Origin of the sequence: Arthrospira sp. PCC 8006 (assembly GCF_046480465.1) — a bacterium.
Classification (GTDB): Bacteria; Cyanobacteriota; Cyanobacteriia; order Cyanobacteriales; family Microcoleaceae; genus Limnospira; species Limnospira platensis.
The window spans coordinates 1-41,402 of the sequence record NZ_PKGG01000022.1; the positions used below are offsets into that span (position 1 = coordinate 1).

General features: G+C 45.1%; 32 protein-coding genes and 1 pseudogene. 13 read left to right on the top strand and 20 right to left on the bottom strand.

The features are described 5' to 3' along the window. Window positions 1–1,807: pseudogene (locus B9T16_RS05735) on the bottom strand (TIGR03032 family protein); the annotation flags it as partial. 499 nt (window positions 1,808–2,306) lie between these two features. On the opposite strand from B9T16_RS05735, the gene B9T16_RS05740 reads away from it, so the two are divergent. After that, window positions 2,307–2,840: a CDP-archaeol synthase gene (locus tag B9T16_RS05740; RefSeq protein ID WP_410244286.1), complete on the top strand. Its 534-nt coding sequence runs from the start codon at window positions 2,307–2,309 to the stop codon at window positions 2,838–2,840. A 97-nt stretch (window positions 2,841–2,937) separates the two neighbouring features. Here the strand turns inward: B9T16_RS05740 and B9T16_RS05745 are convergent, their stop codons facing one another. The 7 genes from B9T16_RS05745 to B9T16_RS05775 all read right to left on the bottom strand — a co-directional run bounded on the left by B9T16_RS05745 (window position 2,938) and on the right by B9T16_RS05775 (window position 19,746). Beyond that, window positions 2,938–9,360 carry an Ig-like domain-containing protein gene (locus tag B9T16_RS05745; protein ID WP_410244287.1) on the bottom strand — a complete coding sequence of 2,141 codons (6,423 nt, stop codon included), beginning with the start codon at window positions 9,358–9,360 and terminating at the stop codon, window positions 2,938–2,940. Then, the gene (locus B9T16_RS05750) at window positions 9,287–10,012 is read right to left on the bottom strand and encodes a DUF3854 domain-containing protein (protein ID WP_410244288.1); all 726 of its coding nucleotides are present in this window, start codon (window positions 10,010–10,012) and stop codon (window positions 9,287–9,289) included. Before B9T16_RS05750 ends, B9T16_RS05745 begins: the two co-directional genes overlap by 74 nt. A 145-nt stretch (window positions 10,013–10,157) precedes the next feature. Beyond that, window positions 10,158–12,485: a hypothetical protein gene (locus B9T16_RS05755; protein ID WP_410244289.1), complete on the bottom strand. Its 2,328-nt coding sequence runs from the start codon at window positions 12,483–12,485 to the stop codon at window positions 10,158–10,160. Between the two features lie 6 nt (window positions 12,486–12,491). Next, window positions 12,492–14,357: a GtrA family protein gene (locus B9T16_RS05760; protein ID WP_410244290.1), complete on the bottom strand. Its 1,866-nt coding sequence runs from the start codon at window positions 14,355–14,357 to the stop codon at window positions 12,492–12,494. A 571-nt stretch (window positions 14,358–14,928) separates the two neighbouring features. Then, the gene (gene ylqF / locus B9T16_RS05765) at window positions 14,929–15,762 is read right to left on the bottom strand and encodes a ribosome biogenesis GTPase YlqF (protein WP_006620006.1); all 834 of its coding nucleotides are present in this window, start codon (window positions 15,760–15,762) and stop codon (window positions 14,929–14,931) included. A 37-nt stretch (window positions 15,763–15,799) separates the two neighbouring features. Next, the gene (locus B9T16_RS05770; protein WP_410244291.1) at window positions 15,800–18,313 is read right to left on the bottom strand and encodes an MASE1 domain-containing protein; all 2,514 of its coding nucleotides are present in this window, start codon (window positions 18,311–18,313) and stop codon (window positions 15,800–15,802) included. Window positions 18,314–18,543: 230 nt separating this feature from the next. Further along, on the bottom strand, window positions 18,544–19,746 hold the full coding sequence (locus tag B9T16_RS05775; RefSeq protein ID WP_317269286.1) for a phosphoglycerate kinase: 1,203 nt from the start codon (window positions 19,744–19,746) through the stop codon (window positions 18,544–18,546). Window positions 19,747–19,913: 167 nt separating this feature from the next. Here B9T16_RS05775 and B9T16_RS05780 point away from each other — a divergent pair, with 167 nt between their 5' ends. After that, entirely contained in the window at window positions 19,914–20,327 is a 414-nt protein-coding gene (locus B9T16_RS05780; RefSeq protein WP_006620003.1) for a universal stress protein, read from the top strand. Window positions 20,328–20,685: 358 nt separating this feature from the next. Here the strand turns inward: B9T16_RS05780 and B9T16_RS05785 are convergent, their stop codons facing one another. Further along, entirely contained in the window at window positions 20,686–21,108 is a 423-nt protein-coding gene (locus tag B9T16_RS05785) for a hypothetical protein (RefSeq protein WP_006620002.1), read from the bottom strand. Window positions 21,109–21,174: 66 nt separating this feature from the next. On the opposite strand from B9T16_RS05785, the gene folD reads away from it, so the two are divergent. The 3 genes from folD to B9T16_RS05800 all read left to right on the top strand — a co-directional run bounded on the left by folD (window position 21,175) and on the right by B9T16_RS05800 (window position 23,621). After that, window positions 21,175–22,035 (top strand): bifunctional methylenetetrahydrofolate dehydrogenase/methenyltetrahydrofolate cyclohydrolase FolD, encoded by an 861-nt coding sequence (gene folD / locus B9T16_RS05790; RefSeq protein ID WP_006620001.1) that lies wholly within the window; start codon window positions 21,175–21,177, stop codon window positions 22,033–22,035. Window positions 22,036–22,189: 154 nt separating this feature from the next. Then, window positions 22,190–23,140 (top strand): geranylgeranyl diphosphate synthase CrtE, encoded by a 951-nt coding sequence (crtE, locus tag B9T16_RS05795; RefSeq protein ID WP_410244292.1) that lies wholly within the window; start codon window positions 22,190–22,192, stop codon window positions 23,138–23,140. Window positions 23,141–23,165: 25 nt separating this feature from the next. Further along, complete coding sequence (locus B9T16_RS05800; protein ID WP_006619999.1) at window positions 23,166–23,621, top strand: divergent PAP2 family protein; 456 nt, start codon at window positions 23,166–23,168, stop codon at window positions 23,619–23,621. 22 nt (window positions 23,622–23,643) lie between these two features. On the opposite strand, the gene B9T16_RS05805 is transcribed toward B9T16_RS05800, so the two are convergent. Next, window positions 23,644–24,258 (bottom strand): hypothetical protein, encoded by a 615-nt coding sequence (locus B9T16_RS05805; protein ID WP_410244293.1) that lies wholly within the window; start codon window positions 24,256–24,258, stop codon window positions 23,644–23,646. Between B9T16_RS05805 and B9T16_RS05810 the strand changes: the two genes are divergently transcribed. Next, window positions 24,242–24,445 carry a hypothetical protein gene (locus B9T16_RS05810; RefSeq protein ID WP_006619997.1) on the top strand — a complete coding sequence of 68 codons (204 nt, stop codon included), beginning with the start codon at window positions 24,242–24,244 and terminating at the stop codon, window positions 24,443–24,445. The two genes, B9T16_RS05805 and B9T16_RS05810, sit on opposite strands and share 17 nt — an antisense overlap. 24 nt (window positions 24,446–24,469) lie before the next feature. On the opposite strand, the gene B9T16_RS05815 is transcribed toward B9T16_RS05810, so the two are convergent. After that, window positions 24,470–24,805, bottom strand: a complete 336-nt coding sequence (locus B9T16_RS05815; RefSeq protein WP_006619996.1) for an MgPME-cyclase complex family protein — start codon at window positions 24,803–24,805, stop codon at window positions 24,470–24,472. Window positions 24,806–24,860: 55 nt separating this feature from the next. Then, a complete protein-coding gene (locus B9T16_RS05820; RefSeq protein WP_006619995.1) occupies window positions 24,861–25,574 on the bottom strand; it encodes a pyridoxine 5'-phosphate synthase in 714 nt (237 codons plus the stop codon). A gap of 381 nt (window positions 25,575–25,955) precedes the next feature. On the opposite strand from B9T16_RS05820, the gene B9T16_RS05825 reads away from it, so the two are divergent. Further along, window positions 25,956–26,249 (top strand): hypothetical protein, encoded by a 294-nt coding sequence (locus B9T16_RS05825; RefSeq protein ID WP_006619994.1) that lies wholly within the window; start codon window positions 25,956–25,958, stop codon window positions 26,247–26,249. 146 nt (window positions 26,250–26,395) lie between these two features. After that, window positions 26,396–27,148 (top strand): pentapeptide repeat-containing protein, encoded by a 753-nt coding sequence (locus tag B9T16_RS05830; RefSeq protein ID WP_006619993.1) that lies wholly within the window; start codon window positions 26,396–26,398, stop codon window positions 27,146–27,148. Here B9T16_RS05830 and B9T16_RS05835 read toward each other — a convergent pair. From B9T16_RS05835 to B9T16_RS05855, 5 genes are all read right to left on the bottom strand, one after another. After that, window positions 27,145–27,798 carry a GDYXXLXY domain-containing protein gene (locus tag B9T16_RS05835; protein WP_006619992.1) on the bottom strand — a complete coding sequence of 218 codons (654 nt, stop codon included), beginning with the start codon at window positions 27,796–27,798 and terminating at the stop codon, window positions 27,145–27,147. The genes B9T16_RS05830 and B9T16_RS05835 overlap by 4 nt on opposite strands. 35 nt (window positions 27,799–27,833) lie before the next feature. After that, the gene (locus B9T16_RS05840; protein WP_410244294.1) at window positions 27,834–29,225 is read right to left on the bottom strand and encodes a DUF2157 domain-containing protein; all 1,392 of its coding nucleotides are present in this window, start codon (window positions 29,223–29,225) and stop codon (window positions 27,834–27,836) included. A gap of 232 nt (window positions 29,226–29,457) precedes the next feature. Then, a complete protein-coding gene (locus B9T16_RS05845) occupies window positions 29,458–30,114 on the bottom strand; it encodes a hypothetical protein (protein ID WP_006619990.1) in 657 nt (218 codons plus the stop codon). Then, a complete protein-coding gene (gene coaD / locus B9T16_RS05850) occupies window positions 30,096–30,575 on the bottom strand; it encodes a pantetheine-phosphate adenylyltransferase (protein ID WP_006619989.1) in 480 nt (159 codons plus the stop codon). The genes B9T16_RS05845 and coaD overlap by 19 nt, the downstream gene beginning before the upstream one ends. Window positions 30,576–30,631: 56 nt before the next feature. After that, window positions 30,632–31,849 (bottom strand): type IV pilus twitching motility protein PilT, encoded by a 1,218-nt coding sequence (locus B9T16_RS05855; protein ID WP_006619988.1) that lies wholly within the window; start codon window positions 31,847–31,849, stop codon window positions 30,632–30,634. Between the two features lie 250 nt (window positions 31,850–32,099). Here B9T16_RS05855 and tyrS point away from each other — a divergent pair, with 250 nt between their 5' ends. Both tyrS and pyrF read left to right on the top strand, forming a co-directional pair. Then, the gene (gene tyrS, locus B9T16_RS05860; protein WP_014275745.1) at window positions 32,100–33,347 is read left to right on the top strand and encodes a tyrosine--tRNA ligase; all 1,248 of its coding nucleotides are present in this window, start codon (window positions 32,100–32,102) and stop codon (window positions 33,345–33,347) included. 139 nt (window positions 33,348–33,486) lie between these two features. Further along, window positions 33,487–34,215 carry an orotidine-5'-phosphate decarboxylase gene (gene pyrF / locus B9T16_RS05865; protein ID WP_014275744.1) on the top strand — a complete coding sequence of 243 codons (729 nt, stop codon included), beginning with the start codon at window positions 33,487–33,489 and terminating at the stop codon, window positions 34,213–34,215. A gap of 20 nt (window positions 34,216–34,235) precedes the next feature. Here the strand turns inward: pyrF and B9T16_RS05870 are convergent, their stop codons facing one another. From B9T16_RS05870 to B9T16_RS05880, 3 genes are all read right to left on the bottom strand, one after another. Further along, window positions 34,236–35,888, bottom strand: a complete 1,653-nt coding sequence (locus tag B9T16_RS05870) for an ABC transporter ATP-binding protein (RefSeq protein ID WP_006619985.1) — start codon at window positions 35,886–35,888, stop codon at window positions 34,236–34,238. Window positions 35,889–35,973: 85 nt separating this feature from the next. Further along, window positions 35,974–36,237, bottom strand: a complete 264-nt coding sequence (locus B9T16_RS05875) for a hypothetical protein (protein ID WP_410244295.1) — start codon at window positions 36,235–36,237, stop codon at window positions 35,974–35,976. A gap of 368 nt (window positions 36,238–36,605) precedes the next feature. Further along, complete coding sequence (locus tag B9T16_RS05880) at window positions 36,606–36,851, bottom strand: DUF2949 domain-containing protein (RefSeq protein WP_006626266.1); 246 nt, start codon at window positions 36,849–36,851, stop codon at window positions 36,606–36,608. A gap of 439 nt (window positions 36,852–37,290) precedes the next feature. Here B9T16_RS05880 and pap point away from each other — a divergent pair, with 439 nt between their 5' ends. From pap to B9T16_RS05895, 3 genes are all read left to right on the top strand, one after another. Next, window positions 37,291–38,769, top strand: a complete 1,479-nt coding sequence (gene pap, locus B9T16_RS05885; protein WP_006616372.1) for a polyphosphate:AMP phosphotransferase — start codon at window positions 37,291–37,293, stop codon at window positions 38,767–38,769. A 203-nt stretch (window positions 38,770–38,972) separates the two neighbouring features. Then, window positions 38,973–39,959: a YdcF family protein gene (locus tag B9T16_RS05890; RefSeq protein WP_006616371.1), complete on the top strand. Its 987-nt coding sequence runs from the start codon at window positions 38,973–38,975 to the stop codon at window positions 39,957–39,959. A 1,187-nt stretch (window positions 39,960–41,146) separates the two neighbouring features. Then, window positions 41,147–41,299, top strand: coding sequence for a hypothetical protein (locus tag B9T16_RS05895; protein WP_410244296.1), 153 nt, complete (start codon window positions 41,147–41,149; stop codon window positions 41,297–41,299). The last annotated feature ends 103 nt before the right edge of the window (window positions 41,300–41,402 follow it).

Below are 41,402 nucleotides of genomic sequence, written 5' to 3' on the forward strand. Positions count from 1 at the left end.
TGTTGATAAATTGGTCGTAATTTTCCCAATCACATAACTGGAGCTTGACAAATTCGATGTGATGTGATATGGCGGGGTAGTTCGGGTTGAGTTGTTGCACTCGTTGGTAGGCGAGTTTAGCTAGGGTAAATTGACTTTGAAATTCCCAAATTTGGGCGAGTTGGAAGTAGGCTTCTGTGTAGTTGGGTTGGTGGCTGGCGGCGGCTTGAAAGAGTTTGATGGCTGCTTCTAATTTAGCTTGTTGTTTGTACAGTAAGCCGAGGTTGTACAGGGCGGGAACACATTGGGGGTTCATTTCTAGGGCGCGTTTGAGTCCGGCTTCTGCGGGTTGGAGTKGGTCTTGCAGCAGATAAATTGAGCAGAGGTTGGCGAGGGTTTCGGGGAGGTTGGGGTTCAGTTTCAGGGTGTTTTGATAACAGATTATGGCTTCGTTGTATCGCTGTTGTTGTTGCAGCAATGTACCTAGGTTATTGTGGGCGGGGATATAGTTGGGGTTGGCGAGTATGGCTTTTTTAAAGCAGGTTTCGGCGCCGGCTAATTGACCCTGTTTTTTGAGGGCTTGACCTTGTTCAAAGTGTTGTTGATAGGTTGTGTTTTTGGGGGGAGATGATGGGGGGCTGAAGGTGGCTTGTGGGGGGTCAATAATTGGTTGTTTGCTGAGGTTGCTAGTTAGGGCTATGGCGGGGGTTAGCTGGGAGTTTTGCCAGTTGATGCMTCGAAATAGCAGGGTTTCTGGSCKSKWKWYSSKGKTSRTTTGGGGTGGGGTTAAGTTGATGGGTTGTCCGATAGTTATGAGTTTGGAGATGTTCCCGGTTTTGAATCCTAATGCCATGGGACAACGGACTTGGGGTAGAATGGCGACATCGTAGATTTCGCTGGCCTCGGTGTCCATGTCTAGCCATTCGATGATGTCCCCGCTGGTGATGTCGATGATCACGATGCCACAACGGGGGGCGGCTTGTTTTTGTTGTAGTTTTTCTTCGAGTAATAAGCCACAGAAGTGATAGTCTCTGGGTTTGGAGAGTCCGACTATGGCATAATTGCCAATGAAGATTAACCCCCGTCCGTAGCCGGGACAGAAGGTGACGGGGATAAATTGGTTGTTGTCAATATAGCCGAGTTCTCCGGTGCCTGAGTTGAGTAGCCAGAGTTGGTTTTGATGCCACCGGGGAGAGTGGGGCATTGATAAACCTTGGGCGATGATTTGGTTGGTGTGAATGTCGATGACGATTCCTCCGTCTCGCCTTTGGTGTCGCCAACCGGAGGCTACGTCTGATTGGCTGATGGCGGTAACATAGCGGGGGATGCCATTAACTGTGGCGATTCCGTTGAGGTGACAACGGTCTTCGGGGGCGAGTTTGGAGATAAATTCGGGTTTCCATAAGGGGGTAAAGCTGTGTTGGGGGTGGAGTGTGGCTAAACAGCTATATTCGGTGTTGGCAAAAATTAGGTTTTGGTTGGGGTCGATCGCTATAGCATGGATGTCTAGGTCTCCGGTGGTGTGGGCGACTCGGGGGACATAAAGGCGATCGCATTTGTCTTGCAGCAGTTGACCAGCTTCGAGGACGTTTTCCAGTCGCCAAATTTGATAGCGGGTGGCGAGGTAGAGGCGGTCTGAGGTGGCATGAAGTGCCATGGGACGGTCAAATTCCCATACGGGGGTATAAATTTGGCCGTCGGGTTGGATACCGATTAGACAAAGGCGGTTGGTTTGATAGGTGGTCAGTCCTAGGCTGAGTTGCTGTTGGTCTAGCCATTCTAGGAAATGACGGGAGTAGGGAATGGTGAGGGTTTTGGGATTAGACATGAAATGAGTTAGGTAAAATACAGTTCCTGAAAAAGCCATAATCGGTGAACTTCAGAACCCAGAAGGTTGGTAGCAGAGGTTCACCAGCCCAGGGGGCTGTGGCAATTCTCAAGACTATCCACGACAAATATCCCCTCCCTCTGACTAGAGTTTTTAGAGGGGGTGATATGTCAAGTTTTTTTCGACGTAGATGCAACCAGTCCCCAGATATGCTTGGGAGTCGGCAACTTCAGAACCCAGAGGGTTTGTAGTAGAGGCTCACCAGCCCCCTGGGTTGCGGCAATTCTCAAAGCGGACGAGACATTTTCTTACCTCACCTATACTATATATCTTAGGAGTTGATATATCAAGTTTTTTTTGGAGATAGATGGAATCAGCCCCCAGATATGCTTGGGAGTCGGTAATGTGATTACCGTTTCCCACTACCTAGGGCGCGGGATAATGGATAATGGATTGACTCTATTAATCTCTGGACATGGAATTATCTGATACATTACTAATGCTAACCTGGGACTTACTTAATTTGATGTGGATAGCCTGCGGGCTATTTGTGGCCGGAGTTTTAGAAGCCTTCTTATGGAAAACTCCCCCGTTTCAACTCTTCAACTTCCCGGTGCAAAAAGAATGGTTTGGTGAAAACAAAAAATGGCGGGGTCTAATTAGCCTTCCGCTGACTTTTATGGTGAGTGTAATCGCGTTTCAATTCCTAGAATCATTGGGGGAAATTAACCCAAATTTTCCTATCCATTTCCAAGATTTTAATGGCGTTGAATTTGGTTTACTGACTGGGTTGGTGTTTAACCTGTCTGAATTACCCAACTCTTATATCAAACGAAGGCTAAATATTGCGCCCGGAGAAGAAGCGAATATGATTACCTATCTGTTTGACCATATAGACTCGACCTATGGAGTTCTGATTTTATGGTATTGTTACTTCCATTTTCCCCTACATTTTATCAGTGTGGGGCTCATCGCAACTCCCTTATTATTTATGGGTGCGACTTGGCTACGAAAAAGGTTGGGCTTGAAGTGAGATCATACCATATCCACCAGTAGGGGTGGTTATGGAGGTACTTATATTCCTCACCACAAGCCAGAGCTACCCGCCTATAAAAGGCGGGTCAGACTCTCTAAAAAATCATAAAATCATCGGGTGATAACTCAGTTACCCCTGTGATATTTTGGAGTCTGGCTAAAATCTGGGAGTCTTCCCCGGTGGTATTATCACCATCACCATCATAAATTATGTAGGTATGGTTACCATCATCATAAGCAAACAGATTATTTCCATCCAAGACATTAGATGAAATATCAGTTTGAACGGTTAGGAGAATGCGGTCAGTATTAGGAATAAAACCACTAGAAAAGGCGATCGCATCTCCTTCCGCCTCTCCCAGACCAGTGAAATCGGCGATCGTATCATATAATCCCGTACCAATTTGTTCGTTAATACTACCTGTGCTATCAGCATTAAATGCTGTGCCGCCACCATCATCAGGACTCTGGTATAAAAAGCGATTATTTCCCTCTCCTCCTAGCAAAGAATCACTCCCCAAACCACCCACTAGGGTATCATTACCACCCAATCCTAATAAGGTATCATTACCAGCACCACCAGTTAACAAGTCGCCAAAACTACCGCCTTCAACACTGACAGGATCATCCCCAGGCGCCGGTCTCCTATCAACCAAAACTGTGGCGGTTACTGACTGGCTATCGGCACTAATCGTGTATGTAAATCGATCCTCCCCGACAAAAGTACCAATGATGTTGTACCTCATTTCATCAGATGCTGCTTCCCAAGCAGGTATAGCCGAACCACTTTCGGCTGCATCATTTTCAACAGTAGGATTCTCACCCTCTGGAAAGATATCATTAGCGAGTATATCAATAAATAAGTTCCCAGATTGAATATTGGTAACAATCGGACCGACATCATTAGCAATCAGAGGCACAAACATATCAATAGTTGTCCGAGGCTGATTACTGTCATCATTGCCATCATTAACCACAACTGTTACTATCCTGTCTGTGGTATTAGGACGGTTTGAGGTATTGTTGTAAAATATCCGGGAAATGGCTGTTTGATAGTTGGCGAAAGATGCACTACCAGACAGCCTAAGAACCCCCGTTTCTGGATTATAGGCTTCGGCGGTGATACCCCCCGGAAGTCCGCCAATGACGGATAAACCCTCATCTTCCCCATTGATGGGATTGGTCAGAGTAATAGTTGCGGATTGGATGGTAGTATCATCTGGGTCGGTAATTCTGACATTATTAGAAGCGATCGCCACTGGACCGGCTTCGGATTCAAAAGTAGTAGCAAAGTTGTTACCGCCAGCGACACTGTTAGTCGTATCTAAATCAATCACCGGGGGGTCATTAACCGCCACCACAGAAATAGTGCTAACAGCTAGGGGGTTATTATTATCCCTGCCATCATTTACCACTACTTCAATCCGGCGATCGCTTGTATTGGGATCGAGGGAACGATTTATATATGTTACCGTTGCCAGGACTTGTTCATAAACACTCAGGGAATTTTCCCCAGAGAGTCTTAACACCCCCGTAGCTTGATTATAATTAGCCGTAATATCGGTATCACCCGTATTAACTGCTAATTCCTCAAAATCCCCATCCAACAGATTAGTAATCCTGACAGTAGCCCCCACTAGGCTATCATTATCAGGGTCGGTAATACTGACACCATCAGCAGAGGCGATCGTCACTGGTGGCTGTTTTTCCGTGAAAGTAGTCGCAAAATTCAGAGTTTCCGAATCATCAGGACTCAGATCCACAACAGGACGTTCATTAACCCCTGTCACAGTAATAGTCACAGTAGCGGTGGCTGTAAGACCCATATCATCAGCTACTGTGTAGGTGAAGGTATCTTCTAAAGTCTCCCCTTCCTGCAATCCTATAAATGATTCTACCTCCCTTGGATCAAAGGTGTAGCTACCATTAGGATTAACCGTAACCGTAGCACCCCGAGAACTATTAGAGTCAAAATCAACCACCTCTAACGGACCGCCTTCGGGGTCGGTATCATTACTCAACACACCCCTAGGCGCATTCACAGTTAGAACCGTATTAGCCAGGGTACTATTACTGTCATCGACAGCTACAGGAGGTTCATTAACTCCGGTTATAGTAATGCTGACCGTCGCCGTATCCTGATTACCATCAATATCCTCGATAGTGTAGGTGAAAGTATCAACTATCTCCTCTTCTTCCCGCAACGCCAATAAAGCATTAGCATTTCTGGGGTCGAATGTATAACTACCATCGGGATTAACTTGTACTGTAGCACCCTGAGCGCTCCTGCCATCAAAAGCCACAACCGTTAACGCATCCCCGTCTAAATCGAAGTCATTGGCGAGAACCCCCTCCGATGACTCAACACTCAAAATTTGGTTAGCAAAGGTGTTATTCTCGTCATCAACAGCCGTAGGGAGAGATTTTACCAGCACCGTCACCGTAGCCGTGTCAGTACCTGAACGTCCATCACTAATGGTGTACTCAAAACTAGCTGCTCCGAGAAAGTCCGAGTCGGGAGTAAATAACACATCACCCGCCTCTGGGTCTAGGTCTCCTGTACCGTTATTAGCATTAGCCACTTCTATGMTAGTGAGAACATCACCATCAGGGTCGCTATCATTAGCTAGTAGAGTTTCCCCAGGGATGTTTATAGCAGTATTTAGTAAAGCATCAACCTGATCATCTTCCGCGACGGGTGGTCGGTTTAGGGTTTCAATGGTGATGGTATCTGTAGCCGTTAAAGGATTATCAGGATCTCCACCACCTTGGTCATTAGTCGTAATTTCCAAGCTACCATTTTCGTTGAGAAACTCTGGTAATGGGGTAAATGTTAACCCTTCTAAGGCTTGGTTAATAGCTGAGAGAGTACCAGTTAAGGTGAGAGTTTCCGTGTTTTCCCCAGTAACCTCCACGGCTTCGGTATTTTCCCCTGGGGTAACTGTCCCGTTGGTCGCCGATATAGTCACCACTAACGGGTCATCCCCCGCGTCTGGGTCAGCAATGGTAATAGCATTATCAGTTTCTGTGCTAAATACTAGGGGTATATCAGCATTAGTGGCTTGGGTTTCTGGTAGGTTGTTACTGGGTGGTTCATTAACCCCGGTGACGGTAATGGTGACAGTAGCCGTCGCCGTACTACCCATATCATCAGCTACCGTGTAGGTGAAGGTATCTTCTAAGGTGGCACCAAAGCGCAATGCTACAAATGATTCTACCTCCCTTGGGTCAAAGGTGTAGCTACCATTAGGATTAACCGTAACCGTAGCACCCCGAGAACTATTAGAGTCAAAATCAACTACCTCTAACGGACCGCCTTCGGGGTCGGTATCATTAACCAAAACTCCCTCAGTCTCACTTACGGTTAAGACTGTATTAGCTAGGGTACTATTACTGTCATCGACAGCTACAGGAGGTTCATTAACTCCAGTTACAGTAATGCTGACCGTCGCCGTATCCTGATTACCATCAACATCCTCGATAGTGTACGTGAAAGTATCAACTATCTCCTGTTCTTCCCGCAACGCCAATAAAGCATTAGCATTTCTGGGGTCGAATGTATAACTACCATCGGGATTAACTTGTACTGTAGCACCCTGAACGCTCCTGCCATCAAAAGCCACAACCGTTAACGCATCCCCGTCTAAATCGAAGTCATTGGCGAGAACCCCCTCCGATGACTCAACACTCAAAATTTGGTTAGCAAAGGTGTTATTCTCGTCATCAACAGCCGTAGGGAGAGATTTTACCAGCACCGTCACCGTAGCCGTGTCAGTACCTGAACGTCCATCACTAATGGTGTACTCAAAACTAGCTGCTCCGAGAAAGTCCGAGTCGGGAGTAAATAACACATCACCCGCCTCTGGGTCTAGGTCTACTGTACCGTTATTAGCATTAGCCACTTCTATGATAGTGAGAACATCACCATCAGGGTCGCTATCATTAGCTAGTAAAGTTTCCCCAGGGATGTTTATGGCAGTATTTAGTAAAGCATCAACCTGATCATCTTCCGCGACGGGTGGTCGGTTTAGGGCTTCAATGGTGATGGTATCTGTAGCCGTTAAAGGATTATCAGGATCTCCACCACCTTGGTCATTAGTCGTAATTTCCAAGCTACCATTTTCGTTGAGAAACTCTGGTAATGGGGTAAATGTTAACCCTTCTAAGGCTTGGTTAATAGCTGAAAGAGTACCAGTTAAGGTCAGAGTTTCCGTGTTTTCCCCAGTAACCTCCACGGCTTCGGTATTTTCCCCTGGGGTAACTGTCCCATTGGTCGCCGATATAGTCACCACTAACGGGTCATCCCCCGCGTCTGGGTCAGCAATGGTAATAGCATTATCAGTTTCAGTGCTAAATACTAGGGGTATATCAGCATTAGTGGCTTGGGTTTCTGGTAGGTTGTTACTGGGTGGTTCATTAACCCCGGTGACGGTAATGGTGACAGTAGCCGTCGCCGTACTACCCATATCATCAGCTACCGTGTAGGTGAAGGTATCTTCTAAGGTGGCACCAAAGCGCAATGCTACAAATGATTCTACTGTGGTTGGGTCGTAGGTGTAGCTACCATCAGGATTAACGGTAACTGTAGCACCCCGAGAACTATTAGGGTTAAAATCAACTACCTCTAACGGACCGCCTTCGGGGTCGGTATCATTAACCAAAACTCCCTCAGTCTCACTTACGGTTAAGACTGTATTAGCTAGGGTACTATTACTGTCATCGACAGCTACAGGAGGTTCATTAACTCCAGTTACAGTAATGCTGACGGTGGCGGTAACGGTACTACCCAGACCATTGGTAATTGTATAACTAAATGTGTCTACAATCTGTTCCCCTTCTCGCAACTGTAGAAAAGCATTGACATCCCTGGGGTCGAATGTATAACTACCATCAGGGTTAACTTGTATTAAGGCTCCCCTTTGACTGGTTGTGTCAAAGTCTACGATACTGAGTGTATCTTCTTCGATAGGAGTATCGCTGGCGAGAAGACCTGATGCAGCATCGACATTGAAAATATCATTGGCTAGAATATCGTCTGCTTCTTCTAGTGATGGTTTTACTACTACGGTAACTGTTGCTGTGTCTGTTCCTCCCCTGCCGTCACTAATGGTATAATCGAAACTTGCTCGACCTTGTAGATTGGGAGTTGGGGTGAATTGAATGCCATCACTGGTGAGTTGAGCGGTTCCACCTACGGCATTCCCGACTTCAGTTAGGGTTAGTTCATCTTCGTTGGGGTCGCTATCGTTAGCGATAAGTTCTTCGGGAGCCAGAATCACTGGTGTATTGGTAACTGTTGTGGCTACATCATCTAGTGCATTGGGAGGTAAATTAAGAGCGTTAATGGTGATGGTACTTGTGTCGGTTAAAGGACCGCCTTCTCCGGTGTTTCCGAGGTCGTTGGTGGTAATTTCTAACTCTCCGTTTTGAGCGTTAAATTGGTCGGTGGGGGTAAAGGTTAAACCATCTAGGACGCGGTTAATTGAACCTATTACACCTGTCAGGGTTAGGGTTTCGGTGTCGCTGCCATTAATTTGCACGCCTTCTGTATTGGTGCCGACTGTTAAAATGCCGTTGGTGGCAACTAGGCTAACTTCTACTGGGTTACTACCAGCATCAGGGTCGGAAATACTAATGGAATTGTTGTTCTCTTCACTGAATACTAAGGAGGTTTCTGCATCGGTTTCTTGTGGTTCGGGAACTGTATTGGTCGGGGGGTTATTAATGGCAGTAATCCTAATGATAGAGTTGGCGGGATTACTGTCTTCAATACCATCACTAAGGATGACGGTAATTAGGCGATCGCTTGTACCTGGTGCTGGGGATGTGTTATTATAAACTATTCGGGAAATTGCATCTTCATAAGCTACCGCAGGCGCAGTTCCACTGAGTAGTAAAACTCCCGTATTTGGGTCATAAGCATCGGCGGTAATATTGGGAGATAAAGACCCGGTAATTGATAAACCTTCTTCTTCTCCATTGGCTGGGTTGGTAATAGTAACAGTGGCTGAAACTATATCATCACCATCTGGATCGCTAATGCTAATGCTACCAAGTGCGCCAATGAAAACAGGATCATCTCCTTCGGTAAAGTTGGTGCTAAAATCGTTACCAGCATCAGCAGAATTGAGGTCAATTACCGGAGGATCATTAACTAATTCTACCTCAATGAAAACGGTAGCATTAGCGGTTTGATCATCACTATCTATAACTGTATAAACGAAACTATCTACCCCCACAAAATCGCTGGGTGGTGTATAGACAAAAGATGAATTAGTATCCTCGATGATTGTGCCACCTTCGCTGGTAGTTGAAGGTAGATTTATGATGGTGAGAATATCCCCTGGTCTTGACGGACTATCATTCTCTAATAGAGTAGAATTATTAACGTTTAAGGAACTGTTTTGTGCTGTACTAAGGGTATCATTTCCGGCTGAAATACCATCAGAAGGGGTGGGAGTCGGTGTTGGTGTTGGTGTTGGTGTTGGTGTTGGTGTTGGTGTTGGTGTCGCTATCAAAGACAATATAGATTTGGCGACCTGGGGTGGCTAATTTTTGCAATTCGGGTATTAACTGAGATTTTCCGATGCGGTTTCCCCATTGGTCTCGCGGGACTCGATAGCCGCCGTTAATACCGGGAAGGGCTATGGCTGGGTATCCAGCAGTCAGTAGTGATCCGGCTTTTTTTGCGCCTTCGGTGATACAGATGGGAATTTCGTGATGATCAATAACCCATTCCCAAAATCCTAAATCGGCGCGGTCTGGTTGTATGGCTTCGGGGGAAAGGGTTACACTGTGACGATGGGCGATCGCTTCCCAAATTGATTGGGAAACTCGCAAGGCGAAAATTCCGGTGGTGGTTTGGGGAGGATGTTCGTATTTTATGGGTTTATTGCTGTGACTGCTAAGGCGAGGTTTGGCGGGCTTGAAGCATCCCCACAGATCCTCGTTTCCAGTTAAGATATCGACACCTGAACACCACCAGCCCCCTTGGTTAACATGACTATAGCGTTTAAGAATGCGATCGCATACTCGACCACCATTGCGTCTGGGTAGGTTGTCGGCATACAGCAGATAATCTAAAGGGCGATCGCCTTCTAGGGGGATAACATTCAATTGAGTTAGCTCTGGGTCAACGCAGCTTGCGTTCCATTCTATCAGATGATTCACGATATCTCCAGGAAATTCGGCACACCCCACACTGCCTATACAATCAATTGGGATTTAGGGGATTTATACTATAACCCCAGATGTGGAGTTTTTGTCAATTGATTGGCTGAATCTTCCATATATATGGGGTAATTGACCAGACCCATCACGTCCTCGCCCCATCCTGACTTAGTTTAATGATGTCAATGGCTTCTCCAATTTGGGTTAGCTGGTGGTTTTCGGAATTATAAGCCCAAACCTTTAAAGATATTTCGCCAGGGGGTAAACTAGCGGTGGGAATCCTTAGCCTCCAGCCAGATTGTGCATATTCAGGAATTCCTAAAACACTAGCAACATCCCAGCGAGGAATATTCACCTCCCCGACAGCAATTAACTGGTTATTATCCCCCAGGCTGAGATAAACAGCATCAGCGGGTTTTCGGTTTTCGGGAATTACTCCCCACCCGGTTAAAACTGAGGGTTGACCTACCCGAATTGGTGATTCTGGAATGACATCAATTGCGCCATTAAATTGGTCGGTAGTKGCGAAAGTTGGGGGGATATCACTGCGTCGCCAAAACCAATGGGATTGGACGAATTTGTGTGGGCGATATTTTTGTAAAATATATTGATAAATTAGAGAGGCTGAATCGGCTTTTAAGACTTCATCCCAGGGGTTTTGAAACCAGACATCATTAGTTAAGAGAATTATGGGGGGTTGAGTCCTTTCTAGGTCTTGGATTACCTGGTTTTGGGCGACGGTAGGTTTAGCATAGAGAACATAGCTATATTTTGAACAGGATGGCTTATTATATAGATAATACCACAATCCTTCTGATGTGACATTAAAAAAACAGGATTGATTGGCTATTTCTGGTGACATGACATTTTTGGCTTCTAAATAATCGGGTTTGAGTAATTCAGTATCAGGGACAGAGATAGCGGCTGGGAGTTGCGATAGTTTCTGGGATGCTTCCAGGACATTAAAACCAGATTCTGAGGTTAGAATAAATATCAATAACACGCCTATACTCAGCTTTTGCGGCAATGTTAGGGTTAATTGATGTAGGGGATTTTCCAGATATCGCCGATAAGCTAACAGCAATAAATATACAGTTAAAAATGCTGTCATAATTGCGCCGTGATAAGCATGACCTAAATCACTGCGGTCTAGGGTGATTCTCATATAAACGCCGGCGGCGGATAGGAGAATTAGGGTAAATAAATGTTTGCGGACAAGGAATTTAAGTTGGAAGTTATGGCTGATTAAATCCCAGGTGAGATAGGTTAAAACTCCGGCTTGAATGAGAATAGATAGCCAGAATTTTTGGGAGATAAAGGTCATTTGGAAGGGGGGAAGGGGAATGAAGGAAATGTAGCGACCATATTTTCCCCAGTAGGCGATTTGAGAGGCGATCGCATTTACTTGATCTAATCCTAAAAAAATGGCGATCGCACTCAGGGAAATGACTACCCCGGTGAAAGTTGCAGTTAACCAAGTTTTGCTAGTTTGGGAAGGTAAAAATAGGCTGATGATACAGGTAATCAAATAAACGGCTAAGAAATATATGGCGCGGTCATACACATACAAAAAACCCCCAGGAATAGACAACCCCACCAACAGGGATAAAATTATGGCTTGTCGTCTAGGAAAATGGTGGCTATCCCCGACATGATTAGATTGTAATTGTTGTGGTGTTTCCCAGGGTAGAAATAGGCGAAAATAACGGAGAGTTATGGCGATTTGAAAGACAAACCAAGTCCCTCGCCTCCCGTCAAACTTGAAGAAAATGCTATCAAAAATACACCAGAATAAACAGAGTAGTAAAAAAATGGGTAATTTTGACTTTTTTAATCCTACTAACCCGGTGATTTCCCACAAAATCCAAAAATAGCCTACAGCAGTGAGTGCATTTTGGAGATTAACAACTAGCCGACTTAAAGCAATTCCGTTATTATTGCTAATGAAACTCATGGCTATTTCTGTGGGTAAAACATCCATACCATAGCCATGAATTAAGACGGTATTAATAAAGGGCTTTTCCAGTTGGGAGAAATTCGGCCAAAATCCCAAAAATTCTCCTTCGTGGAAGGAGTCCCGCAAAAGGGAGGTAATTTGAAACTGGTTGAAAGGAATATTAATGACCCAGGCTAAGAGTAAAATTCCGGTAGCGGTTGCTAAAAACCAATTTTGGCTGAGAGTTTTGGCGGTAATGTTAATGACAGGGTGGAGATATTCTCCCGGCGATGTTTTCCGAAATTTCCAAACTATCAGAGTTAGCAGGGGGGGAGTAAATAGCAAAATCAGATATTTGAGATAATCTGTATAGGGACTGATATTCTCAATGCTGGCTTGGGAAATTACCCCGGTGGTATTGTTTCTGATCGGGATAGCAATGGGGTTGACCAGGGGAACAAAAATCATCCAACTGGTGAGGGTAATTATCAAGACTACGGCTAAACTTGGTGGGGGGGTAAATTTGCGATCGCTCATTTTTACCTAAGACTCCCAACTGGAAATGCGATCGCCTGACGAAAAGGAATATAGCTTATGTCCGGTAAAACTAATTAAGGCTACACAGGCGGCGCTTACGAGTCTAGCCGGGGTAGGAGACCACCCCAATTCATTAATCAACAATTGTAATAACCCCAAATTCGCCAATAAACTATTTAAGGCGACTGTCGCAAAAACTCCATATTGCATCAACCAGTTACGCCAGTAAATACCAAACACAAACCGACGACTTAACCAGAAATTGGTACTTAGTCCCAAAAAGTAACTAATTCCCAAGGCGTAAACATACCAAATTCCCGCCTGGGTAAGAAGGGAAAACACCAAAACATCTACAACGGTTGCACTTCCCCCGGTGAGTAAATAACCGCCAAACTGTCGCAAGGTAGCGATCGCCTGACGACGGCGAGACTTTCGGGAAACCGCCGCCACTGTGGTGGGGGTGTCGGCTTCGGCTTCTTCGACATATTCACTATCACTATTGACATTCCAGAGATTATGTTTTCCGGGGGTGATTACATTTTCCGCCGCCAAAATTCCCATCAATAAGCTATGGTCTTGGTTATTATACTTAAATGCACCATATCGACCCACCAACTGCAAATTCTGGAAACCTTTAAAATACTCCTCAAGGGTTGCTAAAGAGGCTTTATAATTTCCGGCATATATCGGATAAGTCCGAGGTAAACGGACAACAAACCCCCCAGAAACCTGCTGCTTTTGGAGTAATCCAATTTTTATCAGGTCGGCTTGCGCCATGTGTAGCAGGTCTTCTTCTGGACAATTCCATAACTGATCATCAAAATTGCACCAATACTCACAACAGAGGGGAGTTTGATAATTATTGGGTAACATTTCGGGCGACCAATTGGCAAAATTTGTCACCCTTCCTAATTTGACCCTGGGGTCGTTAATATATAGCCAGTTATCGGGGAATAAATGACCATCATCAATAATTAAATAGACTAAAATAGTATTCCGAAATTTAAGCGATCGCGCTGATTCTATTACTGGCGGAGGCGGTGCTGTTTTCAACTCTTCCACTAATAAAGTTAAGGGAATAGAAGAAATCACCCCCCCACAGCTAAAAGTTTGCACTTCTTTAGTCTCACGGTTGCGGACAGTCACATGGGTAGCCTGACCATCATTATGATGTACCTCAATCACTTCGGTATTCAGTAATAAAGGCTGCTGATGCTGATTTAAATAATCGGCTATTTTATCATAAAGTTGACCAGACCCCAACCGAGGAAATTGGAATTGGTCAATCAAGGTTTTGACTTTACCATCATTTCCTAATAAGGCATTAACCACGGCTTTATATAAGGACAAACCCTTAATTCTTTGTGCCGCCCAGTCGGCGCTAATTTCTGTACAAGGAATTCCCCAAAGTTTCTCGGTGTAACTCTCAAAGAAAATCTCAAACAGCCGTCGCCCAAATTTACCAATCACCCACTCAGAAAAATTCTCTGGCTGAGGTTTGGGAAATAAACGCACTTTCACATAAGACGAAAGTATTTTAACTGTCTCCAATAACCCCAACGCCGAAAGCACCTGTTTGGCTTGGAGAGGATAACTAAAGTATTTTCCCCCGTAATAAATGCGGGTAAGTCGATTAACTGTTACCTGGTCTTTTTCTAATACTTGATTCCAGAGTTTCACCACAGGCGATAATTTGGTGAAAAATCGATGGGGTCCGAAATCGAGAATAAACCCTTTATACTCGATACTTTTCGCTAGTCCCCCCACGCGCTTATCTCTTTCTACTACTACTACAGGAATTCCCTGACGGGTGAGAGTATAAGCCGCAGCTAACCCCGCTGGACCCGCACCTAAAATGTAAATCGGTTTCATCACACCACACTCAAATTATCGACTTGGGCAAATTGTACTCATCATACACTATCATCCATAATAACCCGATTTTTCTATTCAAAAGGGGTTGACATTATCCTCTATTTTCTGATATTCTAGGTCATATATAACATAATATAAATATTTGTGTATATTTTTTTTGAAAATAGATTTCCATTGTAATAAAATTATATCCGAGGTTTCCCCAAATTGTCAACCCCCCTTCCCGAAAAAGCCGGGCAACGATAAGTTTTACTAATTTAAAATTCGCCAATAGTTTTAATATTTAAAAGATTGTAAATATTTATGACATTTTTATTGCTAAATATTATCAAATAATTGACGACAGAATGGGGGTTGTGGTAGATTTATGTAAATAAAAATCCACTGGGGTTTCTGTGAACCGAGCAAAATACGGCTTAAAAAGCCGATTATATGGTGAGTCTTGGGCGATCGCCGAGGGAATTTCAAGTTTAGCGATGCACGAGTTTTGGGGAAATTCGGGGTGATCGAAAATCGGCGACTTGACAAAAACGGATATTTATGGTATTGGCAGTCAAACCGAGTAAAATCAAGATGGTGGAATTTCCAAAGCGATCGCCCCTAATAAGCCCTTGCGAAAATCATTGAGTAGCTGTCGTGCGGTGCGTTCCAAATCTCCTTGAAAGCGTTGATCAGCCAAGGCTTGTAGATAAGACTCTCCAGTTTCCGAAGCGATCGCGAGAGAATAGCGATCGGTCAATTTATCGTGAATTTGGAGATGTTGAAACAAATCGACCATACCCGCCGCCACCCGTTGGTTATCATAACCCGCCTCACCAATATCCTCACAAATCGCCAACTTGAGAGCATCCTGTTGATTTTCAATGCGGCTAGGAATAACCCCTGGCGCATCCAACAATTCAATTTGCTTAGAAATCCTGACCCACTGTAACTTGCGTGTCACCCCTGCCCGTCTAGCACTTTCTACCACTCGTCGCCCCAAAAGTCGATTAATCAAAGCCGACTTACCGACATTAGGAAATCCAATCACCCCAGCCCGGACAGGTCGGGGTAACATTCCCCGCTGCTGACGTTTTTGATTCAACTGTTCTCCGGCTTGTTTAGTAGCGCGTACTACTGCATCAACGCCATCTCCCTGTTGAGCATTAGTAAAATAGGGGATTTCCTGATGTTCCTCAAACCACTGTTGCCATTGTTGTTGTATATGGGGAGGAATCATATCTTGGCGATTAATAATCAATAATCGTGGTTTTTGGGATACCCATTGAGATACTTTAGGGTGGTGAGTCGCCAAGGGAATGCGAGCGTCCCGAACTTCTAGGACCACATCAACTCGTTTAAGTTGTTCTGTGAGGGTACGTTCAGCTTTAGCAATATGACCGGGATACCATTGAATTGTCATGATTGGTTAATAGTAGATTAATAGTTAAGTGAAAGGTTCAAGTTGCCTCTTTTCCCTGATACATATATTGAGGTAATCGCATGGTCAAAGTTGACCCCTGGTTTAACTGACTTTCAACCCAGAGATCACCACCCATCATCTGACATAATTTATGAGTTATAGAAAGTCCCAAACCCATGCCGCCATATTTACGGGTTGTACTTTCATCAGCTTGGGTAAAGGGACTAAAAACCGTGCCTATTTGTCGCTCATTCATGCCAATTCCGGTATCCTGAACTTGCCAAAAGATAAAGGAGATTTCTGAGAGAGTTTCTGAGGGAGATTCCGGGGAGTGATAAATGGGCAAATCGGGTAAATCTGTAGCGGGAATTAACTGTTGCCATACTCGTAAAATTACCTGTCCTTGTTCGGTGAATTTGCAGGCATTACTTAACAAATTAAGTAGGGACTGTCTGACTTTAGTTACATCAGTATACATCAAGTCCAGACCGGGAGCAACCTCTAGGGTCAATTGATTATGATTTTTTTCAGCCAAGGGTGCTATAGTGGTTTCCACTTCCCAAAGCAAGGTATTAATTTGAAATTTTTCTAGGTGAAAATTCATGCGGCCAGCTTCAATCTTAGAAAAATCGATAATATCACTAATTAAGGTGAGGAGATGTTGACCCGCAACGTGGATATTTTTCAAGTCAGCCACAAAGTCATCCTGACCGATATCTTGAGCGTCTTCTTGTAGTAATTCACTGTAACCGAGAATAGCATTTAGGGGAGTGCGAAGTTCATGACTCATATTAGCTAAAAATAGGCTTTTAGCTTGGTTAGCCTGTTCGGCAGCTTCTTTAGCTCTACGGAGTTCCTCAGCCTGTTTATGTTCCGTGATATCACTAGCCAGGGTAAGCAAACAGGGGGTATTTTCTAATTGGATAGGTTCAATGGCGATTAACCAATCTCGAATTGCGCCTGATTTATGGCGGACTTCCACGGTTAAATTACTGAGGCGATCGCCATTAGTAAGTCTTTTAAAGATGGGGTTAATCTGGTCAGGATCCCACATTTGCAAATCCTCGAAAGTGCGGTCAATGACCTGTTCCCGACTCCATCCCAATTGCCGAAGAAAACTATCATTGACATCCACAAATCGCCCTTCTTGAGCAGTAGTAATACTAATGCCAATGGGACTAGCTTTAAACACCCGGGAAAACCTTTCCTCACTAGCTCTTAAAGCAATTTCAGCGCGTTTGCGCTCAGTGATATCCTGAACAGTGCTAGTAATATGGGTGGTGGTAACGATCGCCTGTTCAACCACAAATCGTTCTTGACCGTCAGGGCGTGCAATCCGATAATCTATAGAATAGGGAATTTGCTCTGAGATAGCTTGAGAAATAGCAGTTTCCACCCGGAGGCGATCGAGAGGATGGATATATTGCATAAAACTATCAATGCTGGGAGTCACCTGGTCAGGGTTAACGCCAAAAATGCGGTAAAGCTGATCAGACCAAGAACAGTTTAGTCGTCGGATATCTAATTCCCAGTGTCCTAACTTAGCAATACGTTGAGCGGTAGCCAAACTAGCTTCCCCCGAACGTAGAGATGCTTCTACTGTTTGTCGTTCTTCCACCGCACCAGCTAAAAATAAACCCGTGATAGTCATCACTAAAATAAAGGCTTGTAGAGAAAAGACCTGGGGATTTTCGTTGAGGTTGTCCATAAAAGGGCCACTACCCCGTAGGACACCCCAGACGGCAAATGTTGCTGTTAATAAGTGAGCGATCGCAGTTCCTCGCTGACCAAAACGTAGGGAAGCCCAGACTAGCAGTGGAAATGGCAGGTACTCTAGGGGGTAGTGAATAGTGAGAACGCGGGTTCTCGAACAGAATACAAACCAATTCAAAGCCGAAAATAGTACCAACCAGCTTCCTATTTCCAGATAGCTGAATAATTTAGGCAGCCATAGCTGTTGTTTGGGGTTTTTGAGAATCTCATAGCTTTCAGGTAATAGCCAACTCCAATGATTCCCGGTTGACCCCTGCAAGTCTCTGGTCTGTTGATATTTAATATTAAATCGATTAGCCCAAGTCAGAAGTACCGGGGCTAATAGCAGAACGCCAATGGTATCTCCCAGCCACCATGTTACCCAAATATCAGCGAATGTATCGGATTTGATTTCTCCAGCGATTAATAATGCGATCGGAGTAATAGTAGAATTAATCAGACTCGAGAGGGCTCCAGCTAGAATAGCTAGTCCCAGTACATCCTTGAGGCGCGCTAAAGCCGGAGAGAAACCGATCCTTTTTAACATCAACCAACCCGCACCAGCTTCTAGGAGGGTTCCCAGAGTCCAAATTAATCCCAGATAACCGGAGTGGCCGGTCAGCCAATAGTTAGAAAACAAAGCACCGAGGATAATTCCCGGCCAACATTTACCCCCCCACCAAATTAAAACCACTAAAGACCATCCCGCTGCCGGCCAGAAAATGGCTTCCATGGCATTGAGCATTAAAGTCTCAATGGTTATCCAGATTAACCCCAGATAAACCAGAAGCGCAACCATATTGATAATTAGGTAGCGTGCCAGTTTAGATCTGAGGATGTTATGGAACTGAAGCATTTTAATCCCCTTCGTTGCTTCTCCCCCACACTCAAAGAAATTAGCCTCAGTATCCTAAGACCGACTTCCCACCTCGTTTAAGATTAGGGATATCTTTAGTATAGTCGCCGATTCTGTTGGGGTAAGCGATCGCACTTAATCGACTTACCCCAAAATCGTTTTACCAACGGCAATTAGGCATCATCTAAAGCCACAATACCAGGGAGTTGCTTACCTTCGAGGAGTTCCAGACTAGCCCCACCACCTGTAGAAATGTGGCTCATCTTCTCACCCAAATTCAGTTGTTCCACAGCCGCCACCGAGTCGCCGCCACCGATAATTGTAGTTGTACCTGTGCTAGTGAGTTCTGCCAAAGTTTGAGCGATCGCCCGAGTACCCGCCGCAAACTTCTCAAACTCAAAAACTCCCATCGGACCATTCCAGAGGACAGTTTTGCAGTCTCCCAAGGCTTCTTGGAACACCTTAACAGAATCAGGGCCAATATCCAATCCCATCCAACCATCAGGAATTGCTTCAACGCTAACAGTTTGAGAATCAGCATCGGCTGCAAACTTATCAGCGAGAACCACATCTGTAGGTAACAACATAGTTACCCCTTTTTCTTTCGCCTTCGCTTCCAGGGACTTAGCCAACTCCAGCTTATCTTCTTCCACCAGGGAATTACCCACACTCAGACCCCTGGCTTTATAGAACGTGAAAATCATGCCGCCACCCAACAACAACTTATCGCATTTGTCAAGTAACGTTTCAATGACACCAATTTTGCTAGAGACCTTAGAACCACCAATAATGGCAGCTAGGGGACGTTGAGGGCTTTCAATGGCCCCTTGTAGGAACTGCAATTCCTTCTCAATCAAATAACCCGCCACACAGGGGCTCAGATATTGAGTCACACCTTCAGTGGAAGCATGGGCGCGGTGTGCAGTACCAAAGGCATCATTTACATACAGATCCGCTACGGAAGCCAACTGCTTGGCAAATTCAGGATCATTTTTCTCCTCAGCGGCATGGAAGCGGACATTTTCCAGTAAAAGTACATCACCATCATTCATGGCCCCCACTGCTAGGGCGACTTCTTCCCCAATGCAATCTTCACATTTATTAACGGTTTTGCCCAAAAGTTCCGACAAACGCGCCGCCACAGGGGTTAAGCGCATTGATTCAACTACTTGACCTTTGGGACGGCCAAAGTGACTGGTCAGAATCACTTTGGCTCCTTTAGAGGTCAGATCTTGAATGGTAGGCAGAGCTGCCCGAATCCTGGTATCATCACTGATAGAGCCGTTATCAAGGGGTACGTTAAAGTCAGCACGCACCAGCACTTTCTTACCAGATAGTTCTGATGCTGACAAATTTGCTACAGTTTTTTTAGCCACAGGATTAACCTCTTTGATCGTTTATTCTGCTTTAATCGAAATTAAATGGGAACGGTGAGGGTTATTGGTTAATGGCCCCTAGGCTGTTACCAACCAGGTGGCCCACCTGCCATCAAATCGTTCACCGTAAACATTCTACCTAAGTCCGCGTCTTGGAGATGCGAGATATGTTTAAGACCGTTTTATTTGCTATAGATCAAAGTCGAGAAGCCCGCGAGGCGGCTGAAAGGGTGATTAATATTGTCCAAACCTATCAGTCTAACCTCTATCTTCTCGCTGTTGTTGAACCAAAAGAACCAGACGGGGAGCCTCCCCATTCTGAACCGATGACTTCCCCTGATACGGTGAGCCAACTTTTACAGGAGGCTCATGGTATTTTCTCTGAGCTGGGGATTGATGCTAAACTCATTGAACGTGAAGGTAAACCTGCTTTCACTATCTGTGATGTGGCTGATGAGATTGATGCTGATCTGATTGTGATGGGTAGTCGCGGCACTGGACTCACAGAAGAAGGTGTTGCTGACAGTATCACTAACCGTGTGATTAATCTCTCTCCCTGTCCTGTCTTGGTTGTTCCTTAACTTAATTCCCCCGTTAACCTATAACCTATCTTTAACGGGGGGTTATCACCCCCCATCTCTCTATCTATTAAGTTGATTTTTTAGTCAATTTTAAAAAAATGTCCCCCCAGAAACGCGCCGAGGGGTTGACAACTTCCGGGAATTTATGCTACTGTTGATAACATATTGTTCATAATGGGAATATTGGCAATAACAAAAAAAAGGCATATATTTCCATTATTTAAAATGATATCACAAGCTCGCCCAAAAAGCTACCCCCTCCCCAAAACAGGTCGTTTTTGCAACAATTCTTAACTTTTTGTTACAAAACTTAACATAATTTACCAACTCCTCTGGGTCGGGGGAGTGTGATTGTCGATTATCCGTGATCAGTGATTCTTTCCAATTCTTGAATATAGAAATCACCAATATCTAAACCGGGGGCTCCTTCGACAGTAATTTGTTCATAGTTAACCTGACCCCGGATGAACATTTGTTGACCGATAGAAGGTAGAGGTTGGGTAGTAAAAACCCAGATAGTCCCTGTAGAGTCTTGAAGCTGATATGCACCAGCGCCGACAAAGGGAGCGAGGTTAGCTACAGTTCCCTCTGTGTAGACTTTAGCGCCAACTTGGCGCTGTTGTGCGATCGCCTCAATGTTAGTAGTTTGGCGAGTAAATTGAGTGGTAGACTCAATAATTTGGCGACAGCCGATGATCCCTGGTGTTAGCGATAGTAGAATCAAGAGAATATGGAAGTGGTGAGCAAAGCGTGGGGGTAGGAGAATCGCAAATCTAGGCATACTATCTAAAAATGGGGACAGATTTCTGGGAAAATATACAGGCTTTGAGTTGGTGGATATATTGTGATGGCTAATTTATTAGACGGTAAGACAACAGCCCAAAAAATTCAATGGCAATTGAGGGAAATAATTAAGTCCCGCAAACCACAAGGGGGACGACCTCCAGGTTTAGCAGTGTTAATGGTAGGAGATAACCCCGCCAGCGCCGTCTATGTCCGCAACAAAGAGAAATCCTGTGAACGGGTAGGAATAGCATCGTTTGGTCAACATTTCCCGGCTGATACGAGCCAGGAAGAACTTACAGAAGCGATCGCCAATTTAAACGAAGATGATCGGGTTGATGGTATTCTAGTACAATTGCCTTTACCAGACCACTTAGACGCTGTAAGTTTGCTGTATGAGATAGCACCGCACAAGGACGCGGACGGGTTGCACCCGATGAACTTAGGGAGATTAGCAAGAGGGGAAAAGGGGTTACGCAGTTGTACTCCAGCGGGGGTAATGCGTCTATTAGAAGAATATCAAATCCCATTAGCGGGAAAACGAGCGGTAGTGCTAGGACGGAGTATTTTAGTGGGAAAACCCATGGCTTTGATGTTACTAGAGGCTAATTGTACGGTAACTGTTGCCCATTCCCGGACGGAAAACCTAGAAGCGATCGCATCGGAAGCTGATATTCTGATAGCGGCGGTAGGTCGTCCTGAGATGGTCAAAGCCAATTATATCAAACCGGGGGCAGTAGTTATCGATGTGGGAATTAACCGCTTAGAAGATGCTAACGGAAAATCGCGGTTAGTAGGAGATGTAGACTTCCAGGCGGCTGAACCCATAGCGGGATATATTACCCCTGTACCGGGTGGTATCGGTCCGATGACTGTGGCTATGCTATTACAGAATACGGTGGACAGTTATCAGAAACGCATCTGATCGACTCGATGATCTGATTAACGGGATTCGCGATCGCGCATGGTGTCAAAAGACCCGTACAATAAAAACTGATGTTCACCCATTACTACCCTACTTGTCCCTATAAACCGCTATCAGACTTTGGCTGGTTGGGCTGTGGGGTTTGCCCCTAATTATGACAGATATCAACACCGACGGTATGGTAGTCACAGAAAACATGGATTTATCCGGGTCAGATACACCATTTGACCTATCGACTTATCTTAGCCAAAAAAAGGAATTAGTGGAAGCAGCCCTAGATGCTGCTATTACTGTCACCTACCCCGAAAAAATTTATGAGTCGATGCGCTATTCCCTTATGGCTGGGGGAAAACGGCTGCGACCTACTTTATGTTTGGCTACCTGTGAACTGCTTGGGGGTACAGTGGAAATGGCAATGCCGACAGCCTGCGCCTTAGAGATGATTCATACGATGTCTTTAATTCACGATGATCTACCAGCAATGGATAATGATGATTATCGGCGTGGGAAATTGACTAACCATAAGGTCTATGGCGATGATATTGCTATTTTAGCGGGAGATGGATTGCTCAGTTATGCTTTTGAGTTCGTGGCTACCCAAACTCAAGGTGTACCCCCGGAAAGAGTCCTACAGGTAATCGGTCGCCTGGGTCGTGCGGTGGGGGCGACTGGATTAGTGGGAGGTCAGGTGGTAGATATAGCATCGGAGGGTTTATCAAATGTATCTGAGGAAACTCTAACTTTTATCCACACCCACAAGACGGGGGCTTTATTAGAAGCCTGTGTGGTCTGTGGTGCGATTTTGGCGGGTGCTAATGAAACTGACCTCGAAAGACTGTCTCGCTATGCTAAAAATATTGGCTTGGCGTTTCAAATTGTGGATGATATTCTCGATATTACCGCACCCTCTGAGCAGTTGGGTAAAACCGCAGGTAAGGATCTGGAAGCTCAAAAGGCTACCTATCCTAGTTTGTGGGGCTTGGAAAAGTCACGGGCGAAAGCTGAACAACTGGTGGAGGAAGCTAAGGCTGAATTAGCGGCTTTTGGATACGGTGGGAAAGCTCTGGCGGCGATCGCTGATTTTATTACCTATCGCAGTCACTAACTGTTAAAGCGAGGTGTTCAACCCCATGCAAGAATTTGGTCACATATTGGACAACCGGGTGCTGTTAGTGGCACTGTTTGCTTGTCTGTTCGCCCAAGCCTCTAAACTGGCGATCGAATTGATACAGCATGGAAAAATTAATCTGCGGGTTCTGGTAACTACTGGGGGAATGCCTAGTTCTCACTCAGCCTTTGTGGGTGCTTTAGCCGCCAGCGTCGGTCAGGTGATCGGGTGGGGTAGCCCGGAGTTTGCGATCGCTGTGGTATTTGCTATTATTGTTATGTATGATGCGGCGGGTGTCCGCCAGGCGGCAGGTAAACAAGCCCGCATTCTTAATCAGATTATGGACGAGTTATTCCAAGAGCATCCCCAATTTAATGAGGACCGCCTCAAGGAATTACTCGGACATACCCCTTTTCAGGTGATTGTTGGCTTGAGTTTGGGAATAGCGATCGCAGCTTTAGCAGAACTTACCTATTAACTGGCTTACCTATGGGAGTGCTTTAATCTCCAATAGCTAAGTTAGGTCGCTCGATTTTAACCCGACTGCTATCCACCATGATTGACCAAAATCCCTGATCATTAAGGCGGCGGAAAACTTCCATGGCACTATTAGGCTCGGCGGTAYGTTCTACCAGTAAATAGAAACGCCGATTATAGGAAACTATGGGAATTCTTCTCCCCATAGTTGCCTCAAGTCTAGCCGCAATTTCTGGCTGATTGAAATAGTCTACCATGATCGCATAACCCATGCCTAGGGGTTGACTACCCAAATCACTGCTAGGACCAGAAGGACCGACAGGGGGACGTGGTTCGGGTCGTTGACTAGGTACATCAGATTTAACTACATGGGTGGATAAACCGGCTGTTTCCTTGAAATAAGCCGCCCAGTCTTCGGCAATTAGCACGTCATCAAAACCGCCAACTCTGGTGACAATATCATTGAGATAGCGACACACCTGGCTTTCTATATTACTAGGTAGGACTTGACGGGCTAGTGCTTGTGTCTCGGAGGTGTTGCTAATGATTAATAGCAAATACTCACCTGGTCGAGGGGGAACACAGGAGGCTTGACCAAAGCTGGGTTTAGCACTGAAACCTATGGTAAGCAGAACCACCCCTACAGAACTAATCCTAGTTAACCATCGCCTCAACCTAACTTTAACCATAGTTTTAACAACTTTTGCGATCGATTTTGCAGCTATTGTACCCGAATTGCAATTTTCTGAGCCTAGGGGCGAGTTCTTTGGTCAATCGGTATTTTCACCAGATTATCTGAGAACCCGCCCGTACAGCCTGAAATAGTAGTATATGGAGCGACACCGATAATCAGGATTTGTAGCCAGCAGTAGCCAGAGATGCGATCGCATCAGGGATAGTAGCTGAAGGCGCTTCAAATTGTCCGGTAATCACGTGCTCAAGTCGCAATTTCAGCCAAGTAATAAACTGAGGGTTGGTAGAAACCAACGCCGCCGCTGGTTTAGGGCATTTAGCTTTCACTTCGGCCATTTCGGGCGCTTCTAAAAATCCTGGCTCAATGACTAACCAAAAATCGATCTCTTTTTTCTGTTCTTGATAATTGCGCCGACGTTCTTTGAGGACTTCCTCAATAGGTTCCTCGATCACAAAGTCTTGACTAGCTAGGACGTAATGATAAGTTGGCATTTTTGGGTTACCTACAATTAACTACAGAACAACTGGGCTGGTTCTAACTTCCCGGTTAACTCAGGATAGCGTGTTTCATTTCCCGCACGGCTTTATCTAAACCGACAAGAACTGCCCGACTTATTATTGTATGACCAATGTTGAGTTCTTCCATACCTTCTAGCCTGGCTACAGGTTGCACATTCCAATAAGTTAAGCCGTGACCGGCATTAACTCGCAGTCCGGCTTCTAGGGCTAATTTACATCCTTGGGCTAAAATATCGAGTTCCTTTTGCTGTTGGACTCCCTTGGCTTCGCAGTAACAACCTGTATGTAGTTCGATAAATTGGGCTTTAACTGTGGCTGAGGCTTCGATTTGGGCGGGGTTAGGATCGATAAATAAACTTACGGGGATTCCTGCATCTTGCAGGGTGCTGACTACTTCTGACATCCGCTGTAGTTGACCCAGGATATCTAATCCTCCTTCGGTGGTGACTTCTTCCCGGCGTTCGGGTACTAGGGTTATGTAGTCGGGTTTAATATCTAGGGCGATCGCTACCATTTCGTCTGTGGCAGCCATTTCCAGGTTTAGGTGAGTTCTCACGGTTTCCCGTAACAGTCGCACATCTCTATCTTGGATATGACGGCGATCTTCGCGCAAGTGTACTGTAATCCCGTCGGCTCCGGCTAGTTCTGCGATCGCAGCCGCTGCTACTGGGTCGGGTTCCACTGTCCGGCGGGCTTGTCTAATTGTGGCAATGTGGTCAATATTTACACCGAGAGTGGGCATAGTTCTTTTGATCAAATCTTAGACCACAACAGTTTGACATATTCATGGGAACTGTGAACGGTTAATTATTACAGCCCTTGCCAGAGAGGAAAACCAGAGTATTGACAAAATCGACATTATGTGTATATGAGTGTGGGAGAGAAATATGGTGGTAACATTACAGCTTGTTCACCAGTGGCTTAATACATTGCCCTCACCCTAAATCCCTTTCCCAGAGAGGGAGAGGGACTCTGAGAGGTGATCAGATGATGATTTCTGAACAGGCTGATAGGTGCGTATCTGTGGGTAAATAATGCCGAATGGGGCTTAGTATAGATTATTAATAGGGAGTGGGTTATCAATATTGTGAATCTGGGGAACTTTAGGAAACTGCATAGCACGATGGCTCCGATTGTGATGCTACCGCTATTTATCACAGTATTTACGGGGGTAGCTTACCGATTGGGGAAAAGTTGGTTTGGGTTATCAAGAGACCAAGTACATTTTTTAATGGTGATTCATGAAGGGGAATATTTAGGGCAAACCTTAGAGCCGGTGTATGTGCTATTAAATGGCTTAGGTTTACTGTGGATGCTGATAACGGGGTTAACAATGGTGTTTCAAAATATGAAGCGATCGCGGTGGTTTAGGAATCTGCAAGGAAAAAAACAGGCTTCATCCCAATCGCCAGAATAAATGGGTGATTTGTGTTTGGGGACTCAAAAACCTTCAACTTTCCTCAATATCTGTTAGGCGATCGCATGAGCTAGAATAATTTAAGCCGGAAATGGCGATCGCCCATTTCTAGGGTACGACCTTCTAGGGGGGGGTAAACCTTGACCATGACACCAAGTGAGTTGAACCACTGTTATAGGGTCCTTGAATTGCAACCCGGTGCTTCCCTGGAGGTTGTGGATAGGGCTTATAAAGATTTAGCATTTATCTGGCATCCCGATCGCATTCCAGAAGATAACCAACGGCTGCGACAGTTAGCCGAAGATAAACTGAAGGAAATTAACCAGGCGCGCGATAAGTTGCGATCGCTGTTGAGGTCTAATAAAACGAAAACACCGAAAGCGACCCCCAGACCTGAGTATGCTGGGGCTAAACGTCAGACCCAGACCAGCCACAACACGAATTCATATTATACCTACCGCGCCGCCACTCCCCCCCACCGTCCCCCCAAACAGGAGTATCAGTCATCACCAGCTTATCAGCGTCCATCCTATTCTGATTTGACTAACGCTGATTTTCGTGGGGCGAACCTGAAGGAAAGAGATTTGTCGGGGCGGAATTTGAGTGGGGCAGATCTCAGTTATGCTGATCTGACTGATTGTTTTTTACATAAAGTTAACTTGAGTGGGGCTTGTTTACATCGGGCTAATTTATTCAGGGCTAATTTTTTGCAGGCGAATCTGAGTTACGCTAACCTTCAGGAGGCTAACCTAATTGGTGCTGATTTAAGTGGTGCTGATTTGCGAGGGGCTAATTTAACGGGGGCGAAAGTGGGATATAGCGATCGCTTAATGGTGAAACTAACCGGGGCTAATTTGGCTGGAGCTATTTTACCAGATGGCACTATTCATCCGGGTTAAAATTGATAGCTGCGATCGCTCACCCACAAACGCAGGGGAATTGCATTTCCCCGGGAGTCTACTTTGACTTCAACCACAAAAGACTCAGGATCCCGACTTTGAGCGCGGTTAATGTTCTCGTTAACCTCTAAGCGCTGATTTTCGGGCATATAGTAGGTTTCCAGACCATATTTTACACCCCAGCCATCACCTGTACCTCGAATGGCGATCTGATTTTGGGGTAAATTATCAGGACGCTGGTGGCTAACTGCTACGGGTCGCCAAGGAAGGGGGCGATCGCCTTCTGGTTGTTCTTGGGGTTTTTCTAGGATTACATAAACGGTATCACCATCGAGGATATAATTCCTCTCCAAATTGATACCGGAACCGGAGAGGTCTCGGAGGGTACTAGGTTGAGAAATTTCATAACTGAGAATTTGATAATACCCTCGCAAGAAATCATAGGGGTCAACGGGAGCTGTTTGCAAAACTACAGTTGTTCCAGTAATATATGTGTAAAAAGCCTGAGCCGGAATTGACGTTACCAATGCTACCTGACACAATAGGGGAGCCAGAAATCGCCATAGGGGTAAGCGAGGTTGACGGCTATTTACGGAAGCCGGAACGATAACTGAGGGTTGGGCGGATGGGATTTTGTTAGTGTTAACCATAACTGTTACCTGACTATTAGAGATTTGATGTAAAATTAGGATCTGGAATTAGGTAAATTTGAACGGGATAATTTTTTTTCAAACCATAAACCGGCGATAATTACAGCAATTCCACACAGGACTAAAACTAAGGCTTTCAGGAGTAATTCTGTTTCGTATTCAAACATTCGGCTGATAATTTGGAGGACTAATAGTACCATACCGTACCAAAAGGCACTCCGATTCCCTTTGAGGAGTCCTAAGCGAACTGTGACCGCCCCCAATAGAAACATTTGTAGATTGAAAATTAAGGTGGCTATGGTGGAAATTTGCGCTATTGATATATGCCAAAAAGTGACTAGACCAGTGATGATAATCATGGCACTAATGGCGGTGGTATAGGCATTTACACCCCAATATCTTTGGCTACCATGAGGCTTAATTATCTGGAACCATTGCCAGAGTGATATGACGACAAAAGCCAGGATATTAATTAGCATTATATTGGGGTTTTCTGGAGTATCTCGATAAGTCCAGAAATCAAAGTTGTTCCAAACGTCGAAAAATGAAAATATGAAGCATAAAACTCCTAAGTAAAAAATGGCTAAACTATGAGCGATCGCTTGAAAAGGCTGACCATGGACATGGGGCCATTGACTATCTCGATAAGACCATAACCAAGTGGGGATTAAAATTAAGCTGATAGCAACCCAAATTCTGGTTATGGAGTCGTAGGAAATCAATCTTTCGGTAATGACTAATAATGGGATAGCGATCGCCAGCAGGGTCATGAAAAAAACGACACGGGATTGACACCAATAGGCTAGGGGTAGAAATAAAATAGCAGATGCGATCGGCATATATTGGAGCAAAATATCAATGGCCGATAAATTCCTGGCTGATAGGGCTATACCGATGCCCTGAAAGTATCCTAAGCCCAACAGAATTATGGCTAAAACCGATAGAGAGCGCAATTTTAAGCTATAAGCCATAATCAGCACACCTAGCCCCCAAACGACATATAATCCGTATGGGGAACCGCCTATATGAAACATCTGGGCCAGCAGTGCTATATTTGCTCCCAAAGACAATGCGCCAGCCATTAGGAGTCCCTGTCCAAGGCGTTGTTTAGATTCTGATGTGGGATGTTGCCAAAGGTAAAACCCGCCTGCATTAAATCCCATGAGGACTGATAGGAGCAACAAAACCCGCATAGATCGGGGCCATTGTTGCCAGTTAGCTGCGACAAAGGTAATCACGCCTAATCCCAAGAGGATACCACCACCTAGGATGAGAATGATCACAAACCGATTACTGGCGGCGGTTTCGAGGCTATTAAACTGATAGCGATCGGCTAATTGTTGATAAAGTTCATCATCAACCAAGCCTTCTGCTTTCCATAGTCGAGCTTCCTGTCGTAATTGGCGACGAAACTTTTCTGAAATCATCGATTGAAAGCCTCTGTCAGATAGGTTCAGTTTGGCTTGATGTTCAGATGTTGGTAAAATGGTTTATGCCACATTATCAACTGTCTCTGTTGAAAAAAAGCAGCTAATGAGGGGAGGAGTAGGGAAGCGGAAAGAAGAGTGTAGAGACAAGTGAGGCCTCATGTAAGGTGTAGCTTGTCTCTGGGGTTAGGGGCTATTTTCGTGTGAGTTGTTGCCTCTTTAAGGTTTTTCATTAGTAAAGAGGGGGACGTTGAGACTCGTTAATTTGCAACTGTTCGCGACCATTGCGGATAATCCTTACCATGTCGCTCAGTTCATGCTCAATTTTAGCTAGGACATGATCAGCGTACTCGTCGGCTCCGGTTTGGATATCATTACACTCAGTTAAGATCCGATTTCGCATAGCATCAAGTTCCTGTTGAGCCTGATAGCGAATTTGTTCAACTTCGGCGAGAGTTTGTTGCTGTAAGGCTTCACACTCTATCTGGACTTGTTGTCTAAGGCGATCGGCTTCTTCGGTCGCTCGTTGAACAATACCAGTTTCATTAAAAAGTTGAGTAGCTCTTTGTTCAGCATTCTGTAGGATAGAGGCTGCATATTCTTCAGCTTCCTGGAGAATTTCATCTTTATGACGAACAATAATATCAGCTTCCTGAAAAGCACTCGGAAGGTTTAAGCGGATCAGATCCAGTTGATCGAGCAACTGTTCCTCGTCCACAAGAGTGCGTCGAGTCAGGGGAATGCGAGGACTGTCAAGAATCATTTCTTCGAGTCGGTTAAGTTCCCGCTGAATATCTATACCAGGCGAAGCGCTAGGAGTCGGTTCGCCGTTAGTGACAAGTCCGTTAGGATTAGATTCAATTCTGGGGGTTAATTCCTGGCGTAACATCTATTAATATCTATAGCGACGTGGTTGGGAACAAGATGATCGACTGAACCGCCAAACTTGGCGATCTCCTTAACGACACTGCTTGATAAAAAGCTATATTCGTTGGAGGTTGCCAAGAAAACTGTCTCGATTGTATCAGACAGGGTTTTATTAGTGTGAGCCATTTGCAGTTCCATCTCAAAATCGGACAGAACCCGCAAGCCTCGCAATAGGACCTGTGCCTTTCTCTGTTTGGCATAGTCTACGGTGAGACCCTCAAAACTGGCAACCTCGACATTATCCAAATGGGAGATAGATTGCCGAATTTGAATCAGGCGTTGTTCGACTGTAAACAGAGGAGTCTTGCTGGGGTTGCGTAGGACGGCGACAATCACCCATTCAAACAGATGGGAACCTCGCTCAATTATATCAATATGTCCAAAGGTAACTGGGTCAAAACTGCCTGGATATATAGCAATCACAATAGATTATAGTTATCTTGAAGTTTTACCAGAGATTACCTTAAACTGTTTGATGGTTAAAACAAACTTTTTCCCTGACGGAATTCCCGGGCTACCCCAGAGGAGTCAAGGCCAGCCATACGGAACCGGCGATCTAAATCGGCAGAATCGGGGGAGGATTTTTCGGCTTCTTCCATGGTAATGCGTCCTAGGGTGACTTGCTCGAAAATAGCCTGGTTAATGAGTTGCATTCCTTCATAGGTGTCATTTTCCATGAGGTGAGTTGCACTTTCCTCGTCCCCTTTAAGCAGATAGTCTTTCATGGCGGGGGTATTAACTAGGATATCGTGAACTGCCGTCCTTTTGTTATCGACTGTGGGAATTAATAATTGAGCAATTATGGCGACTAGGGAATCACAGATCTGAATCCTGACGGCTGGCTGTTCGTCTACGTTGTAGAGGTTTAAGAGTCGGTTGACTGAGTTGATGGCGTTGCGAGTGTGGAGGGTTCCCAGGACTAGGTGACCGGTTTGGGATGCTTGGAGGGTAGTATTAACTGTGGTGCGATCGCGCATTTCCCCAATCAGAATCACATCTGGGTCTTCCCGCAAAACAGCACGGAGGGCATGATGAAATTCTAGGGTATGTAATCCGACTTCCCTTTGAGAGATTAAGCATTGTCGGGAAGCATGGACAAATTCAATGGGGTCTTCAATGGTGACAATGTGCTTGCGAGCGGTTTCATTGAGATAACGTAACATGGCAGCGAGGGTGGTGGATTTACCAGAACCCGTTGGACCTGTGACTAAAATTAACCCCTGGGGATAGCTAATAATGTTTTTGAGAACTTCTGGTAATCTCAATTCATCAATACTAGGAATTTTTAAGTTAATTAGTCGCAGTACCATGGCTCCCCCGGTCAGAGAGTCAAAGCAGTTAACGCGACACCGGACTATACCAGGATAAAAAATAGCTGTATCTAGTTCTTTCATTTCGGCAAATTGTTGCCTTTGGTGGGGGGTAAGAATCTCACTGAGATACTGCTCAAATATTTCTGGGGTGACTTTGACTTGATCTTTGATTCTTACCATTTCCCCCTGAATCCTATATCGGGTAGTATGTCCAACTCGAATATGAATATCGGAGGCTTTTTTGACAAAGGCATCCTTAACCATATCCTTAATAGAGTTACTGGGGGAAACAGTGGTGGTTGATTGTGGCTGTTTGGAACGGGAGGCTACGGTCTTCCTTGGGGGAAGATTTTGAGAAGATGGTGACTGAGTTGAATTAGTCATAAGGTGAGTTTTCCTGGGTTGGTATCTGTTGATCATTGTGGCACAGGCTTAACCGCAGTTGCAGTTGAGAAGAGAGGGAAATTCATTATTTGACGGGGTTAGGACTTCGATCGCCTGATGCTTGGGAATTGAGGGTTGACAGGAGAACCCACGCGGAGGGGATTATCGATGTTCTGTTGAAACTGAACCGGAAAATGATAGGATCGTTTGAGGTATGCTAACCTAACATCTGCTCAGGTTTCGATTTTTTATGATTGTGAGTCAACCAGCCCTAGAGACTTCTGCGGGAGTTTCTTTACAAAATTTTCCTAGACTGCGCCGGGGGGTTACTGATATTTTCCCGGAATTGGCTAATTCTGACAACCCAGAGGAGAATTTGGGTCGGCGGTTGGCTCTCAGTAGCGGCCCACTTAGGATTAAGTTAGGTATCGACCCGACTGGGTCGGATATTCACCTAGGACATAGTATCATTTTTAGGAAGTTGCGGGCTTTCCAAGACGCGGGACATACGGCGGTTCTAATTATTGGAGATTTTACGGCGCGCATTGGTGATCCTACTGGGAAATCTGAGGTTCGTCGTCAGCTAACTCCTGAGCAAGTTGAAAAAAATGCCCAAACATATCTCGACCAACTGCGCCCGATTTTAGATTTTGATACGCCTGGACGTTTGGAAATTCGTCGTAATTCTGAATGGTTATCTAAGTTGGATCTGGCTAAAACTTTGGATTTGCTGTCTCGGATGACGGTGGGACAAATGTTGGCTAAGGAGGGTTTTTCGCTGCGCTTTGAGCAGGAAAATCCTATTTATTTGCATGAGTTTCTCTATCCGTTAATGCAGGGTTATGATTCGGTGGCGGTTCAGGCTGATGTGGAGTTGGGAGGAACGGATCAAAAGTTTAATCTGGCTGTGGGAAGGGATTTACAGCGCTATTTTGGACAGACACCTCAGTTCGGTTTACTAATGCCTATTTTGATTGGGACTGATGGGGTGCAGAAAATGTCTAAGTCTCTGGGTAATTATGTGGGACTGTCGGAGGATGCTTTGACTATGTACTCAAAATTGGAGAAGGTTCCTGATAGTTTGATTGAGCAATATTTTGAGTTGCTAACTGATTACCCGTTGGCTGAATTGCCGGAAAATCCTCGCGATCGCCAAAAGTTACTCGCCCTAGATATAGTAACTCAATACCACGGAGAAGCGGCGGCTTTGGCGGCTCAAAATGCGGCTTTAAATTTGGTACAAGGAGATGCAACTAGGGCGGAGGCTGTACCGGAATTTTCTCTGTCAGAGGTGGAGTTTCCGGCTAAGTTATTCTATATTCTTTCGGCTAGTGGACTGTGTAAAAGTGGCAGCGAGGCGAGGCGACAAATTGCGGGAGGTGCTGTGAAAATAGATGGCGATCGCATTGAGGATGATAATTTAGTTGTGGCTTCTGCTGAAGAGGTGAAAGGACGAGTTTTACAAGTAGGCAAAAAGAAATTTATCCGGCTGGTGTAAATGGGTTTTCCCATGATTGATTAATTGTTAATTATCCTGATGTGAAATCGGGATAATGTCTAATCAAGAAAGTGCCGATTTTATCGGACTGATATTAACTGTAAAGTTTGCTAATTTACTACCCCAAAATATACCCAATATGACGATAGATAAAGTTATTGTTCCCCTAGATGTTTCCAGTCAAGCTGATGCGATCGCATTAATTGAAACCCTGCCACAAGTAACCTTTTGGAAAGTGGGTTTAGAACTGTTTGTCAGTTGTGGTCCGCAAATTTTAAAACAACTCAAACAGCGCAATAAGCGGATATTTTTAGATCTGAAATTCCATGATATACCGAATACGGTAGCCGGAGCCTGTCGCGCCGCCGCTCGCTATGGTGTAGACTTAATTACGATTCACGCGACGGCTGGAAAAGTCGCCCTAAAAGCTGCTCAGTCGGCGGCGGAAATGGGAGCCAATGAGGCGGGTGTACCCGTGCCTAAATTAATCGCGATTAGCCTGTTAACGAGCCTTAACGCCAGGGAATTAGCCTTAGACCTCAAAATTCCCCTAGAACTGCCAGAGTATGCGTTACAGATGGCATTATTAGGGCAAGAGTGTGGTTTGGCGGGGGCGGTGTGTTCGCCGCAGGAGGTGGCACAACTAAGGCGGACTTGTGGGGATGATTTTCTGTTGGTGTGTCCTGGGGTGCGTCCGAGTTGGGCATCTAAGGGGGATCAAAAGCGATCGCTTACTCCTTCTGAGGCTTTAAAAGCGGGTGCTAATTATTTAGTAATTGGACGACCTATTACTGAGGCGAATAACCCTATGACGGCGTTAAAGCTAATTTCGCAAGAGTTAGACGCAGCGGAGAAGATAGTCAAATAGATGGATGGTTAATATTAGAACTAAATTACCATTTTGGTGAGCAAAGGAGCGGCGCTGAGAAGGGTTTGGGTGTAGGGATGCTGAGGATGTTTAAAAATATGCTCAGTGTTTCCTATTTCGACAATTTTACCAGCGTTCATAACGGCAATGCGATCGCACAAAAATCTAGCGACCCATAAATCATGGGTAATAAATAAATAGGTGAGATTAAAGTCTCGCTTGAGTTCCAACATTAACTGTAATACTTGAGCCTGAACACTAGCATCAAGCATACTAACAGGCTCATCACAGATTACCAGTTTCGGGCGAGTAATTAAAGCACGAGCAATGGCTACCCGTTGCTGTTGTCCTCCTGACAGTTGTTTAGGATAGCGGTTATAAAACTCTTCTACGGGAGTCAAACCAACGCGATCGAGCATTTCTAATACCCAGCGTTTGGCTTGGGGTGGTTTTGCCATTTTATGAATTAACAGGGGGTCAGCAATAGCTCGACCAATGGTCATCATGGGATTTAAACAAGCATTAGGATCTTGAAATATCATTTGGATATCGCGACGCTGTGAGCGCACTTGTCGCACTGACATAGCGGTTAAATCTTGACCCTCAAATTTGACTGTACCAGCGGTGGCACGAACTAACTGTAAAATGGTACGCGAGAGGGTACTTTTACCGCAGCCGGACTCTCCAACTAAACCGAAAATTTCACCAGGAGACAACTCGAAACTCACGCCATCAACGGCTTTGATTAATTGCTTGTTTTTAGTGAATATTTGTTCAATAATGCCGGATTCTAAACTATAATGCTGTTGGAGATTTTCAATTTGCAGAAGTGGCTGTGATGGGTTAGTCTGTGTCTGTTGTTCGGGAGTATTGGGTTCTGGTGGCTGTTGAGAAGTTCCATGAACGTGGAGAGCAGATTCTAGGAGCGATCGCGTATATTGATGTTGGGGGTATTGTAGAACGGTGCGGCTATCTCCGACTTCGACAATTTTACCTTGATACATAACCGCAATGCGATCGCAATACTCTCCCACCATGGCTAAATCATGGGAAATTAATAGGATAGCGGTTCCGCGTTCACGACATAACCGGGTGAGTTCCTGTAAAATCTGTGCTGATACTGTGACATCTAAACTGGTGGTAGGTTCATCAGCTACAATTAACTTTGGGTTTAACAATAGGGCTAATGCGATCGCCACCCGTTGACGCATTCCGCCACTAAACTCATGGGGATATTGGGACCAGCGTTGGGGTTGAATTTGGACAGCTTCCAAAGTAGCGATCGCCCTTTCTTTCGCCTGAGACCGGGACAATTCTAGTTCATGAGCCTTTAAAGTTTCAATACAATGTTCCCCAATAGTCATCAACGGATCAAGGCGGGTCATGGGGTCTTGAAACACTAAGGCGATCGCCTCCCCCCGAAACTGTCGCAATTCCTTGTCGTTAAGGTCAAAAACCGATTGTCCGCCAAATGTGACTTGACCTTGAATAAGACTCGACTCTGGAAGTAAGCGCATAGCAGCGCGTCCCAAAGTAGACTTACCGCAGCCAGACTCACCGACAAGTCCCAAACGTTCCCCCGGTTTGAGGGTTAGGGAAACATCATCTACGACCCAAGAGGGTGATTTATTCTGACTGGGATAAGCTACTCGCAGGTTTTCGATGGTAAACATGAAATTAAAGTTCCGAAGTTAGCCAGAAGCTGCCACCATAGGACAAGTTGTTATATCATATCAACTCTGCTGAAATAGTTATCAATTATCTGGTTACGGGGAGGCGATCGTCAGCCTTCACCTCGTAGGGTGCGTCAGAGCCGGTAAATAGAGATACTACCCGGAGCATCGACAACTGACGCACCTGGTCACCCCACAATAGAGAACCGACCTCGTAGGGTGCGTCAGAGCCGGTAAATAGAGATACTACCCGGAGCATCGACAACTGACGCACCTGGTCACCCCACAATAGAGAACCGACCTCGTAGGGTSCGTCAGAGCCGGTAAATAGGGATACTACCCGGAGCATCGACAACTGACGCACCTGGTCAATAGCTGAATTTTTGTCCCAGGCTGTTGTCTATGAGCCATGTTTATCATCTGGGCGGTAATAGTTGATTTATCGTGAGCAACCGGTTGCTATAATTTTCGTTTTAGCCTTTAAGGGTAGAAAAGGTTGGTCAAACCTCCATACAAAAATTTTTTCACCCCCAACATCTTTGAGGCGACATATATAGTGATCATCTAATCATTTTTCAACATTCGCAGTTGAAACTTTTAGGTCATGCAGGTAGATTTTAGTCTTGAGATAAATTGGCTATTAGTGTGTAAATTCGGCATAAACCAAGGAACCTAAGACGCATCTGTAATTGAGATGCTATCTAAGTCCATTGATTCTCAACCAGCTTTTTTGTCTGAATAAGACCGGGAGGTGATATCTGGAGAGGTTCCGAACTTTTCAAGCCAATCAAAAATCCGGTCAAGCTGTTCTAGGGTGACTAGCCCGTATTGCCATAAAATCATGGGAAGTTGACCTGATTCTTGCTCAGGATGTCGGAGGGCCATGGCGATGGAAGAGGCAGGGATCGCTAATTCCCAACGTAAAAATTGAATTAACTGGGCTTGCTTGGTTGAGATCATCATTTTTTTCCTGCATGAACGTAAAAAAGTTGGGAACTGTTGGATGTCGGATTAGATAACTAAGTCGGGTGTGAATTCCTATAGTATCTATATTATCTTCTATCTAACTAAGTTCAGTGATATATTACACCCGAACATTGTGATTTCTTTGTGAAATTTCAGTGATCTGGGTCACTAATTATGTTTGAGCTGTATAGGTGCCGGGGGAGTTAATTGGGCAGACGGAACTTTTTTTGGCGGAAAATTTATCATAGCCGTTACCAGAGCTATTCTGGTGAAAATCTAATGTTTTTTTAACAAAAGCAATGAAGCGGGTTTGGATCACAAAATCATCAAACCATAATCTAAAAAGGAATGGGACTGGCGGTTCTGTGTAGTGGGTGTTCCCGGACTCCTGATCCTGCTAGACTGATGTAAGTTAGACGGATATTGATTCATATTCATGCTCAACACACTAAACCTGGAGCTTTCGCTAGATAAAGAAAGCTATAAGACTCAGACGGAAGGACTGATGCGGGAGCTGCGATCGCTACAGCAAATCTGCTGGGAAAAAAAACTACCTGTGATTATCGTCCTGGAGGGTTGGGCGGCGGCGGGTAAGGGTTCTCTAGTCAAAAAAATGGTTAGCTATATGGACCCTCGTGGGTTCAAAGTGATTCCGGTGTGGCCCCCGACCGAACAGGAGCGGTTGTATCCATTCATGTGGAGATTTTGGCAAGAGTTCCCAGGTTATGGGAAAATCGGGATTTTTTACCACAGTTGGTATACCCATGTTCTGGAAGATCGTCTATTTGAGAGACTGCCATCTGCTAATGTAGCGATGGCAATGCGTCAAATTAATGCTTTTGAGCGTCAAATGATTGACGATGGGGCGGCGATCGCCAAATTTTGGATTCACTTGAGCAAAAAAGAACTCAAGCGTCGCCTAAAAAAAGCCACCAACGATGAACTAGAAGCATGGCGGGTGCGTCCCGAAGACTGGGAGCAGGCGAAAAACTATGATACTTATAGTTCCTATGCCGAAGAGATGGTAATTCACACTAGCACCGGCGTAGTTCCCTGGACCTTAGTAGAAGGGGATGATAAACGGTGGTGTAGGGTCAAGGTACTATCTAAAATGGTGTCTACCATCAAAGAGACCCTAGGGCGGCTGGAAGTGCAACCGCCGCCTATTTTTACTCCTCCCCAAGAACACCTAGAACCTACCGATCCGCAACCCCTGGCTGCTGTGGATCTGAGTTTGTCCTTGTCAGAGGATGACTATAAGGAACAGTTGCGGGAACAACAGGTTCGCTTAGGTAAGATGCAGCAAATGATTTTTGAAAAGCAAATCCCGGTTTTAGCCATATTTGAGGGATGGGACGCGGCGGGAAAAGGGGGAGCGATTAAGCGTTTAACCGATATTCTTGATCCGCGCAGCTATGAAGTGCATCCTTTTGCTGCTCCCACTGATGAAGAAAAGGTACATCATTATCTGTGGCGGTTCTGGCGTAAACTCCCGCCGGCCGGAAAAATTGGTGTTTTTGACCGCAGTTGGTATGGTCGGGTCTTAGTCGAACGAATTGAGGGATTTGCTTCCGAAAGACAATGGCGACGCGCCTATCGAGAAATTAATGAGTTTGAGGAACAACTGACTACGGCGGGTTATATTTTGCTGAAGTTTTGGTTACATATTGACCCGGATACCCAACTTGAAAGGTTTACTGAACGCGAGAATAATCCGTTTAAGCAATATAAACTCACAGATGAGGACTGGCGGAACCGGGAAAAATGGTCTTGTTATGAGGTAGCCGTCAACCAAATGGTGCATCGGACTAATACCCCTAGGGCTCCTTGGACTTTGGTTTCCGGTAATGATAAGTTTTATGCGCGGGTGCAGGTGGCGCAAACGGTGGCTGATGCGATCGCTCAAACTGTATAGTTAGTAGGCAATTTGGCGAAACTATTGCCAAGGGAGCCCATTTTTAGTATAAACTTGAGCCGTATGCTATTTGTTAGTTATACGGCTCTCGTTTTCCTCAGTCCCTAAAGCACTCAGTGATATTTGATTTGGGGTAGATCAGGAAAAATCAAGGGGTGATATGATGTGGGATTCTCCACCGTCAACCATGAAGGGAAAAAATGATGTTTGTATTACTCACCCAAGTTCTGGTTTTACTGCTACTGATTACCATTTCTTTTAGAATTTGGAAACTGTTAGCAGGCAAAGAAAATAGCTTAGTTAGTCGGCTGTTTTTTTTACTAACTCTCACTTTACTTATAGTCACTTTTATCGCTCCTGATAGCCAGGTTGGTAGATCTGTTATTCAGCTTTTAGCGATTTTTCTAAGGCCCCTGGGTTTATCAATTTTACTATTAACCATTGCTTCGGCTTTGATTACCAATGGCGGGATTAAAAATCCGGCTCCTAATTTAATTTTAACTGCATTATTAATTCTGATTTTATCGAGTACCCCCGTTTTAGCTCAATGGTTGGCTTTGCAAGTGGAAAGGGTGGCTGTGCAAACAGTTCAAACTGATTTATGTTGTGGGGAAAGAGCCGGGGCAATTGTTTTGTTAGGACGGGGGACAACACAGCCTAAATTGCCCTACAGAACTCAGATTCAACTCACGGCTACAGGCGATCGCATTCCCTATACCGCAGAACTTTATCGGGAACGTTTAGCTCGTTTGGTGATTATCGCAGCAGGCGATCGCCATGAGTTAATTCATCCCACTAATGAAGCCAAAGATATTCAACAGTTATTGATTTATATGGGAGTTTTGCCTCGTGATATTCTTCTGGCAACTGAAAGCCATACAATCCGGGAAGAAGCCCTAGAAGTCAAAGACATCATGGAGAAAAGGCGGTTAGGAAGAACTATAATTTTAGTGACTTCAGCCTTAGAAATGCGGCGCGCCGCCCTCGCATTTACTCAAGTGGGTTTAAAAGTAATTCCGGCTCCCACTAATTTTTCGACTTTTATTCCCTATGGCAAACGTAAAGATAGGGTTTCTTTCCAAGATTTCGCCCCTAATGCTGATGCTTTGGTTCTCAGTACCCGTGTCGTTGATGAATATCTCGCTACTTTTTATTACTTTCTACGGGGGTGGATGGCTCCTAGTTTATAAGTCTGTTGACACTCCATCGGGCTAAAGCCACGAGGATTCTTTAGAGGAGATAACCAACAAATGTTAGTCATTGCTCGTAACGGTAGTGCCTAATATGTAATGATAGAGGTGTAAGTGCGATACGTTCAGGCATGAAATAGGGCTGCAATGCCGGAAATAACCGCCTGGTGGGGATTTCAACCCCTTGGTTGAATATAAGAAGCTCGCTTATGACCATCCCTACAACTGTTTATATGTCCCAAAGTTTTGTATAGAAATATACAAAACAAGGCAGGGAACTCAAAGTCAAAACGCAAAATCGGAAATCTTAATGACTCCTTAACAATTGCGTAAAGAGTAACGGCGATGTGCGAGACGTTTAGGAGTGAAATAGGGCTGCAATGCCTGAAATCATCTCCTAGTGGGACTTCTACCCCTTGGTAGAATATAAGGTGAGCGTACCTGACCATCCCATAACTATCTATGTGTTCCAATTATCTGGGCTAAATTGGATTTAGAATCAGATAAAGGCCAAGAGACTCAAGGTCAAGGCTGAACGCTGGTGTTATRTACAGCAGGAAGTTGAGAGTAACGGCGGTARCCACCCCCAGTTTCAAGGTTCACACCCGTCAGACTGAAGCGGGGAACGGAAGGCGTGAAGTAGAACCTACTACCAGAGGCGACCACTGCCAACCATCCATGATTAGGGAAACCGAATGTCCGGCTTCAACCATCGTAATACTCTAGTAGCGAAATAGGTTGATACGCTGCGCTCAAAAGAGTACGGGGAAAAGAAGGRGTATATCACCACCACCTTCACAGACCTTTAAAGTACCCCGGTGGATAGGACGAATCTAAAGATGGAATGCCCCCATAGATGGAACGTTTAAACCCCTCATTGGCTCTGCCTCACGGCAGAGCGTGAAAAGTGTAAGCGTATGCCTTTAAGGGGAAGGGATGTGAATGAAAGCTAATGCCTAACTGTAATGGTTAGGATATGCCCACTAGTCACGGTGTGGATATAGATACTGCGATAAGTAGGAGTTTAATGGCAGCGAGTTTAAAGACTAACGCAGGCATATAGCTTTGAAAGTTGAAGTACGAAAGCAGGGGGTTGTAACCCTGTTCCTAATGACAAAGGGGTATCCACATCAGGAGCCGTATGAGGTGAAAGTCTCAAGTACGGTTTTGAAGTGGAGTTGGGGAAGGTGACTTCCCTTTCGACCATAACAGCCACCCCCAGTTTCAAGGTTCACACCCGTCAGACTGAAGCGGGGAACGGAAGGCGTGAAGTAGAACCTACTACCAGAGGCGACCACTGCCAACCATCCATGATTAGGGAAACCGAATGTCCGGCTTGAACCATCGTAAATATGAAGTAGCGAAATAGGTTGATACGCTGCGTTCAAAAGAACAAGGGGAAAAGTAGGGTAATTTTATCATCACCTACACAGACCTTTAAAA

Excerpts from the sequence above, each read along its gene's own strand:
- ylqF (WP_006620006.1), bottom strand. The coding sequence starts at position 15,762 with ATGACAATTCAATGGTATCCCGGTCATATTGCTAAAGCTGAACGTACC.
- B9T16_RS05810 (WP_006619997.1), top strand. The coding sequence starts at position 24,242 with ATGGTAAGCAGAACCACCCCTACAGAACTAATCCTAGTTAACCATCGC.
- B9T16_RS05835 (WP_006619992.1), bottom strand. The coding sequence starts at position 27,798 with ATGGTTAACACTAACAAAATCCCATCCGCCCAACCCTCAGTTATCGTT.
- B9T16_RS05800 (WP_006619999.1), top strand. The coding sequence starts at position 23,166 with ATGCAAGAATTTGGTCACATATTGGACAACCGGGTGCTGTTAGTGGCA.
- pap (WP_006616372.1), top strand. The coding sequence starts at position 37,291 with ATGCTCAACACACTAAACCTGGAGCTTTCGCTAGATAAAGAAAGCTAT.
- B9T16_RS05780 (WP_006620003.1), top strand. The coding sequence starts at position 19,914 with ATGTTTAAGACCGTTTTATTTGCTATAGATCAAAGTCGAGAAGCCCGC.
- folD (WP_006620001.1), top strand. The coding sequence starts at position 21,175 with ATGGCTAATTTATTAGACGGTAAGACAACAGCCCAAAAAATTCAATGG.
- B9T16_RS05840 (WP_410244294.1), bottom strand. The coding sequence starts at position 29,225 with ATGATTTCAGAAAAGTTTCGTCGCCAATTACGACAGGAAGCTCGACTA.
- B9T16_RS05825 (WP_006619994.1), top strand. The coding sequence starts at position 25,956 with ATGGCTCCGATTGTGATGCTACCGCTATTTATCACAGTATTTACGGGG.
- B9T16_RS05770 (WP_410244291.1), bottom strand. The coding sequence starts at position 18,313 with ATGGTTGCGCTTCTGGTTTATCTGGGGTTAATCTGGATAACCATTGAG.
- B9T16_RS05830 (WP_006619993.1), top strand. The coding sequence starts at position 26,396 with ATGACACCAAGTGAGTTGAACCACTGTTATAGGGTCCTTGAATTGCAA.
- B9T16_RS05740 (WP_410244286.1), top strand. The coding sequence starts at position 2,307 with ATGCTAACCTGGGACTTACTTAATTTGATGTGGATAGCCTGCGGGCTA.
- B9T16_RS05815 (WP_006619996.1), bottom strand. The coding sequence starts at position 24,805 with ATGCCAACTTATCATTACGTCCTAGCTAGTCAAGACTTTGTGATCGAG.
- B9T16_RS05890 (WP_006616371.1), top strand. The coding sequence starts at position 38,973 with ATGTTTGTATTACTCACCCAAGTTCTGGTTTTACTGCTACTGATTACC.
- B9T16_RS05870 (WP_006619985.1), bottom strand. The coding sequence starts at position 35,888 with ATGTTTACCATCGAAAACCTGCGAGTAGCTTATCCCAGTCAGAATAAA.
- crtE (WP_410244292.1), top strand. The coding sequence starts at position 22,190 with ATGACAGATATCAACACCGACGGTATGGTAGTCACAGAAAACATGGAT.
- B9T16_RS05820 (WP_006619995.1), bottom strand. The coding sequence starts at position 25,574 with ATGCCCACTCTCGGTGTAAATATTGACCACATTGCCACAATTAGACAA.
- B9T16_RS05845 (WP_006619990.1), bottom strand. The coding sequence starts at position 30,114 with ATGTTACGCCAGGAATTAACCCCCAGAATTGAATCTAATCCTAACGGA.
- B9T16_RS05855 (WP_006619988.1), bottom strand. The coding sequence starts at position 31,849 with ATGACTAATTCAACTCAGTCACCATCTTCTCAAAATCTTCCCCCAAGG.
- B9T16_RS05785 (WP_006620002.1), bottom strand. The coding sequence starts at position 21,108 with ATGCCTAGATTTGCGATTCTCCTACCCCCACGCTTTGCTCACCACTTC.
- B9T16_RS05880 (WP_006626266.1), bottom strand. The coding sequence starts at position 36,851 with ATGATGATCTCAACCAAGCAAGCCCAGTTAATTCAATTTTTACGTTGG.
- B9T16_RS05760 (WP_410244290.1), bottom strand. The coding sequence starts at position 14,357 with ATGAAACCGATTTACATTTTAGGTGCGGGTCCAGCGGGGTTAGCTGCG.
- tyrS (WP_014275745.1), top strand. The coding sequence starts at position 32,100 with ATGATTGTGAGTCAACCAGCCCTAGAGACTTCTGCGGGAGTTTCTTTA.
- pyrF (WP_014275744.1), top strand. The coding sequence starts at position 33,487 with ATGACGATAGATAAAGTTATTGTTCCCCTAGATGTTTCCAGTCAAGCT.